At 68.1% G+C, this 56,335-nt stretch carries 49 protein-coding genes, 1 tRNA gene and 1 pseudogene; 25 read left to right on the top strand and 26 right to left on the bottom strand.

Going from position 1 to position 56,335, the window contains the following annotated elements:
* Positions 1 to 175: 175 nt before the first annotated feature.
* Together ACYVO6_RS04850 and ACYVO6_RS04845 are read left to right on the top strand one after the other, a co-directional pair.
* Complete coding sequence (locus ACYVO6_RS04850) at positions 176 to 1,153, top strand: D-2-hydroxyacid dehydrogenase (protein ID WP_461057588.1); 978 nt, start codon at positions 176 to 178, stop codon at positions 1,151 to 1,153.
* Between the two features lie 39 nt (positions 1,154 to 1,192).
* Positions 1,193 to 2,602 carry an amidase gene (locus ACYVO6_RS04845; protein ID WP_461057586.1) on the top strand — a complete coding sequence of 470 codons (1,410 nt, stop codon included), beginning with the start codon at positions 1,193 to 1,195 and terminating at the stop codon, positions 2,600 to 2,602.
* On the opposite strand, the gene ACYVO6_RS04840 is transcribed toward ACYVO6_RS04845, so the two are convergent.
* Positions 2,599 to 3,099: a DUF3830 family protein gene (locus ACYVO6_RS04840; protein ID WP_461057584.1), complete on the bottom strand. Its 501-nt coding sequence runs from the start codon at positions 3,097 to 3,099 to the stop codon at positions 2,599 to 2,601. The genes ACYVO6_RS04845 and ACYVO6_RS04840 overlap by 4 nt on opposite strands.
* Positions 3,100 to 3,299: 200 nt before the next feature.
* Between ACYVO6_RS04840 and ehuB the strand changes: the two genes are divergently transcribed.
* From ehuB to ACYVO6_RS04810, 6 genes are all read left to right on the top strand, one after another.
* Positions 3,300 to 4,229, top strand: coding sequence for an ectoine/hydroxyectoine ABC transporter substrate-binding protein EhuB (gene ehuB, locus ACYVO6_RS04835; protein ID WP_461057582.1), 930 nt, complete (start codon positions 3,300 to 3,302; stop codon positions 4,227 to 4,229).
* The gene (ehuC, locus tag ACYVO6_RS04830) at positions 4,226 to 4,966 is read left to right on the top strand and encodes an ectoine/hydroxyectoine ABC transporter permease subunit EhuC (RefSeq protein ID WP_461057580.1); all 741 of its coding nucleotides are present in this window, start codon (positions 4,226 to 4,228) and stop codon (positions 4,964 to 4,966) included. Before ehuB ends, ehuC begins: the two co-directional genes overlap by 4 nt.
* Complete coding sequence (gene ehuD / locus ACYVO6_RS04825) at positions 4,963 to 5,610, top strand: ectoine/hydroxyectoine ABC transporter permease subunit EhuD (protein ID WP_461057578.1); 648 nt, start codon at positions 4,963 to 4,965, stop codon at positions 5,608 to 5,610. The genes ehuC and ehuD overlap by 4 nt, the downstream gene beginning before the upstream one ends.
* 43 nt (positions 5,611 to 5,653) lie before the next feature.
* Positions 5,654 to 6,424, top strand: coding sequence for an ectoine/hydroxyectoine ABC transporter ATP-binding protein EhuA (ehuA, locus tag ACYVO6_RS04820; protein WP_461058211.1), 771 nt, complete (start codon positions 5,654 to 5,656; stop codon positions 6,422 to 6,424).
* Positions 6,425 to 6,659: 235 nt separating this feature from the next.
* Positions 6,660 to 7,418 (top strand): IclR family transcriptional regulator, encoded by a 759-nt coding sequence (locus tag ACYVO6_RS04815; protein WP_461057576.1) that lies wholly within the window; start codon positions 6,660 to 6,662, stop codon positions 7,416 to 7,418.
* Between the two features lie 105 nt (positions 7,419 to 7,523).
* Positions 7,524 to 7,600: transfer RNA gene (locus ACYVO6_RS04810), tRNA-Lys, on the top strand.
* A gap of 92 nt (positions 7,601 to 7,692) precedes the next feature.
* Here the strand turns inward: ACYVO6_RS04810 and ACYVO6_RS04805 are convergent.
* The 3 genes from ACYVO6_RS04805 to ACYVO6_RS04795 all read right to left on the bottom strand — a co-directional run bounded on the left by ACYVO6_RS04805 (position 7,693) and on the right by ACYVO6_RS04795 (position 10,031).
* Entirely contained in the window at positions 7,693 to 8,208 is a 516-nt protein-coding gene (locus tag ACYVO6_RS04805; RefSeq protein ID WP_461057574.1) for a DUF3592 domain-containing protein, read from the bottom strand.
* 96 nt (positions 8,209 to 8,304) lie between these two features.
* Positions 8,305 to 8,931 carry a lytic polysaccharide monooxygenase auxiliary activity family 9 protein gene (locus tag ACYVO6_RS04800; protein WP_461057572.1) on the bottom strand — a complete coding sequence of 209 codons (627 nt, stop codon included), beginning with the start codon at positions 8,929 to 8,931 and terminating at the stop codon, positions 8,305 to 8,307.
* Positions 8,932 to 9,113: 182 nt separating this feature from the next.
* A complete protein-coding gene (locus ACYVO6_RS04795; RefSeq protein ID WP_461057570.1) occupies positions 9,114 to 10,031 on the bottom strand; it encodes an SPFH domain-containing protein in 918 nt (305 codons plus the stop codon).
* Between the two features lie 146 nt (positions 10,032 to 10,177).
* Between ACYVO6_RS04795 and ACYVO6_RS04790 the strand changes: the two genes are divergently transcribed.
* From ACYVO6_RS04790 to glxA, 3 genes are all read left to right on the top strand, one after another.
* Entirely contained in the window at positions 10,178 to 10,879 is a 702-nt protein-coding gene (locus ACYVO6_RS04790) for a FadR/GntR family transcriptional regulator (protein ID WP_461057568.1), read from the top strand.
* A 330-nt stretch (positions 10,880 to 11,209) separates the two neighbouring features.
* The gene (locus ACYVO6_RS04785) at positions 11,210 to 13,159 is read left to right on the top strand and encodes a glycosyltransferase family 2 protein (RefSeq protein ID WP_461057566.1); all 1,950 of its coding nucleotides are present in this window, start codon (positions 11,210 to 11,212) and stop codon (positions 13,157 to 13,159) included.
* Positions 13,156 to 15,096 carry a radical copper oxidase GlxA gene (glxA, locus tag ACYVO6_RS04780; protein WP_461057564.1) on the top strand — a complete coding sequence of 647 codons (1,941 nt, stop codon included), beginning with the start codon at positions 13,156 to 13,158 and terminating at the stop codon, positions 15,094 to 15,096. Before ACYVO6_RS04785 ends, glxA begins: the two co-directional genes overlap by 4 nt.
* Before the next feature lie 80 nt (positions 15,097 to 15,176).
* On the opposite strand, the gene ACYVO6_RS04775 is transcribed toward glxA, so the two are convergent.
* The 6 genes from ACYVO6_RS04775 to ACYVO6_RS04750 form a co-directional block, all read right to left on the bottom strand.
* Positions 15,177 to 16,196 (bottom strand): glycoside hydrolase family 6 protein, encoded by a 1,020-nt coding sequence (locus ACYVO6_RS04775; RefSeq protein ID WP_461057562.1) that lies wholly within the window; start codon positions 16,194 to 16,196, stop codon positions 15,177 to 15,179.
* 329 nt (positions 16,197 to 16,525) lie between these two features.
* Positions 16,526 to 17,200: a class F sortase gene (locus tag ACYVO6_RS04770; protein ID WP_461057560.1), complete on the bottom strand. Its 675-nt coding sequence runs from the start codon at positions 17,198 to 17,200 to the stop codon at positions 16,526 to 16,528.
* 9 nt (positions 17,201 to 17,209) lie between these two features.
* Positions 17,210 to 17,812: a hypothetical protein gene (locus tag ACYVO6_RS04765; protein ID WP_461057558.1), complete on the bottom strand. Its 603-nt coding sequence runs from the start codon at positions 17,810 to 17,812 to the stop codon at positions 17,210 to 17,212.
* Between the two features lie 94 nt (positions 17,813 to 17,906).
* Complete coding sequence (locus tag ACYVO6_RS04760; RefSeq protein WP_461057556.1) at positions 17,907 to 18,686, bottom strand: HAD-IIA family hydrolase; 780 nt, start codon at positions 18,684 to 18,686, stop codon at positions 17,907 to 17,909.
* A gap of 97 nt (positions 18,687 to 18,783) precedes the next feature.
* Positions 18,784 to 19,338, bottom strand: coding sequence for a hypothetical protein (locus ACYVO6_RS04755; protein ID WP_461057554.1), 555 nt, complete (start codon positions 19,336 to 19,338; stop codon positions 18,784 to 18,786).
* A gap of 346 nt (positions 19,339 to 19,684) precedes the next feature.
* Positions 19,685 to 20,788 (bottom strand): ROK family transcriptional regulator, encoded by a 1,104-nt coding sequence (locus ACYVO6_RS04750; RefSeq protein ID WP_461057552.1) that lies wholly within the window; start codon positions 20,786 to 20,788, stop codon positions 19,685 to 19,687.
* A 70-nt stretch (positions 20,789 to 20,858) separates the two neighbouring features.
* Between ACYVO6_RS04750 and ACYVO6_RS04745 the strand changes: the two genes are divergently transcribed.
* Together ACYVO6_RS04745 and ACYVO6_RS04740 are read left to right on the top strand one after the other, a co-directional pair.
* Positions 20,859 to 21,944 carry a Gfo/Idh/MocA family protein gene (locus ACYVO6_RS04745; protein ID WP_461057550.1) on the top strand — a complete coding sequence of 362 codons (1,086 nt, stop codon included), beginning with the start codon at positions 20,859 to 20,861 and terminating at the stop codon, positions 21,942 to 21,944.
* Positions 21,941 to 22,447 (top strand): heme-degrading domain-containing protein, encoded by a 507-nt coding sequence (locus ACYVO6_RS04740; protein WP_461057548.1) that lies wholly within the window; start codon positions 21,941 to 21,943, stop codon positions 22,445 to 22,447. The genes ACYVO6_RS04745 and ACYVO6_RS04740 overlap by 4 nt, the downstream gene beginning before the upstream one ends.
* Here the strand turns inward: ACYVO6_RS04740 and ACYVO6_RS04735 are convergent.
* From ACYVO6_RS04735 to ACYVO6_RS04715, 5 genes are all read right to left on the bottom strand, one after another.
* Entirely contained in the window at positions 22,434 to 23,048 is a 615-nt protein-coding gene (locus ACYVO6_RS04735; protein WP_461057546.1) for a Uma2 family endonuclease, read from the bottom strand. The two genes, ACYVO6_RS04740 and ACYVO6_RS04735, sit on opposite strands and share 14 nt — an antisense overlap.
* Positions 23,049 to 23,169: 121 nt before the next feature.
* Positions 23,170 to 24,027, bottom strand: coding sequence for a fumarylacetoacetate hydrolase family protein (locus tag ACYVO6_RS04730; RefSeq protein WP_461057544.1), 858 nt, complete (start codon positions 24,025 to 24,027; stop codon positions 23,170 to 23,172).
* Positions 24,028 to 24,166: 139 nt separating this feature from the next.
* The gene (locus tag ACYVO6_RS04725) at positions 24,167 to 24,934 is read right to left on the bottom strand and encodes a YidC/Oxa1 family membrane protein insertase (RefSeq protein ID WP_461058209.1); all 768 of its coding nucleotides are present in this window, start codon (positions 24,932 to 24,934) and stop codon (positions 24,167 to 24,169) included.
* Between the two features lie 91 nt (positions 24,935 to 25,025).
* Positions 25,026 to 25,334 carry a DUF6412 domain-containing protein gene (locus ACYVO6_RS04720; RefSeq protein ID WP_461057542.1) on the bottom strand — a complete coding sequence of 103 codons (309 nt, stop codon included), beginning with the start codon at positions 25,332 to 25,334 and terminating at the stop codon, positions 25,026 to 25,028.
* A 48-nt stretch (positions 25,335 to 25,382) separates the two neighbouring features.
* Positions 25,383 to 25,946, bottom strand: coding sequence for a winged helix-turn-helix transcriptional regulator (locus ACYVO6_RS04715; RefSeq protein WP_033328898.1), 564 nt, complete (start codon positions 25,944 to 25,946; stop codon positions 25,383 to 25,385).
* Between the two features lie 146 nt (positions 25,947 to 26,092).
* Here ACYVO6_RS04715 and ACYVO6_RS04710 point away from each other — a divergent pair, with 146 nt between their 5' ends.
* A complete protein-coding gene (locus ACYVO6_RS04710) occupies positions 26,093 to 27,481 on the top strand; it encodes an MFS transporter (RefSeq protein WP_461057540.1) in 1,389 nt (462 codons plus the stop codon).
* Positions 27,482 to 27,544: 63 nt separating this feature from the next.
* Here the strand turns inward: ACYVO6_RS04710 and ACYVO6_RS04705 are convergent, their stop codons facing one another.
* Entirely contained in the window at positions 27,545 to 28,342 is a 798-nt protein-coding gene (locus ACYVO6_RS04705) for a class E sortase (RefSeq protein WP_461057538.1), read from the bottom strand.
* An 88-nt stretch (positions 28,343 to 28,430) separates the two neighbouring features.
* Between ACYVO6_RS04705 and ACYVO6_RS04700 the strand changes: the two genes are divergently transcribed.
* The 3 genes from ACYVO6_RS04700 (at position 28,431) to ACYVO6_RS04690 (ending at position 30,440) form a co-directional block, all read left to right on the top strand.
* The gene (locus ACYVO6_RS04700; RefSeq protein ID WP_461057536.1) at positions 28,431 to 28,895 is read left to right on the top strand and encodes a DUF3592 domain-containing protein; all 465 of its coding nucleotides are present in this window, start codon (positions 28,431 to 28,433) and stop codon (positions 28,893 to 28,895) included.
* A gap of 58 nt (positions 28,896 to 28,953) precedes the next feature.
* On the top strand, positions 28,954 to 29,970 hold the full coding sequence (locus ACYVO6_RS04695; protein WP_461057534.1) for a hypothetical protein: 1,017 nt from the start codon (positions 28,954 to 28,956) through the stop codon (positions 29,968 to 29,970).
* Positions 29,971 to 30,038: 68 nt separating this feature from the next.
* Positions 30,039 to 30,440, top strand: a complete 402-nt coding sequence (locus ACYVO6_RS04690) for a hypothetical protein (protein ID WP_461057532.1) — start codon at positions 30,039 to 30,041, stop codon at positions 30,438 to 30,440.
* 138 nt (positions 30,441 to 30,578) lie between these two features.
* On the opposite strand, the gene ACYVO6_RS04685 is transcribed toward ACYVO6_RS04690, so the two are convergent.
* Positions 30,579 to 31,046 (bottom strand): hypothetical protein, encoded by a 468-nt coding sequence (locus ACYVO6_RS04685; protein ID WP_461057530.1) that lies wholly within the window; start codon positions 31,044 to 31,046, stop codon positions 30,579 to 30,581.
* Between the two features lie 412 nt (positions 31,047 to 31,458).
* Between ACYVO6_RS04685 and ACYVO6_RS04680 the strand changes: the two genes are divergently transcribed.
* From ACYVO6_RS04680 to ACYVO6_RS04670, 3 genes are all read left to right on the top strand, one after another.
* Entirely contained in the window at positions 31,459 to 31,857 is a 399-nt protein-coding gene (locus ACYVO6_RS04680; protein WP_461058207.1) for a very short patch repair endonuclease, read from the top strand.
* On the top strand, positions 31,857 to 32,828 hold the full coding sequence (locus tag ACYVO6_RS04675; protein ID WP_461057528.1) for a DNA cytosine methyltransferase: 972 nt from the start codon (positions 31,857 to 31,859) through the stop codon (positions 32,826 to 32,828). The genes ACYVO6_RS04680 and ACYVO6_RS04675 overlap by 1 nt, the downstream gene beginning before the upstream one ends.
* Before the next feature lie 97 nt (positions 32,829 to 32,925).
* Complete coding sequence (locus ACYVO6_RS04670; RefSeq protein WP_461057526.1) at positions 32,926 to 34,167, top strand: DNA cytosine methyltransferase; 1,242 nt, start codon at positions 32,926 to 32,928, stop codon at positions 34,165 to 34,167.
* 15 nt (positions 34,168 to 34,182) lie between these two features.
* Here the strand turns inward: ACYVO6_RS04670 and ACYVO6_RS04665 are convergent, their stop codons facing one another.
* Genes ACYVO6_RS04665 through ACYVO6_RS04655 form a run of 3 tightly spaced genes read right to left on the bottom strand, consistent with a single transcriptional unit; the run spans position 34,183 to position 38,179 of the window.
* Positions 34,183 to 35,064 carry a DUF6339 family protein gene (locus tag ACYVO6_RS04665; RefSeq protein ID WP_461057524.1) on the bottom strand — a complete coding sequence of 294 codons (882 nt, stop codon included), beginning with the start codon at positions 35,062 to 35,064 and terminating at the stop codon, positions 34,183 to 34,185.
* On the bottom strand, positions 35,061 to 36,053 hold the full coding sequence (locus tag ACYVO6_RS04660) for a hypothetical protein (RefSeq protein ID WP_461057522.1): 993 nt from the start codon (positions 36,051 to 36,053) through the stop codon (positions 35,061 to 35,063). Before ACYVO6_RS04660 ends, ACYVO6_RS04665 begins: the two co-directional genes overlap by 4 nt.
* A complete protein-coding gene (locus tag ACYVO6_RS04655) occupies positions 36,050 to 38,179 on the bottom strand; it encodes a helix-turn-helix transcriptional regulator (RefSeq protein ID WP_461058205.1) in 2,130 nt (709 codons plus the stop codon). Before ACYVO6_RS04655 ends, ACYVO6_RS04660 begins: the two co-directional genes overlap by 4 nt.
* A gap of 687 nt (positions 38,180 to 38,866) precedes the next feature.
* Here ACYVO6_RS04655 and ACYVO6_RS04650 point away from each other — a divergent pair.
* The 4 genes from ACYVO6_RS04650 to drmB are packed head-to-tail and all read left to right on the top strand — an operon-like array spanning position 38,867 to position 50,644.
* Positions 38,867 to 43,624 carry a DEAD/DEAH box helicase gene (locus ACYVO6_RS04650; RefSeq protein WP_461057520.1) on the top strand — a complete coding sequence of 1,586 codons (4,758 nt, stop codon included), beginning with the start codon at positions 38,867 to 38,869 and terminating at the stop codon, positions 43,622 to 43,624.
* Positions 43,621 to 45,534 carry a UvrD-helicase domain-containing protein gene (locus ACYVO6_RS04645; RefSeq protein ID WP_461057518.1) on the top strand — a complete coding sequence of 638 codons (1,914 nt, stop codon included), beginning with the start codon at positions 43,621 to 43,623 and terminating at the stop codon, positions 45,532 to 45,534. Before ACYVO6_RS04650 ends, ACYVO6_RS04645 begins: the two co-directional genes overlap by 4 nt.
* A complete protein-coding gene (locus ACYVO6_RS04640) occupies positions 45,531 to 48,779 on the top strand; it encodes a helicase-related protein (RefSeq protein ID WP_461057516.1) in 3,249 nt (1,082 codons plus the stop codon). The genes ACYVO6_RS04645 and ACYVO6_RS04640 overlap by 4 nt, the downstream gene beginning before the upstream one ends.
* Positions 48,776 to 50,644: a DrmB family protein gene (drmB, locus tag ACYVO6_RS04635; RefSeq protein ID WP_461057514.1), complete on the top strand. Its 1,869-nt coding sequence runs from the start codon at positions 48,776 to 48,778 to the stop codon at positions 50,642 to 50,644. Before ACYVO6_RS04640 ends, drmB begins: the two co-directional genes overlap by 4 nt.
* A 122-nt stretch (positions 50,645 to 50,766) precedes the next feature.
* Here drmB and ACYVO6_RS04630 read toward each other — a convergent pair whose 3' ends face one another.
* Genes ACYVO6_RS04630 through ACYVO6_RS04620 form a run of 3 tightly spaced genes read right to left on the bottom strand, consistent with a single transcriptional unit; the run spans position 50,767 to position 53,542 of the window.
* The gene (locus tag ACYVO6_RS04630; protein ID WP_461057512.1) at positions 50,767 to 51,273 is read right to left on the bottom strand and encodes a hypothetical protein; all 507 of its coding nucleotides are present in this window, start codon (positions 51,271 to 51,273) and stop codon (positions 50,767 to 50,769) included.
* Positions 51,266 to 53,077, bottom strand: a complete 1,812-nt coding sequence (locus ACYVO6_RS04625) for an alpha/beta hydrolase (RefSeq protein ID WP_461057510.1) — start codon at positions 53,075 to 53,077, stop codon at positions 51,266 to 51,268. Before ACYVO6_RS04625 ends, ACYVO6_RS04630 begins: the two co-directional genes overlap by 8 nt.
* A 9-nt stretch (positions 53,078 to 53,086) precedes the next feature.
* Complete coding sequence (locus ACYVO6_RS04620; RefSeq protein WP_461057508.1) at positions 53,087 to 53,542, bottom strand: hypothetical protein; 456 nt, start codon at positions 53,540 to 53,542, stop codon at positions 53,087 to 53,089.
* A 380-nt stretch (positions 53,543 to 53,922) separates the two neighbouring features.
* Between ACYVO6_RS04620 and ACYVO6_RS04615 the strand changes: the two genes are divergently transcribed.
* Positions 53,923 to 55,113 carry an IS110 family RNA-guided transposase gene (locus ACYVO6_RS04615; RefSeq protein WP_461057506.1) on the top strand — a complete coding sequence of 397 codons (1,191 nt, stop codon included), beginning with the start codon at positions 53,923 to 53,925 and terminating at the stop codon, positions 55,111 to 55,113.
* Positions 55,114 to 55,157: 44 nt separating this feature from the next.
* On the opposite strand, the gene ACYVO6_RS04610 is transcribed toward ACYVO6_RS04615, so the two are convergent.
* From ACYVO6_RS04610 to ACYVO6_RS04600, 3 genes and pseudogenes are all read right to left on the bottom strand, one after another.
* The gene (locus ACYVO6_RS04610) at positions 55,158 to 55,430 is read right to left on the bottom strand and encodes a hypothetical protein (RefSeq protein ID WP_461057504.1); all 273 of its coding nucleotides are present in this window, start codon (positions 55,428 to 55,430) and stop codon (positions 55,158 to 55,160) included.
* A 23-nt stretch (positions 55,431 to 55,453) separates the two neighbouring features.
* A pseudogene (locus ACYVO6_RS04605) lies at positions 55,454 to 55,609 on the bottom strand (NF041680 family putative transposase); the annotation flags it as partial.
* A gap of 39 nt (positions 55,610 to 55,648) precedes the next feature.
* Positions 55,649 to 56,029 (bottom strand): hypothetical protein, encoded by a 381-nt coding sequence (locus ACYVO6_RS04600; RefSeq protein WP_461057502.1) that lies wholly within the window; start codon positions 56,027 to 56,029, stop codon positions 55,649 to 55,651.
* Between the last annotated feature and the right edge of the window lie 306 nt (positions 56,030 to 56,335).

Genomic DNA, 56,335 nt, shown 5'->3' with positions numbered 1-56,335 from the left:
GCGCATGCCGGGACGTCGGGACAGGATGTGGACCGCTTACGGGTCCGTGTTGACGAAGGTAGGTTCCGGTGCCAGCGTGGTCAATCCGTGCATCTCAGACGGCTGCCGACGTTGCCCCGCAAGTGTGCCCAGACCCAAGAGAAGCGGACTCGCATTGCGAAACGGTTTCCCCCCGATGACCGGACCCATTACTCCGCACATGGCCGAAAACAAGACGACTCTTCTGGTGCTGGACGCCGAACCGCCGCCCCGCCTCGGCAAGCTCACCGGACGGGTCCGGATCGAGCACGCCGACGAGTCGACACTGGCCTCGCTGCTGCCGGCCGCGGACGTCCTGCTTGTGTGGGACTTCACATCGCACGCGGTGCGCCGCGCCTGGCCCGGCGAGGGGCCGCGACCCCGCTGGGTGCACACGGCGAGCGCGGGCGTGGACCACCTGATGTGCCCGGAGCTGGCCGCGTCCGACACGGTGGTGACGAACGCGCGCGGCGTCTTCGACCAGCCGATCGCCGAGTACGTGGCCGCGCTCGTCCTCGCGATGGCCAAGGATCTGCCGCGTACGTGGGACCTTCAGCGGGCGCGCCAGTGGCGGCACCGCGAGTCGCAGCGGGTCGCGGGCACGCGCGCGTGCGTGGTGGGTTCCGGGCCGATCGGGCGGGCGATCGAGCAGACCCTGAAGGCCCTCGGCATCAAGACGGCCCTGGTGGGGCGTACCCCGCGCCCCGGCATCCACGGGCCGGACGAGCTGGACCGGCTGATGGCGCGCGCCGACTGGGTGGTGTCCGCGGCACCCCTCACCGACGAGACGCACGGAATGTTCGACGAGCGGCGCTTCGGACTGATGCAGCCCTCCGCGCGCTTCATCAATGTCGGGCGCGGGCAGCTCGTCGACGAGGACGCGCTCGTGGACGCCCTGTCGAAGCACTGGATCGCGGGGGCGGCGCTCGATGTCTTCGAGCGTGAGCCCCTCACCCCCGAGAGCCCCCTGTGGGAGGTCCCCGGGCTGATCGTCTCGCCGCACATGAGCGGGGACACGATCGGCTGGCGGGACGAACTCGGCGCGCAGTTCGTGGAGTTGTACGAGCTGTGGGAGGCGGGTGAGCCGCTGCCGAACGTGGTCGACAAGCAGCGTGGGTACGTACCCGGGCACTGAACTCTCTTCGGACTCCGGAGAACTCCCTTGGAGGGGTGCATGACCGAGCTCACCGAGCTGACCGCGCTACAACTCGTCGGCGGATACCGCAAGGGCGAATTCAGTCCCGTGGAGGCGACGCGGGCAGCGCTCCAACGGGCCGAGGAGATCCAGCCCTCCGTGAACGCCTTCGTGCGCCTCACCGCTGACGAAGCGCTCGCTCGGGCGCGGGAGTCGGCCGAGCGCTGGCGGCGCGGTGAACCGGCCGGGCTTGTGGACGGGGTGCCGGTCACGGTGAAGGACATCCTGCTGATGCGCGGCGGGCCGACCCTGAAGGGCTCCAACACCGTGCGTGTGGAGGGGCGTTGGGACGAGGACGCGCCCTCCGTGGCGCGGCTGCGTGAGCACGGCGCCGTCTTCCTGGGCAAGACGACGACGCCCGAGTTCGGGTGGAAGGGCGTCACGGACTCGCCGCAGTCGGGGGTGACGCGGAATCCGTACGACGTGTCGCGTACGTCGGGTGGTTCGAGCGGCGGGAGTGCGGCGGCCGTGGCCATGGGCGCGGGCCCGCTGTCCCTGGGCACGGACGGCGGCGGCAGTGTCCGTATCCCCGCCTCCTTCTGCGGGATCTTCGCGCTGAAGCCGACGTACGGGCGGGTGCCGCTGTATCCCGCGAGCGCGTTCGGGACGCTCGCGCACGTCGGACCGATGACGCGCGACGCCGCCGACGCGGCCCTCCTGCTGGACGTGATCAGCGGCGCGGACACCCGCGACTGGTCGGCGCTCACGCCGCCGCCCGGGCCGTTCACGGACGCGCTGGACGGCGGCGTACGGGGCCTGCGGATCGCGTACTCCCCCTCCTTCGGCGGCCAGGTGCCCGTACGCTCCGGAGTCGCGGCGGCCGTGCGGCGGAGCGTGGAGGGGCTCGCCTCTCTCGGCGCGTACGTCGAGGAGGCCGACCCCGATTTCACCGAGCCCGTGGAGGCCTTCCACACCCTGTGGTTCAGCGGAGCCGCCCGGGTGACGCAGAACCTCGGCCCGCACCAGCGGGAGCTGCTGGACCCGGGCCTGCGGGAGATCTGCGACCTGGGCGCCCGCTACAGCGCGCTCGACTATCTGGCCGCGGTGGACGTACGGATGGACCTGGGCCGCCGGATGGGCCGCTTCCACGAGACGTACGACCTGCTGGTGACGCCGACGCTGCCGATCACCGCGTTCGAGGCGGGCGCGGAGGTGCCGAAGGGCTCGGGGCACCGGCGCTGGACGGGCTGGACCCCGTTCACGTATCCCTTCAACATGACGCAGCAGCCCGCGGCGTCCGTCCCCGTCGGCCTTGACGGGGACGGGCTGCCGGTGGGCCTGCAGATCGTGGCCGCCCGCCACCGGGACGACCTGGTGCTGCGAGCGGCGCACGCGCTGTACGAGGCGGGGGTGGCCCAGGTGACTCCCCCGCCTCGGCCCACCGCCTAGACCCTGCGGAAGCTGAGCGTCTCCCCCAACGCACCCGCCCGCCACAGGTCGTTGCACGCCTCCGCCATGGCCTCCAGGCCCTCCACGACCTGGCCCCAGACGATGCCGGGCACCCAGCCGACGTCGGCGTTGATCAGCAGGTTGTTGCGCTCGTAGAAGAGGGCCAGGTCGATCACCGGGGTGCCGTGCTGGACGCCGGAGGCCCCGCCGTAGCCGTACGACTTTGTGCCCAGCTGGGTGCCGGAGAAGGAGAAGTAGCACAGGTCGCCGGGGATGGGGGTGACGGTGGGGTTCTCCAAGGGGGGCTCGGCGGGGGCGAAGGCGGGCAGGAGGGCGTAGATCTCGTTGCGGGCGTACTTCGCGTGGTAGACGTCGCCGCCCAGGGGGAGCGCGTTCCACACCGCCTCGCAGGTGATGGGGGCGCGGTCGTCGAGGAGCTTTGCGGTGCAGTGGACTCCGCGCTTGGTCAGGGAGACGTCGATGTAACGGTCGGCCATGGTCACACCCGTACCCCGCTGTGGACCGGAATCCACGGGTAGGCCGTGTGCAGCGTGTGGGTCAACGCGCGCCCACGACAGGGTCACGACCGGGTCACCACACGCAACCAATCCTCATATACCGGGCATTGAGCCATGAGTGGACTCAGTGACCGGGAAGGACTGGCATGACTTCCATTGGTTCGGGTAGTCGCGCGCCCATGGCTCGACCACACGCAAACCGATCAGGAACCGACAACGGATCCCACAGAGGGCTCAGCCGCCGCTCACTGCTCACGGGAGCGGTGGCGCTGGGAGCCGCGGGAAGTCTCGGGGTGGCGGGCTGCAGCCGCGTCCCCGACGAAGGGAAGGTGCTGGGAGGCAGCCTGCTGGACACCCTGAAGGACCAGGGTTCCGTGAAAATCGGGATCGCCAGCGAGCCGCCGTTCGGTTATGTGGGAGACGACGGACAGGCCACCGGAGAAGCGCCCGCGATCGCCAAGGTCATCTTCGAGCGGCTCGGCATCGGCGAAATCACGCCGGTGCCAGTGGACTTCGGCGCCCTCATTCCCGGGCTGAAGGCGCGGCAGTTCGATGTGGTGTCCGCCGGGATGTACATCAATCCCACCCGGTGCGAACAGGTGCTTTTCGCCGACCCGGACTACCTCATGCTGGACGCCTTCATCGTCAGGAAGGGGAATCCGCACGGCATCAGGACGTATGAGGACATCAAGAACAAGGGTCTCAAGCTTGCCTCGGGCAAGGCCTATGCCCAGATCGACTCCGCCAAGGGCGCGGGCATCAGCAACGTACTGGTCCTGCCGGACCAGGTGGCCGGCCTCGACGCGGTGTCCCAGGGGCGGGTGGACGCCTTCGCCGGTACGCGCATCACGGTCAGCGACGCGGTGAAGGGATCCACCCGGGCGGAGGCGACCGAGCCCTTCCAGCCCGAAATCGACGGAAAGCCCGTCTATGGCGCGGGCGGATTCGCCTTCCGGCTGTCCGAGCAGAACTTCCGTGACGCGTTCAACGAGGAACTGCTCAAGCTCAAGGAGAACAACTACAAGGAACTTCTCGAGATCGTCAGGCCCTTCGGTTTCGGTATGGCCGAGATGACCGACCTCACCGCGAAGGAGCTGTGTGCCGGATGATGAGCTCGGAGTTCTTCACGACCTGGTTCCTGCCGGGTATCTGGATCACCATTCAGGTGACGGTGTACGCGGCTGCTCTCGGCGCGGTCATCGCGTTCGGGATCGGCCTCGCACGCGATTCGCGGTACTGGATCGTACGTTTCCTCGCCGGGGTCTATTTCGAGATCTTCCGCGGTATGTCGGCCCTGGTGCTGATGTTCTGGATGTTCTTCGCCCTGCCGTTCTTCGGCTGGCAGCTGGTGCCCATGTGGGCCGGCGTCAGCGCGCTCGGCCTCACCTACGGCGCCTACGGTTCCGAGATCGTCCGCGGTTCCCTGGCCGCCGTCGCCCCGGCGCAGAAGGAGGCGGGCATCGCGCTCAACTTCACCCGCTGGCAGCGGCTGCGGCTGATCGAGATGCCGCAGGCGTGGCCCGAGATGGTGCCGCCGTTCAACAACCTGCTGATCGAGCTGCTGAAGGGCACCGCCCTGGTCTCCGTGATCACGGTGGCCGACATGACCTTCGCCGGCAATCTGCTCCGGCTGGGCACCAATGAGACGACCCCGATCTACACGCTGCTGCTGGTCCTCTACTTCGTACTCGCCTTCCTCATCACCCGCGGTATGCGGCTGGTGGAGCGCAAGGCCAAGGCAGGTATCGGGCAGCAGCCGGAGAAGCGGGGCGGGATCACCGCGAAGCTCAGCGCGCGCGGCGAGACCCTGCAGGCCGGTTCGGGTTCCGCGGGAGGTATGGGATGAACTGGGACTGGCAAGTCGTGGACGACTTCATGCCGCGGTTCTGGGACGGCGTGCTGGTCACGCTGCAGGCCCTGGCCATCGGCACCCTGATCGCCTTCGCCCTGGGCCTGGTGTGGGCGATGGCGCAGCGCTCCACGCTGGTGTGGGTGCGCTGGCCGGTCATCGCGGTCACTGAGTTCATCCGCAACACTCCGCTGCTGGTGCAGCTGTTCTTCCTGTTCTACGTGGTGCCGAACTTCGGCCCCTCGATGTCGCCGCTCACCACCGGCATCGTCGGCCTCGGGCTGCACTACTCCACGTACACCGCGGAGGTCTACCGCGCCGGCATCGACGGCGTACCCGTCGGCCAGTGGGAGGCGGCCACGGCGCTCAGCCTGTCCAAGGGCCGTACGTGGCGTGCGGTGATCCTGCCGCAGGCGATCCGCCGCGTCGTCCCGCCGCTGGGCAACTACGTCGTCGCCATGCTCAAGGACTCGCCGATGATCGCGACGATCGGCGCCTTCGACATGCTCGGCGAGGCCCAGGCCTTCAGTAACGAGACCTTCACCACGGAGGCTCTCACCGTCGTGGGTGTGGCGTTCATCGTCATCGCCTACCCCGCTTCCCTCTTGATCCGAGCCCTGGAGCGTCGTCTTGTCCGCTGACACCCCTTTGCAGAAAGAGCCCGAGAGCCGCGAGAACCCGCCGGTGGACGGCAGCGAGCTGATCCGCTTCGACAAGGTCACCAAGCGCTTCGGCAGCAACGTCGTGCTCGACGAGCTGGACTTCTCGGTGGACTCCGGCAAACACGTCACGCTGATCGGCCCGTCCGGCTCCGGCAAGACGACGATCCTGCGTCTGCTGATGACCCTGCTCAAGCCCGACGAGGGCACGATCAAGGTCGGCGGCACCTACCTCTTCCACGAGGAGAAGAACGGCAGCCTCGCCCCGGCGGGCGAGAAGCACATCCGCGAGGTCCGCAAGAACATCGGGATGGTCTTCCAGCAGTTCAATCTCTTCCCGAACATGAAGGTCCTGCGCAACATCACCGAGGCGCCGGTCACCGTACTCGGCCTGTCCAAGGACGAGGCCGACCAACGAGCCCGTGACCTGCTCGAACTGGTGGGGCTGACCGAGCACCTGGACAAGTACCCGACCCAGCTCTCCGGCGGCCAGCAGCAGCGCGTCGCGATCGCGCGGGCCCTCGCCATGCGGCCGAAGGTGCTGCTCCTGGACGAGGTCACCTCGGCCCTCGACCCCGAGCTGGTCGCGGGCGTCCTCGACGTGCTGCGGGACATCGCCCGCACCACCGACATCACGATGCTCTGCGTGACCCACGAGATGAACTTCGCCCGCGACATCTCCGACGCGGTCCTGATGTTCGACAAGGGCCGCGTCCTGGAGTCCGGACCGCCGGAGAAGATCTTCGGCGATCCGGAGCACGATCGGACGCGGGAGTTCCTGAGCGCGGTCCTGTAGGGCAGCCGTATCGCAGTCGCGTCATGCAGTCATGCGATGACGAGAAGTGAAAACGGCGATATCCGAGGTCGAGCCGCTGTGGCTTGACTCTGGCATATGCCAGAGTGGCGCGTTCCTGCTGAGAGCGCCGGAGCGCGCCACATCTTCTCGTCAACAGCCGCTCCCCGTCCGCCCCTTGAGGGCTATCGTGGAAGCAGCCTCCGTCCGAGAACGGCCAAGCAGTGCAGGGGGAACCGTGGCGCTCAAGCACGAGCCGACCGCGCCGTACCACTCGGCCCAGGACGCCCTGCGCGTACTGGAGACCGTGGCACGGCACACCACCGGCGTCACCGACGCCCAGCTCGCCCGCACGACCGGCCTCGGCACGGAGCGGCTGACCACGCTCCTGCGGATGCTGCGCCGCGAGGGATACGTCGAGCAGGTCGCCGACGGCGCGTACGTCACCGGTGCCGCCCTCAGCAGGCTGACCTCGGCGCACGGCCGCGACCAGGCGCTGCGCGAGCAGGTCCAGCGCAACCTCGACCGGCTGCGCGACTCGGTGGGCGCCGCCGTCTACATCAGCCGTTACGTCGACGGCGAGGTCCACGTCACCCAGTGCGCCGACAGCCCGAGCACACCCGCGGTGAACGAGTGGGTGGACTTCCGGCGCTCCGCCCACGCCAGCGCGATCGGCAAGAGCCTGCTCGGCCAGCTCGATATGAACGCCCGCCGCGATCACCTCGCCCGCCACAAGATGGCCCGCCTCACCTCGCGCACCATCACCAGCGAGCGGGTCCTGCTGTCCCGGCTCGACGCCCAGGCGCCCAGCGTGCCGGTCCTGGACCTCCAGGAGTACGCGGTCGGCACGGTGTGCGCGGCGGTCCCCATCACGGCCGGCTCCGCCGTGGGCTGCCTAGCCCTCTCCCTCCCGGTCGCACACGCGCACCGGCTGCGGGCGGCGGCGGACACGCTGAACCGGGGCGCGGCACCTGTGCTGCTGTCCCTCGCGATCTGAGCATCAGGCCGTCGGGCTGCGGTCGGGCCATGGTCACAAGCACCCCCGCGGACCAGGTAGTATTTTTTCCGTCGCCGACCGCCGCAAGCGGGAGGCGGGAGTCATGCGCCGCTAGCTCAGTTGGTTAGAGCAGCTGACTCTTAATCAGCGGGTCCGGGGTTCGAGTCCCTGGCGGCGCACCACCGAAGGGCCTCTCGTGGGAGCGAGAGGCCCTTCGACGTATGCCAGGGCCCGTCCGGCCTCGGTCAGCCGCACGATCGTCCGATGTGGAGGGTCACGGGGTCATCGTGACGCCGTCGACGACGATGGTGTCGGTGGTGCCGCCCGTGTCCTCGTCGAAGCCGAACTCGTCGGACATCTGGTTGTACGTGACCATGAAGCCGACGCAGAACACCGCGGCCACCCCGAGGAACGCCAGGATGGCGCCGGTGGACGCCGCCAGCCTGGCCCGGCGCGGCGCCTTCGCCGTGGCGACCACGTCGCGGCCCCCGGCGTAGTAGACGGTGACGAAGTCGCCCTCGAGGTTCGTCGCCGGGCCGTCCTCCTCCTCGAAGCGGACCGTCCGGCCGTCGCGAGCGGTGAACTCGTAAACATGGTGCAGCGTGGTACTCACGGACGTGTCGCCGCTGCCGCCGCGCGTCGTCGTGAACATCCGCAGACAGCGCCCCTCCGCCGTCAGGCCGCTGTTCCAGGCGCTTCGGATCTGCAGCGAGCGGCGCACCACGCGGTACGCGCCGAAGAGGACCACGGCCAGGATCAGGCTGGGCGCCAGGTAGAACAAGAGGTCCATGATGCTTCCCCCGAGGTCAGGTACTGCTCGTGTGGGGAACCTGCCCCCGGGGGAAGCACGCCTGTCTCAAGTAACGCTCAGAGATCCGGAGCCGGATCAGAACGTGACGTCCGAGCAGGCGTAGAACGCGTTGCCCGTGTCGGCGACCGTCCATACCGCGAGGATCACGTGGTGCCCGCTCTTGCCGGACGGCAGGGTGCCGCTGTGGGAGAGCGTCGCGGGCGGCTGGCCGCTGTAGGGCACGGTCAGGAACGGGGTGGTGTCCAGGGCGGCCCGGGTCAGCGGGGCGTTCTGGTTCCAGCCGTTCTTGGTGACGTAGTACCGGAAGTCGGTCGTCGAGTGCCGTGCCGTGAACTGCCAGCGGAACGTGTAGCTCTGCCCGCCGGTGACCTTGGTGGTGGGCCAGGCGCCGCCCGACGGCGTCCTCGGCTGGTCGAGCGCGCCGAAGTTGCCGTGGCCCGCAGAACAGATCTGACCGTCCGCGGGTCCGGCCGACGGGAAGCCCTTGGGGCCCTCGACGCTCTGGGGCTCGTACTGGATGGCACCGCAGCCGGTCACCGTGCCGTTGGCACAGAGCTTCTGCCGGCTGACGGGGAGGTCGGTGTAGCCGTGGCCGCTGGCACCGCCGCTGGAGAGCACGAACGCTCCCGTGGTGGCGAGGCCGACCACGGCCGCGTACCACTTGGTCCGCTTCTTGGACTGTTTCCCGATGCTTTTGCGCATGCTGCCGCTCCTGGAGAACGTGGGGGATTTCCGTGAGCTGTGCGTGCGCATCGCGATGCGTGGAGCGATGATTCAGGTCTAGACCAAGTTCAGATTATTGCCGACCCCTGAACATGTCCATACCAATCGCGGAAACGTCCATACCAATCGTCGAAACGATCCGATGGCACCGATCCCGCGACTCACCAGAGCCTGTCGTCGCGGTCCTGGACGTCCAGGGCCGCGAGCCGGCGGCGCTGTATCACCGCGGCGACTTCAGGGGCGTACTCGGCGCGGACCGGCTGCACGGAGAACACCTGGAGGCCGGCCGCCGCCGCGTCCGCCGCCACGAAGCGGGTCAGCTTCTCCCTGGCGGCCTCGGTGCCGGCCGGGAGCCGCGCGAGCGCCGCCTCCACGCACTCGCGCAGATACCGCTCGTGGTCCTCGACGCCGAGCGCGGCGCGGGCGGTGTCCTTGACCCGCCAGAGGACCAACACGTCGACGCGCAGGGCGAGTCCGTGCGCGTCGACGGCGGGCATCGGCTCGCTGCGCCAGTGCCGCAGCCGTACGTCGATCCGGCGGCGCAGCAGCAGCGGGTTCACCCACATCAGCCCGGTACGCCGGACGGTGCCCCGGTAGCGCCCGAAGAGCCCGAGCACCCAGGCACTCCCGGTCCGCCCCCGGGCCAGCCCGCCGAACCCGAAGAGAGCGACCGCCCCGGACGCGGCGAGCGCCGCCCACTGCGGAGCGCCGAGCCCGGCACCCCCGTACGCGGGCAACCCCGCCAACTCCCCGGCGAGCGGCGGCAGTACACCGGCCCACCAGGCCGCCACCACACACCCGGCGATCCCGCCGCCCCCGGCCAGCACGCCCACCGCGCCCGGCAGCACCCGCGCCGGACGCTCCACCAGCTCGGGATCGACGACGACCGGCAGCGGCACCGACTCCCGCCGGGCCACCCGCGGCTGCTCCCCCGCCCCCCTCCGCGACCCGACCTGCCCGACCTCCGCAGGCCGGAACAACAGGTGTACGGGGATCTCGGTGGTCGCCTCGTTGTGGATCAGCCGCGGCACCCGGACCCCTTGGGGCCCCTGCTCCGACTCCGAAGTCGTCGTACTCATCCGGGCGCCCCTTCCGGTGGAAATGTCAGCACTTCCGCATGTTCGTCAGTTTCTCAACCGACATCGGGCGCCGCATGCTGACGGTCCGAACGATGTACGGGACCAGCAGGCAGGGCCCTCCCAGGCCCACCCGCTACTCTCTCGCCATGGCGCGTGACCTGCAGGAGCGGATCAAGAAGCTCATCATCGACCGTCGGCTGCCCTCGGGAGCCACGCTGCCGACCGAGCCCGAGCTGATGGAGCTTCTCGGCGCCAGCCGGAATTCCGTACGTGAGGCGCTGAAGGCCCTCCAGGCGATGGGCATCGTGGAGATCCGGCACGGCTTCGGGACGTATGTGGGCCCGATGTCGATGGCGCCGATGATCGAGGGCCTCGCCTTCCGCACGGTCGCCGGGCACTACCGGGGGGAAGACTCCCTGGTCCAGCTCCTGGAACTGCGCGAGGCCGTGGAGAGCGGGCTCATCTCCCGGCTCGCGGGCCGTATCCCGGAAGCGGACCTCGTTGAACTGGACGCGCTCGTCGACCGTATGGAGAGTCAGGCCGCCGAAGGGGCAGGCCTCGCGGAGACCGACCGGGCCTTTCACGCCACGCTGTACCGGGGCCTCGGCAACCTCCTGCTGGGCGAGGTCCTGGAGGCGTTCTGGGACGCCTTCCACCGCGTACGCACGGATCTCGTGGAACCGCCGCAGGATCCGAAGATCACGTGCCGCCAGCATCGGGAGATCCTCGACGCGGTGCGCACCGGTGATGCGCGACGGGCGGAGGATGCAATAAGAGAACACTTTGGTCACATTCGAACACGCCTGACCGCTACCGCACCGCATGAGACCATCAGTCCTCCTAATTAGCGCGAATGACCGGTAAACACCACGTTTCGCGTCTTGCGATCATGCTGATCGTCGTAGAACCCTGAACCCTGGGCTACAAGAGGCTGCGATTACCTGGCAGTTGGGGGCCGGGGAAAGCGGTTGCACAGGAGGCGGGGAGGAGGGGCCCCGTTCAGAGCCCGATGCCGAGGGGGGCATCATGCAACCGGAGGCCCGCTGTTCCATGTCTATAGGGTGTGGATGGTGTGGTGACGGGGGCCTGCTATTGATACGTCTGTGAAAGTCGAGGGGGACCTCAGCAGGCGAACGGAACAAGGAGCACGCGATGCACTGCGTGTGGGGGGATGACTCATGACGTCGACGCCGAGCGGCGGCCGGCAGAACTCTGACCCGTCTCAGACGACCCAGCTCAGGGTGCCGTCACAGACAACGACGGGCAGTTTCCGCAGAATCAAGAAGACACTGCCGAGATACGACTACGAGCACTACAGCAGGCTCGCGGGTCCTCTCACCCAGCCCGATCCGCATAAGCCGTACAAGGTCAAGTACCGCTCGCTGATCTCGCAGGAGCCGCACCGCATCCGGGTCGCCCTGATGCTGATCGCCGCCCCCGTGCTGTCGCTGGTACTGCTCGTCTGGCTGCTGCAGCCCACGCACTGGACCGAACGCGAGAACCCGGTCTACGACTTCCTGCCCGCGCTCGACGTCGTCATGCTCGTCTCGATCGGTCTGATCGAGTTCTTCCGCTGTATGAACGTGGTGTCGAACGCGCACGCCACGCTGGTCGCCCGCGACCCGATCCCGGTGGTGCCCGAGACCGGCACCAGAGTGGCCTTCCTCACCTCCTTCGTGCCCGGCAAGGAGCCGCTGGAGATGGTGACGAAGACGCTGGAGGCCGCGGTGAAGATCCGTCACCGAGGCCTCATGCACGTCTGGTTGCTGGACGAGGGCGACGACCCCGAGGTCAAGGAAGTCTGCGCGCGCCTCGGTGTGCACCACTTCTCCCGCAAGGGCGTCGCGAAGTGGAACCAGAAGAAGGGCCCGCACCGCGCCAAGACCAAGCACGGCAACTACAACGCCTGGCTGGACGCGCACGGCGACGACTACGACTTCTTCGCCTCGGTCGACACCGACCACGTGCCGCTGCCCAACTACCTGGAGCGGATGCTCGGTTTCTTCCGCGACCCGGATGTCGGCTTCGTCATCGGCCCGCAGGTGTACGGCAACTACGACAACCCCATCACCAAGTCCGCCGAGTCGCAGCAGTTCCTGTTCCACGCGCTGATCCAGCGCGCGGGCAACAGGTACGGCTCCCCGATGTTCGTGGGCACCTCGAACGCCGTACGGATCAAGGCGCTCAAGCAGATCGGTGGTCTGTACGACTCGATCACCGAGGACATGGCGACGGGCTTCGAGATACACCGTCACAAGAACCCGGCGACGGGCAAGAAGTGGCGCTCGGTCTACACCCCCGACGTGCTCGCGGTCGGTGAGGGCCCCAACGCCTGGACGGACTTCTTCACCCAGCAGATGCGCTGGTCGCGAGGGACGTACGAGACGATCCTCAAGCAGTACTGGAAGGGCTGGTACTCGCTGCCGCCGAGCAAGCTCTTCAACTACACGATGATGATCATCTTCTACCCGATGTCGGCCCTCAACTGGATCCTGGCGGCGCTGAGCTGTGCGCTGTTCCTGGGCCTGGGCGCCTCGGGTGTGAACATCGACCCGGCGATCTGGCTGATGCTGTACGGCAACGCCTCGGCGCTGCAGATCGGCCTGTACGTCTGGAACCGCCGCCACAACATCTCTCCGCACGAGCCGGAGGGCTCCGGCGGTGTGGCCGGCATGATCATGTCCGCGCTCTCGGCGCCGCTCTACGCGAAGGCGCTGATCGACTCCGTACTGCGCCGCAAGAGCAAGTTCGTGGTCACCCCGAAGGGCGACTCGGCGAGCCCGGACACCTGGTTCGGGACCTTCCGTTACCACTGGTACTTCATCCTGATCTTTGCCGGTTCGATCAGCGCCGGCTTCTACTTCGGCAACTCGCACCCCGCGATGATCATCTGGGCGTCGTTCGCGCTTCTGATCACCGCCTCGCCGATGTTCGCCTGGCGCTATCAGATGCGCCAGGACGCGAAGAAGCCGCCGTCCGCGCCGCCGGAGCCGCAGCACGCGGTGACGACACCACAGCCTCTGCCCACCCAGCAAAGCGCCCCGCACGGACAGCACAAGCCGAGCTGGGCGGCGGACGGGGGCAGTGACCAGACAGTGCAAATCGCTCTTGGGGGACGCAAGAAATGAAAGACCGCTCCAGCCGCCACCGCCGCGCCCGCCGCATCGCGATAGGCGCGGCGGTGGTGGTGGCGCTGGCGGGGATGAACGGACCGGCGCTCTATCGCTTCGGTTCGGCCCAGTACCACGACTACAAGATCAACCGGCCCGAGTACAAGGCCGCGAACGGCAAGTGGGAGATCGTCGATTTTCCGGAGAAGTACCGGCTCAATACCATCCACGCCGCGCTTCTGCGCACCGGCAAGGTCCTGCTGATCGCGGGCTCGGGGAACAACCAGGACAACTTCGACGCGAAGAAGTTCGACACCCGTATCTGGGACCCGGTCAAGGGCACGATCAAGGACATCCCGACACCGAAGGACTTGTTCTGCACGGGCCACACCCAGCTCGCCAACGGCAATCTGCTGATCGCGGGCGGCACCAAGCGGTACGAGAAGCTCAAGGGTGACGTGACCAAGGCCGGCGGCCTGATGATCGTCCACAACGAGAACCCGGACAAGCCGATCACCATCCCCGCGGGCACCAAGTTCACGGGCAAGGAGAACGGCAAGACGTTCATCTCGAAGGACCCGGTCGTCGTCGAGCGCGCGAAGAAGACGTTCGACAAGGAGACCGGCGAGTTCACGGGCAACGAGCCGGGCCTGGGCCGTATCTACGTAGAGGCGCAGAAGCGCGGCGCCAAGTACGAGACCGGCACGGAGGACAACTACACGATCGAGGGCCTGAAGGGCGCCGACGCCCGCAACACGTACGGCATCGCGCAGAAGCTGGCCCTCGACAAGAAGGACTTCCAGGGCATCAAGGACGCCTTCGAGTTCGACCCGGTGGCTGAGAAGTACATCAAGGTCGACCCGATGAAGGAGGCCCGCTGGTACCCGACGCTCACCACGCTGTCGGACGGCAAGATCCTCAGCCTCTCCGGCCTGGACGAGATCGGCCAGCTGGTGCCGGGCAAGAACGAGATCTACGACCCGAAGACCAAGGAGTGGGAGTACACCGCGAAGGAGCGGCAGTTCCCGACGTACCCGGCGATCTCCCTGATGCAGAACGGCAAACTGTTCTACTCGGGCGCGAACGCCGGCTACGGCCCGGACGACGTCGGCCGTGACCCGGGCATCTGGGACCTGAAGACGAACAAGTTCGACAAGGTCCCCGGCATGTCCGACCCCAAGCTTCTGGAGACCGCGGGCACGGTGCTGCTGCCGCCCGCGCAGGACGAGAAGTACATGGTGATCGGCGGCGGCGGCGTCGGCGAGTCCAAGCAGTCCAGCAAGAAGACCCGCATCATCGACCTGCTGGCGGACGACCCGAAGTTCGTGGACGGACCCGACCTGGACAAGGGCACCCGCTACCCGCAGTACTCGATCCTGCCCGACGACAGCGTGCTGGTGTCCGGCGGCTCCGAGGACTACCGCGGCCGTGGTGACTCCAACATCCTCGAGGCGCGGCTCTACGACGCGAAGAGCAACGAGATGAAGCGGGTCGCCGACCCCCTCGTGGGCCGCAACTACCACTCGGGCTCGATCCTGCTGCCCGACGGCCGTGTGATGGTCTTCGGCTCGGACTCGCTCTACTCGGACAAGGCCAACACCAAGCCGGGCAAGTTCGAGCAGCGCATCGAGATCTACACGCCGCCGTACCTCTACGGCGATGCGCAGCCCACGCTCTCCGGCGGTCCGAAGACCATCGAGCGCGGCGAGTCGGCGACGTTCAAGTCCGAGCATGCCTCGTCCATCAAGTCGGCCCGCCTGATCCGGCCGAGCGCCTCGACGCACGTCACCGACATCGACCAGCGGTCCATCGCCCTGGACCTGGAGAAGACGGACGACGGCATCGAGGTCACCGTCCCGAAGAACCGCAACCTCGTCCAGTCGGGCTGGTACATGCTGTTCGTGACGGACGACCAGGGCACGCCGAGCAAGGCGCAGTGGGTCAAGGTCCCTTGATTCCCTGAACGTCCTGAGAGTTACGTGACTGGGGGCGCCCTCCTTGGCGGAGGGCGCCCCCAGTCACGTACTGCCTGCTCCTACTCCTGGCTGGCCTTCGCGAGCTCCAGCGCGTACTCCGGCCACCACTCGCCCGCCTTCGGGCCCCCCTTGCAGGTGCCGTCGGACTCGCCGGGGCGCTTGACCCACAGATAGGCGTCGACGAGGTCGTCGCCGGTCTTCGTCGTGGGCTCCTCGCCGAGCGCGCGGCCCGGCGGGTTGCACCAGTTCTCCGCGGGATCACCTTCGGTGTACGGGCCGTTGCCGTTGCGGCTGGTGTCGATCACGAACGGCTTGTTGCCGATCTTCGCCGACAGCTCCTTGCCGTACTTCGTGCTGTACTCGGTGGTGAAGAAGTTCGACACGTTCACCGAGAAGCCGTCGGCCTGGTCGATGCCCGCCTTCTTGAGCGGGTCGTAGAGATCGCTGGGATTGCTGCCCGCGTTGCCCGCGTCCAGATAGACCTTCGTGTTCTTCAGAGCCGTGAGCTTCTCGACCGCCCCCTTGAGGAGATCGAGGCGCTCCTGATGGAACTCCTCCGCCGTGCAGCCGTCCACGACGTGCAGCAGGGCGTCCGGCTCCAGGATCACCGTGGCGTTCCGGTCGCCGATGCCGCTCGCGACCTGGTCGATGAACGTCCGGTAGGCGTTGCCGTCCGCGGCGCCGCCCTGTGAGAACTGGCCGCAGTCGCGGTGCGGAATGTTGTAGAGGACGAGCAGCCCGTCCCGGTCGGCCTTCTCGGCCGCCTCGGTGAGACCGCGCGCCTCGTCCTCGGCGTTCTCCGGAATGATCCACTCGCCGGTGGGCTGCTCGGCGATCTTCTGGATCAGCTTGGCCTCCTCCTTCTTCCCCTCCTCCGTGAACGTGGCCACCTGCTCGGCCGCGGTCCCCTCGGGGTTGACCCAGTACGGGTCGTCGCCCTTGGGCTGCTGGCTGACCTGACCGGCCGACTCGTTCGAGTCGTCGCCATCGTCCCCGGAGGAGGAACACCCCGCGAGCAGCAGCACCACTCCGGCCACCGCCACGGACGCTCTGGCTCCGGCCCCCCTGCGCTCGTACATCCAACTCCCCCCATGGGTGCACTGTTCGAAGTACCAATCCTGACATACGTGTCTGTGCGCTCACGAGGGCGGCCGATCCTTGTCGGACACCTGTTACAGCGGCTCCGATCGGCTCCCGTCGGCCCGCAATGTCGCCGTAACTTCTCTAGGCCAAAACACTCATCCGTTCTAGAGTCGTCCCGGACTTCGACTTCGTCGCTACTTCGACAACGACAACATCGACACTCCGAGACCTCCCGCGCCGACGCCGGGTTACTCCCGCAGCCCGTGCGCGCGTGGTCGAGGAACCAGCCCGGCCGACGACTCAGGGGGAGCGGTCGTTGGCCGGGCTAGGTGCGTTTGTGATGTTCGGTGAGGTACGCCGAGACCACCACGTTCGCCGTGTACGTACGGCTGTCCGGGTCGAAGCTGCCGCCGCAGGTGATCAGCCGCAGCTCGGCGCGCCCCGACTGCCGTACTCCGTACGCCTGTTGGGCATCGAAGCGGTCCCGCTCGAGGACCTGTACGTCGTCCACGGTGAACTCGGCGACCGTGCCGTCGTCGCGGATCACCCGGACCTTCTCGCCCGGCCGCAGCTCGCTGAGGCGGTAGAAGACCGCGGCCCTGGACTCGCTGTCGACATGCCCCACGAGCAGCGCGGCTCCCTCCGCACCGGGGCGCACCCCGGCCCCGTACCACCCCACGGCCCTCGCGTGGGCATAGGGCGGCGCTTCGACCGCCCCTCGCTGATCGAGCCCGCGGGCCAGCACGGGAGCCCGCACGCCCAGAGAGGGGATGACCAGCCGCCTCGGCCGCCCGTCTTCCCCCAACGGCTTTGCAGCGGGCGGCAGTTGGACACCGAGCGGCCGTCCCACCGCCGCCACGTCACCCGTGGTCGGCGCGGACGTCCCAGGGCGTACGTCGGTCACCTCGTTGCCCCACAGCCACAGCCCGAGCAGCAGCACCGCCCAGACCAGGCCCATCATGAGGCGGTCGGCGCCGGAGGAACGCTCCCGGTCGGACATGGCCGCCCCTCACCTGCCGCGTCCCCGGCGCACACTGCGCACCGCCACGGCCACCGCGGCGACGCCGGCCAGGATCAGCCCGATCACGGTGTGCAGGGTGCCGGGCCCCTCCGCCGCCCGCTCCTCCACGACGGAGAGCCGCGCGGTGCCGCCACCGCCGGCGCTCACAGGGGCGGTGGGGGACTTGTGCGCGGAGAGCTTCTTCACGACGGTGAGGGTGCCCGTGACCTTGTCGGCCTTGTCGGCCTTGTCGCCGAGGCCGCCGCAGGTGATCTTGATGTCGTACGTGCCCGGGGTGACCGTCGAGCGGATCCGCGTGTCGCCGACGAGTTCGCCGGCTCGCCCGGCCAGCAGCGCGTCCGCGACGAACGCCCGGGATGCGGCGCTGGTGGCCGACGTCCCCGTCGTGCAGCCCCGCGCCCGTACCTGGATGTCGCTGCCCGGGGTCGGGTTCGACGGTGTGACGGAGACGGCCGCACCCGCCTTGTCGGCCACGGACAAGGCGGGTGCGGTGGCGGAGGCGGGGACGGGGGTGAGCTCGGGCGTGAGCGCGGCGGTGACCACGGCCGTGACCATGGCCCCGGCACAGAAAGTCAGTCGCAGTGAACCCATCGTGAACCTCCAGACAGCTGAAGCCTCCTCTCCCGGGCGCGTGGACGCACGTGGGGAGGGGGCTCGGCTGCTCCGTTCGGGCCGGCCGTCCGGCTCACACCCGCTCGACGAGGTCCGCTATCGAATCGACGACCTTGGACGGGCGGTACGGGTACCGCTCGACGTCCTCGGGCGTGGTCAGCCCGGTCAGCACCAGGAACGTCATCATCCCGGCCTCGAGCCCGGCGAGTACGTCCGTGTCCATCCGGTCGCCGATCATCGCGCTGGTCTCGGAGTGCGCGCCGATGGCATTGAGCCCCGTACGCATCATCAGCGGGTTCGGCTTGCCCGCGAAGTACGGCTTCTTGCCGGTCGCCTTGGTGATCAGCGCGGCGACGGCGCCGGTGGCGGGCAGCGGGCCCTCGGCGGACGGGCCGGTCTCGTCGGGGTTGGTGCAGATGAAACGGGCCCCGCCGTTGATCAGCCGGACCGCCTTGGTCATGGCCTCGAAGGAGTACGTACGGGTCTCGCCGAGGACCACGTAGTCGGGCTCGTGGTCGGTGAGGACGTACCCGATGTCGTGCAGCGCCGTGGTCATGCCCGCCTCACCTATGACGTACGCGGTGCCGCCGGGCCGCTGGTCGTCCAGGAACTGGGCGGTGGCCAGGGCGGAGGTCCAGATGTTCTCGACGGGTACGTCCAGGCCCATGCGCTTGAGGCGGGCGTGCAGGTCGCGGGCGGTGTAGATGGAGTTGTTGGTGAGCACCAGGAAGGGCCGCTCGGACTCCTTGAGCTTCTTGATGAAGGCGTCGGCGCCGGGGATGGGCACGCCCTCGTGGATGAGTACACCGTCCATGTCGGTGAGCCACGATTCGATGGGCTTGCGCTCTGCCATGTCCCGGTCTCCTGACGTACGCGTGTACCGACGCACCAGCGTAGCCACCGGCCGGATCATGGAGGAGGGGCGTCCCGCCCTTTGTGCCCTTCGGGTCTCAGCGTCGGCGTCGGGCCAGGAGTACGGCACCGGTGCCGGCACCGACGAGCAGGAGCGTGCCGGCCGCCGCCCCGAGCAGTTCGCGCCGTGAGACGGGCCCGGTCCCGGCAAGCTTGTCGGCGAACGGCAGGCCTTTCTTCGGTACGGCTTCGGGGGTGGCCTCGCCTTCAGAGGTGCCTTCGCCTTCGGGGGTGTCCTCGTCCTGGGGGGTGCCCTCGTCGACGATGCGGAACCGGTAGTCGTTCGACTGCCCCACCCAGTCCCCGTCGTCGTCATGGCGCTGCACGACGGCCGCGTTGGCGACGACATCGTTGGGCACGGCGTCGTCGGCGACAGCGAGCCGAACCTTGACGGACAGGGTCTTCCCCGGCCCCACGGTGAACCCCGGGAACCCGTCGCCGCCATCGCCACCGTCGTCGAAGACCCCGATGTTCTCGTCCCTGTCGGTCCTCTCGAAGCGGACGGGATACGGCCGCGCCCCGGCGCCCTCCCCCTCGTAGAACTCGAGCCGCATCTGCCCGCCCTCCAGGACCCGCTTCTGATCCACGAGCACGACGACGGGGTGGATGCTCCGGCAGGTCCCGTCGGTGGTGTTGGTGAGATCGAGATACCAGGTCCGGTAAGCCCCTCCGGCCTCGTAAGTGGAGGGCCCGCCATGAATCCGAGTATGGACAGGGAACGCCTGACTGCCGGGCCTGGCCGAGCAGTTCGGCTCAGCGTTGAGGGCCTGCGCGGGCAAAGGGGCGAGGGCGGCGGCAGCAAGGGAGAAAAGGGGCAAAAAGTCACACAGTCGCATGAACATCGGAGCTTGCCAGGAGCAGGCAGGGTCAGAACGCCGGGAGACTCCTGGCGGGACCCGTTCGGGGGGCGAGTTCAGCAGGTCGGCTCAGCGAGCGAGATCAATCTTCCGCTCGCCCGAACAACGGCGCCAACAACAACTGAGCCGCCCCCTCAGCCACCCCCCACTCACCGCCGGAGGCAACCCGTACCGGCACAGGACTGCTCGCCCCCTCCCGCTGAGCCCGAGCATCGAGAACTGCCCCGACCCCCCGCACAAACCGCTCGGGCTCAGCGGCAACAATCCGCCCGCCCAGCAGCACAAGATCGATATCAAGCAGCCCCACGAGATTCGCGGCGCCGGCGCCCAGCACCCGAGCCGCCTCGTCCACATCCCCCCGGGCCACGGCCCTCAGGCACAACACCTCCACGCACCCACGGTCCCCGCACGAACACACCGGCCCGTCCAGCTGGATCACCTGATGCCCGAACTCCCCCGCCCCGGTATGCGCCCCCCGATGCACGGCCCCACCCAGTACGAGCCCGGCCCCCAGCCCCGTACCAAGATGCAGATACGCGAAGGACCCGACCTCACCCTCCACCGCGAGCGCCAGCGCAGCGGCATTGGTGTCCTTGTCCAGCACGACCGGCATCCCCAGCCGCCGGGCCAAGGCATCGCGCAACGGAAACCCGTCCCACTCGGGAAACCCGGTCACCCGATGCAGCACCCCGTGGGTGTGATCGAGCGGCCCGGGCATGGCGACCCCGACCCCGAGAACCGCCCCCAGCTCCCCGTCCAGGCCCCCGACCAGCGCCTCGACCTCGCCCGCGACCACGTCCAGCACGGGCTCCGCCCCGGCCCCCAGATCGAGCGGCCCCCGCCGCTCCCCCACAACCGCCCCGGTCAGATCGACCAGCACCGCCCGCAGTTCATCCCGTTCAAGATGCAGCCCCACGGCATGCCCGGCCTCCGGCACGAGCCGCAGCGACGTCCGCGGCTTGCCGCCCGTGGAGGCCTGCCGCCCCGCCTCCGCCACCAGCCCGTCGTCCCGCAACCGCGCGGTGATCTTGCTGACGGCCTGCGGAGTCAGCCCCGTACGCTCCGCGAGCTCAAGCCGGCTGATGCCCGCGCGCCCGGCGCTGCGCAGCAGATCGAGCACCAGCGCCGCGTTGTAGCCGCGCAGTGCGAGCAGATTCGCGCCGCCTCCGGGATTTCTCCTGTTCACGTAACCCATTGTCCACCGAGGTTGCCCTTTGGCAACAGCGTTGCTTAAGTTGTGAGGCATGGTGGAGAACATGACCGACACACCCCTCGGCACCCCCTCTCGCGTGGGCCTCGTCGGCTACGGCCTCGCGGGCTCCGTCTTCCACGCCCCGCTGATCGCCGCCACCGAGGGCCTCGCCCTCGACACGATCGTCACCGCGAACCCGGAGCGGCAGCAGCAGGCGAGGACCGAGTTCCCGGACGTACGGATCGCGGCGACCCCCGACGAACTCTGGTCCCGCGCCGACGACTTGGACCTGATCGTCATCGCGTCCCCGAACAAGACGCACGTCCCGCTCGCCACCGCCGCCCTCAAGGCGGGCCTCCCGGTCGTGGTCGACAAGCCGATCGCGGGCACGGCGACGCAGGCCCGCGAGCTGGCCTCACTGGCCGACGAACGCGGACTGCTCCTCTCCGTCTTCCAGAACCGCCGCTGGGACCACGACTTCCTGACCCTCCACAAGCTCCTCGCCGACGGCGAACTCGGCGACATCTACCGCTTCGAGTCCCGCTTCGAACGCTGGCGTCCCGGGCTCAAGGGCGGCTGGCGCGAGTCCGGCGACCCGGCAGAGGTCGGAGGTCTGCTGTACGACCTCGGCAGCCACGTGGTCGACCAGGCCCTGGTCCTCTTCGGCCCCGCGGCCTCGGTGTACGCGGAGTCGGACGTACGCCGCCCGGGCGCCGAGGCGGACGACGACACGTTCATCGCGATCACGCACGAGAACGGCGTCCGCTCCCACCTGTACGTCTCTGCCACCACAGCCCAACTCGGCCCGCGCTTCCGGGTGTTGGGATCGAAGGCGGGATATGTGAAGTACGGCCTGGACCCGCAGGAAGCCGCCCTCCGTGAAGGTGAACGCCCAACGCCGGGCAAAGAGTGGGGAGTTGAGCCGGAGGACCTGTGGGGCCGCCTCGGCTCGGGCGAGTCCCCGCCGACCGGCGGCGGCCAGCCCGTCCCGACCCTGCCGGGCGCGTACCCCGCGTACTACGCCGCCGTCGCCACCGCCCTCCGAGGCACCGGCGAGAACCCGGTCACCGCCCTGGAAGCGGCTGCCGCCCTCGACGTACTGGAAGCAGCGCGCCGCTCGGCCCGCGACGGAGTGGCGGTGACACTGTGACCCCCAAGACACCCACCAACGCACCCACCAACGCACCCACCCTCGCGCCCAGCGTCACCGAACTCGAGGCGCAGGAACGCCGGTTGACGCTCCCCCACTTCACGTACGACGACGCCTGGACACTAGGCACGCTCCTCGTCGACCTCGCCCGGGAGCGGGGCGCCCCGGTAGCGATCGACATCACCCGCTCCGGCCAGCAGCTCTTCCACGCCGCCCTCCCCGGCTCCACCCCCGACAACGACGCCTGGATCGCCCGCAAACGCCGAGTCGTCGAGCGTTACGCCGCCTCGTCCCTTCTCATCGGCACCCGCTTCCGCGCCAAGGGCACCACCTTCGAAGCCGACTCCCGCCTGGACCCCGACCAGTACGCGGCCCACGGCGGCGCCTTCCCGATCACGGTCGAGGGCGCGGGCGTGATCGGCACGGTGGTGGTGTCGGGGCTGCCGCAACTGGAGGATCACGCGATGGTGGTGGAGGCGTTGGAGCGGTTTATCGCGGGTTAGCGGGGGCGGCCGGGGCACCGCCCTCGCGCGGGAACTCGTCCGTGGTGAGCTTGATTCCGACAGGGGTCTGAGTGAGGTCGACCGCAGTGCCGAAGTCGAGGCCCAGGTTCGAGCAGTACTCGCCGTCCTTGGGCAGCGTGTGGAGGTGCCACTTCGCGGTGTACGGGTCGACGATCAGGTAGACCGGCACCTCCGCCGCTGCGTACGCATCCAGCTTGGGCCCGTAGTCGTTGGCCGCGGTGTCCTTGGAGATCACCTCGGCGATGAACTCGACGTCCTGGTAGCGCCAACGGCCTTTACTGTCCTGGACAGCGTCCTCTTTGAAGGCGGCGACGTCAGAAGCAAACCCGTTGAGGTGGCCGGGGAAGTCGACCCGGACATCGGAGGCGATGCGCTCTTCCGGATACCGCGCCAGAAGCTGCACGATGATGTTCAGGATGATCCGCCAGTGCGTCTGGCGCTGCGGCGACATGTAGATGGCCCCCTGGACGATCTCAACCTTGTATCCCTCAGGGGCGGGCTCAAGCCACTCGAACATCATGTCCAACGTGCGCTCGTCGCTCTGCTCGGCCATCGCGATCCTGTCGTCGAGAACAGTCACTGTGCCGCTCCTCCCCGCTGCCGCAGGGTCGCGCGCAGCCGCGTAGTACAACGATACGCTCGGCATCCCGGTCACGCCGGAGTGCCGAGCACCGTCGTCACACTCGCCACCGCCGGAGGCGCTACGCGTCCTTCAGCTCCTGCCGCTGCCGCCCCAGCCCCCCGATCTCCAGCTCCACCACATCCCCCGCCCGCAAGAACGGCTTAGGCTCCGGCTGCCCCATCGCCACCCCCGCCGGCGTACCCGTATTGATGACGTCCCCGGGGTAAAGCGTCATGAACTGGCTTACGTACCGCACCACTTCAGCCACGGGAAAGATCTGGTCGGCCGTGCTGCCGTCCTGCTTCAGCTCGCCGTTGACCCACAGCCTCAGCGACAGCTGCTGCGGATCCGGCACCTCGTCCGCCGTCACGAGCCACGGCCCGAGCGGGTTGAACGTCTCGCAGTTCTTGCCCTTGTCCCAGGTCCCGCCCCGCTCGATCTGGAAGGCGCGCTCGGAGACGTCGTGCGCCACCGCGTACCCGGCGACATGCGCGAGCGCCTCCTCGTGCGAGCCGAGATACCGCGCCGTACGCCCGATGACGACCGCCAGCTCGACCTCCCAGTCGGTCTTCTCCGACGTACGCGGCACGAGCACGGTGTCGTACGGCCCGACAACCGTGTCCGCCGCCTTGAAGAAGATGACCGGCTCGGCGGGCGGCTCGGCGCCGGTCTCGGTGGCGTGGTCGTGGTAGTTGAGGCCGATGCAGACGACCTTGCCGATCCGGGCGAGCGGCGGCCCGACCCGCAGCCCCGCCGCGTCCAGCGCGGGCAGTTCCCCCGCCTCGGCCGCGCTCCGGATCCGGCCGAGCGCCGCGTCGTCGGCGAGCAGCGCCCCGTCGATGTCCGGGACGATGCCCGACAGATCCCGCAGCACCCCCTCGGCATCGAGCAGCGCGGGCCGCTCCGTCCCGGCCGTACCGACTCGCAGCAGCTTCATGAATCCCCATCTCCCTCGATCGCGGGCAGCCCGCCGATGGGTGCGGTCATGGGTGCAGGACGGCTGGATCCATCGGAGGACTGGTCGATCCTCCAAGCTGTACGTCCACTCCGCAATACCCGGTTCACAAGCTGGACTTTCACCCAGCGGCAGCCGCCAACGGCGACGCCCCCGGCATGTCCCGGTACAGCACAGCCCGCTCGACCGCACTCCACGTCGTACTGGTCACCACGTACAAGGCGGCGGCCAGCGGCACGAAGGCGACCGTGAACAGCGTCATGAACGACATCAGCGGCATGAACTTCAGAACCGCCCCCATCCCCGGCACCTGCTGCTCACCACTCCCCGCGGCCACCACCGGCGTGGCGGCCATCTGCCGCTTCGTACGCCGGTAGTTGAAGGTGGCGACGCAGGCGACGACCACGAACAGCCCGAGATAGACCAGCCCCCGCGCCCCGAACACCCCGCCGTCCCCCAGCGCGTCCATCCACCGTCCGCCGAGCGGAGCCGCGAGCAGCTTGTGGGCGAGCAGGGCGTTCGCCTCGCCGCCGATCGTCGAGTTGGAGAAGAGGTGGTAGAGCAGGAAGAAGGCCGGCAGCTGGAACAGACTCGGCAGACAGCCGGACAGCGGCGAGACCTTCTCCTTGGCGTGCAGCTCCATGACGGCCTTCTGGAGCTTCTCGGGGTTCTTCTTGTGCTTCTTCCGCAGCTCGGCGATCTGCGGCTGCAGCCGGGCGCGTTCCCGCTGCCCCCGCGCCGCGGCCCGCGACAAGGGGTGCACGAGGAGCCGTACGAACGCGGTGAACAACACGATCGCCGCAGCCGCCGCGGACGCCTGGAACAACGGCTCGAGGAGATCGGCCAGCCCTTCGACGAGGCTGGCGAAAACGGACATGAAAGCGGACATGGGTGAGCCCTCCGGGGTCTCGTCGTGCCGGGAGATGTACGTCGGCATGACGGCCCGCGAGAGGGCTTCGGGTGAGGTGCTGCCAGGTCCCCTACGCGGCCGTCAGGAGGAGACGGCCGGGTGCTCGAGGACGCGTACGCCCGGAGGCGTCGGGATCACGTTGCGGCAGGAACGCCGTACGCCGCTCACGGTCGCGGATGGCCGTACGCACCCGCGTACGGGGCACGGCGGGCGCGAGCCGCGCGGAGATGACGGAACAGACGGCGAGCGCGGACCCGGCCGCGGCGGTCGCGGCGAACGTGACGGCGCCGACGAGGCTGCCGGAGTCGAGGAGCGCCACCTCGAGGAGGAGGACGAACAGCACGGCGACGGGCTTCAGTTGGGCCCAGGTCCGCACCATCGGCTGTCCTCCCTTCCTTCCTGCCCCATGCTCCATGGCCTCCTGCCGTTATACAGGATCCGTCTGCGCAGATGCCGTCTGCACAGGATCCGTCTCGATCGGCTGAAGCAGCCTCTTGGGCTTGAGCAGCGCACGGCTGACCGGGTCCTCCGGGTCCGGGTCGAGTCCGGGCCCCGGCGCCATTTCCACATCCTCCAGGGGTACGACGATTCCGCACGCGGGGCATTCGCCGTACGGGCCGAGTTCCGTGGCCGTACCGCAGGTGGCGTGCCGGAAGTAGCGCAGCTGCCTCTGTGTGAAGTGCTCGCGCCCCCACAGGCCGAGGGACCGGAGTGTGGGCCACAGCGCCTGGCCGCGCTCGGTGATGACGTACTCGTCGCGCGGCGGCGACTCCTGGTAGCGGCGCCTCTCGAGAATGCCCGCGGCGGTGAGCGCCTGGAGGCGGGCGGCCAGGACGGCGCGCGGGATACGGAGATGGACGAGGAAGTCGTTGTAGCGCCGCACTCCGTAGAGCGCGTCGCGGACGACGAGCAGCGTCCAGCGCTCGCCGACGATCTCCAGCGCGCGGGCGATCGAGCACTCCTGCGCGGCGTAGTCCTTGCCCAGAGCCATGGGTTCCACTGTAGCCACTTTTCGACCTCAGGGTTCAGTCAATGAACCTACGGTGCTACGGTCGGCCTCGGACGCACGAGTTCATTCACTGAACCTAATCGTTAATCGCACCTGAATCTGCACCTGAACGCTGAAAAGGGCAGCCCATGCCACGCACCGACGCCACCCCACCCGCCGCAAAGCAGCCCGCGCGAGCCGCCCCCGACCGCCCCGCCGCCACCCTCGCCGTCACGAGCGCCGCCACGGCCGTGGCCCTGATGACGTACACCGCGCCGATGGTCACGCTCCCCGACACCGCCGCCGCGCTGCACACCCCGCTCTCCGCCCAGGCCTGGCTGCTGAACGGCACCCCGCTCGGTCTCGCCGCCCTGCTCCTGGTCGCAGGCAGCCTCGCCGACGACTACGGCCGCCGCCGGATCTTCCTCGGCGGCACGGTCGCGCTGGGCATCACCACGGCGCTGGGCGCGCTCGCGTCCTCGACCTGGCTGTTCACTGCGGCCCGTATCGCGCAGGGCGCGGCGAGCGCGGCGATCCTCGCCAGCAGCCTGGGCCTGATCGTGCACGCCTTCCCGACCGCGGCCGGGAGGGTGCGGGCCACGGGCGTCTGGGGCGCGTTCGTCAGCGGCGGCATCGCGACGGGCCCGCTGCTCGCGGGCGGGATCGCCTCCTGGGACTGGCGGGCGGCGTACGCGGTCCTGGGCGCGGCGGCACTGATCGTCGCGCTCTTCGGGGCCCGCTCACTCACGGAGTCCCGCGTCCCGCGCGGCGGACTCCCGGACCTCGCCGGGGCGTTCACCTTCGGCCTCGCGCTCGCCTCCCTGGTGGCCGCGCTCACCCTGGGCCGCGACGGCTGGCTGCGCGCACCGGTGGGCGTCCTGCTCGCCGCGACCGTCCTGCTGACCTTCGTGTTCGTCCTCGTCGAGCACCGGGCCACAACACCCATGATCGACCTCGGCCTGCTGCGCCGCCCCCGCTTCCTGGCGTCCTCCGCGGGCGGCCTCTTCACGGGGCTCGCGGTGATCGGCCTGTTCAGCTTCCTGCCGGCCATCCTGCAACAGTCGCTGGGCCTGTCCGCGATGGACACCGCATGGCTGTCCCTGCTCTGGTCGGGCCTCTCCTTCGCGGTCGCCCTGCAGGCGAGGCGGCTGACCGGCCGGGTCCCCCCACGCCCCCAACTCGCCCTGGGTTTCGCCCTGCACGCCGCCGGCGTCCTGTCGATGCTCGGCGCAATCGGGTCCGGCTCCTGGCACCGCCTCCTGCCCGGCCTCGTCGTCGCGGGCGTCGGCAGCGGCCTCCTGAACGCCGCGCTGCCGCTGGTCGCCGTGGACTCCGTCCCCGCCGCCCGCGCCGCGATGGGCTCGGGCGCCAACCAGACGTTCCGCTACATCGGTTCGTGCGCGGGCGTCGCACTCACGATCGCGGTGGTGACGTCCTCCGGCTCACTGTCCCGCGGAACGGACCTCGCGCTTGGCGTCTCGGCGGGGCTCGCCCTCCTGGGCGCAGTCAGCGTGCTGCTTCTCCGAGACCGGACGTGAGGCGTGACCGGGCGTGAGGCCGTCCTGCCCCGTTCAACCCCGTCCGGCACCAACTGGCCCGGCCTAGCGAGGCCGCATGGAGGCGAGCTTCCCCCAGACCACCAAGCGGTACTTGGAGGAGTACTCCGGGGTGCAGGTGGTGAGGGTGAGGTAATAACCGGGATCGGAGTAGCCGTACCGCGGGTGGACGAGGCTGCGGGGGATCTCGCGGATCACTCCGCCGTCGCGCGGGGCGGTCTGCGGGAGCGTCCGGTCGACGACGTACGTATAACCGGCCGTACGGGTCTCGACCTCGATCCGGTCCCCTTCCCGCAGCCGGTTGATGTACCGGAAGGGCTCACCGTGCGTGTTCCGGTGCCCCGCGAGCGCGAAGTTGCCGGCCTGGCCGGGCTGGGCGGTGTCCGGGTAGTGACCGACGTACCCCTTGTTGAGGACGTTCGGCTTGCTGATGCCTTCCGCGACGGGGACGCGGAGCCCGAGGCGGGGGATGGTGAGGATGGCGTAGGCCTGGTCCCAGCGGGGTTGCCGGGCGGGGGTGACAGGATCCGGCCCCCGCCGGGAGGAGCTGCTGGAGTCGCCGCCCGAGCCGCGAGGTTCACCGCGGCCATCGCCATGGCTGCTGCTGTCACCCCCGATCACCGAAGGACTACTGTCCCCCTCTCCCTCCCACTCCCTCTCCAGGGCCTGGACCTTCCTCTCGGCGCCCTCCCGGGCCTGCCGATTGGTCCACCACAGCTGATGGACGACGAGGAGCATGAGGACGACACCGAGGGTGACGAGGAGCTCGGCCCCGTTCCAGAGGAGGCGCGCGACCAGGGCACGCCGCCGCCGGCTCCGCCGACTGGTGACGGGAACCCGCATGCGTACGCCTCCTGTCCCACGCCTCCTGCCTTTCACTGCGGGCGCACGATAAGGGCTGCGGCCTCAACTCACCATCCCCATAAGCGCGATGACAGCCATAAGCTCGCTGCTCATGAGTACGTACTGGCTCCTGGCTCTGATCCCGTTCCTCGCCGGCCTCTCCCTGAGCGCGCAGCAGGGCATGCTGGCCGTCACCGAACGCTTGCTGCGCCGCACCGCGCGCCGCGTCGAAGGCACGGTCACCGGCCACGTGGCCTCCCGCGAGGCGACGTACGCCGCCCTCCACCCCGTCGTCCGCTGGACGGACGACGGGGTCGAGTACGAACGCGCCACCCCCGACACGATCAGCGCCCACCGCCTCCAGGAGGGCAGCCGCGTGCGCCTCCTCGTCATGCCGGGTACCCCCGACACGGTGGCTCTGGACTCGCCGGACCGCTACAGGTCGGCGGTGTTCGGCATGTGGCTGGGGGTGGTGCTGTGGGGCGGCGCGCTGACTGCGGTACTGGTCCGCATCGCGACACTGTTGCCTCCTTCCTGCGACCGCTACTGCTGAGCGCCCCTGGTAAGCCCATCTCTCTTGTTCGTACGGCGACGGCAGTACGGTGTCCCCCATGCGCCCCGACACGCCTGCCGAGTACGTCGACCACAACGCCGAAGCAGCACGCCTGGAGCGGACCGCCGGCCTCTACCCCGAGGACGCGGAGCACCTGCTGCTGCAGGCCGCGGCCCACCTCGAACTGGCCGACGACCGCCCCCGAGCCAGCACCCTCTACGACCGCCTGCTCTCCACCCCCGACTCCCTGGAGAACCCCCTCCTGGTACGCGCCCTGAAGGCGGCCAACCTCTGGGAGTACGGCCACGAGGCGGAGGCCCGAGCGATCATCGACGGCGTCCGCGCCGCGTCCCCCCGCGATCCGGCCCCCTGGGTGATCGTGGCGGAGGCCCTGGAGTCCCACGACGAGCTGGAGGCGGCGCAGGAGACGTTCACGGAGGGCACGACGCTGTTGCTGACCGACGTGACGGACCCCCCGTACGCCACCCACCCCCTGCTCTTCGGCCGCCACCGAGTCCGCCGCATGCTGGGCATGCCCCACGACCACTGGGACACCCGAGCGGACACCCTGCACAAGGCCCCGGTGTCCTTGGACGAACTCCACGACCCGAAGCGGGTGTGGTCCCTTGGCTCCGACAACCCGGCGGAACTCCAGGCGGAGATCGCCCGTCTCCAGTCGGAACTGACGACGGCGAGGGAGGCCCTGTCCCGCCCGTTCCCGGTGGCGATACTGCACTGGCCGGCGGACGAGCTGGCCGAACTGGTCGCTGCGTACCCATCGTTGGAGTCGGAGTACCCGTCGCACGAGGAGCACCTCGCGACGATAGAGACTTCGCTGAGGGAGCTGGCGGCCTCGGGGACGGGGAACTTGGGGATCGTGCCGGGGACGGTGCCGTCTTACGAGGCGTTCGCGGCTTCGGAGCTGGCGTCGCCTGCGGACGCTTCGCTGCTGCCGCAGTATGCGACGACGTTGGCGGCTCGGGGGCGGGCTGTGGCTTGGCCGCCGGAGGGGGGTGGGGGTTGTTGGTGTGGGTCGGGGCGGGTGTACGTGGGATGCCATGGGGGCGGTGGCTGACGGGGCGGACCTCGAGACGGGCCAAGGCCTCGTTGAGCATGTGAACGGCGCTGCTAGATTCGTCCGCCATGCGCTCACGTGAGTTCGACCTCGACTTTCGCGACCGGGCCAGTCGCATACGCACCTGGGGTATCGGCCTGTTGTCCCTCGCGGCGCTCCTGTGGACATGGTGTTTCCTGTTGCTGCTCACGCCGTACGAGGTCGACGAGGAGCCCGACGACCAATACCCCCAGGAGTGCGAATCACGGTTGTTCACGGAGCGCGGTACGGCCAACGAGGGCCTACTCAGGGGGGATTGGTGTCAGAACGAACGTGACTGGCCCGAGGCCCTGGCCGTGCTCGGCCTGTCCGTGCCGGTGTCGGTCGCCGGCGTGGCGCTCTTCACGAACGGCAGCGCGTCCCTCCGAATGAGCGCCCACGCCCAGGCAATGCGCGAGCTGGACAGGCTTGCCGACGCACGGAAGACCTAGCCCGTACGGCCGACTGCTACAGACGACGCATGGTGAAGGCACTCACTCAGCAGCACGCAGCACCGTGACCACCACCGTGTCGAGAAGCACGACGCCCCGAACCCTCTCTGTCAGCCTTGGGTGAGACGTCACGGATGGCTAATGCCCCTTCGTCCGGTCGAAGTCTGTGATGTTGAGCTTGACGTTGGTGTCCTTGAGCGTCGTGAACATCTCGCCCGTCGTCGTCTGGCCGGGCCGCACGTTGGCAACGAATTCGGTTGAGTTGGCCACCCGGGTTCCGTTGGGGGCAACGGCCTCCCAGTCCCAGGTGTAGTTGGACTTCTCCGAGCTATTGTTCTTGATCGTCCAGGTGACCCAGATGTTGGTGATTCCCGCTTGGGATCGGTCGTCGAGCTTGAAGCTGACCAAGTCCTTGCGCTCACTAGCCTGCGGATCTTCCCGGCCGCCTTGCGGATCTTCGCCCTGCTCGGGCTGCTGCTCTTGCGTCTGCGTCGGTTCAGTGGGAGCCGGAGTCGACTCATCATCGCCAGCGCCGCAGCCTCCGAGTGCCAGACCGCCAGCGGCTACCAGTGCTACAAACGTTGCTACAATCCCTCGTCGCTTCATGATGCACCTCTGTGTAGTGCTACCACCACATGTACACCTATTTGGGATGACTCTGTCGAGACCCCTCGGGCGAGGAGTCCGCCAGCTACCAGGCCGACACCCTGATGCAGATGGTCGCTGGGTTCGGCTTCCACGCCGGCCACGGGGACCTGATGCGGTCGTGCGCGCCCCTGTGATGGAATCGACACCGCAGCCGTAGTCCAACGGCTCGATCGATTTGCGCAGGGCTAGTGAGGGCGTTCGGGCTTGCCACGCCCACCTCGTCCAGGCGGCCGGGGCAAGCCCGGTGCGATACCACGGATCGACTCGGGCCGGGCGGACTCGGCAGTCAGTCGAACGGACCGAGCCACGATCGTGAGGCACAGCCGCCTTGAGCACGATGAAGCCGTCGTCGCCCGCCGTCTCGGCACGCATGAGCAGACAGGCCAGCAAGGACACGGCCGTCGAACTGGCGGTCCGTCGCCTGCTGCACGCGGCCGGGCTGCGCTACCGCATCGAGTACCCGGTACCCGGCATGGCCCGACGCCGGATCGACGTGGCCTTCACGTCGGTCAAGGTGGCCGTCCTGATCGACGGGTGCTTCTGGCACGGCTGCCCCGAACACGCCACACAGCCGAAGTCGAACGCGGAGTGGTGGCGGCAGAAGCTGGACCGCAACATGTCACGTGACGTGGAGACCACTGAGCACCTGATGGCGGCCGGGTGGGAAGTGCTGCGGTTCTGGGAGCATGAGGCGCCGGAGGATGTAGCCCTACGCGTCGCAGCGGCGGTGACGCGTCGGAGGGCCAAACGGGGACGGGGGACGAATTGATGAGCGGGTTGACCTTTGTGGACGTGTGCTCCGGGGCGGGTGGGCTGGCCCTCGGACTGGAGCGCGCCGGCTTCGAGCCGAGGCTGCTCCTGGACGAGGATGCTGATGCCTGCCGGACCATAAGGACCAACCGACCGAACTGGAACGTGCTTCAAGGGGACCTTCTGGATCTCGACCCGAGCGAGCACCCGGAAAGCTACGACGTGGACCTTCTGTCGGCGGGACTGCCGAGGGTGAAGTCGAACGCCACGGCCGCCCGGGCCGAGTCGGGCGAAGAGGAACGGCTGCTGAAGGCTGCCATCTATCTCGCCCACGCGGTCAGACCTCGGGCGCTGCTCGTCGAGAATGTGCCCACCCTCGCGCACTCGGACAGGTTCCGCGACTTCCGCGAGTTCGCCCGCGCCGAACTGGAGCATCTCGGTTACGAGTTCAGCTGGTTCGTCCTCAACGCCGCCGACTTCGGAGTGCCGCAGGACCGCAAGCAGGGGGTGCTGGTGGCGATCAAGAAGCGGTGGTTCTCCTCCTTTCGATCGCCTTCCCCTACCGTGTCGGACCATGTGTCGGTCGGCGAAGCCCTGGGGCCTTCCATGCGGTCGCGTGGTTGGAAGGACGCCGACCGGTGGGCGGCCCGAGCGACCACCGTGGCACCGACGTTGGTCGGTGGGTCGAAGAACCGCGGTGGGGCGGACCTGGGACTGGCCGGTACCAAGCGGAAGTGGGAGAAGCTGGGGGTGAACGCCAACTCGCTGGGCAACGAGATACCCGGGCCGGAATTCGTGTGGGCACCGGAGCACGGCAAGGAAGCCATGGTGCGGCTCACGGTGGACCAGACGGCTCTGCTCCAGAGCTTCCCGGAGGACTGGGAGATCACGGGGAAGAAGACGGCCCGATACCGGCAGATCGGCCACGCCTCGCCGCCGCCGGTGGGCGAGGCGCTGGGCCTGGCCATCGCCGACGCACTCCACTCCTGAGCGAAGAACTTCCTGCTCAGAGCGGCAATCTCGGGCTCTGAACGGCCGCGTGATACAGGCGGTCCCCAAGCCCCTCGGCCGGCTACACTTCCACCTCATGACCCGAGCACCTCATCCGGACGCTGACGCGTTCGTGAACGCGAACCAGGATCCACCCGTGATCGTCGACCTCTTCGCGGGACCGGGCGGCCTGGACATCGCAGCAGAAATGCTCGGAGTGCCCACGATCGGTGTGGAGTGGGAGAAATCAACCCGCGCGACCAGGCACGCCGCCGGTCTCCGCACCACCGAGGTGGGCGACGTGGCGAAGCTGAACCCGCTCGACCCCGAGGTTCACTCGGCCCGCGTCCTCACCGGAGGTCCGCCCTGCCAGACCTACTCGGTGGCAGGTAACCGGGAGGGACACAAAGCCCTCGACGAAGTGTTGGACCTTGCCCAGCTCGTGGGAGACAGCACGACCGTCGGAAAGCTGGAGAAGGCTTGGGCGGAGGTGGAGCGGAGAGCCGTCGAACTGGAGTGGGCCGACGAGCGCACCGGGCTCGTGCTCCAACCGCTTCGGTGGATCGTCGAGAAGAAGCTCAAGTCCGATCCCTACGAAGTGGTGGTACTGGAGCAGGTCCCCACCGTCCTCCCCGTATGGAAGAAGTACCGCGAGATCCTTCGCGAGCTCGAGTACGACGCGGAGTGCGAGATGCTGCACACCGAGGAATACGGGGTGCCACAGACACGTCGCCGCGCGGTGTTGATCGCCCGTTACCGGGGGGCCGGCCGAGGTCGCAGTGTCGAGTTCCCGCCGCTGACGCATCAGCGCTATCGCAAGGGGGCGAAGCGACTCTCCGCAGTGCATGAACCTACGGCGCGGACACCTGGCCTCCAGCAGAGCCAGCTCTTCGGCGCCCCGGCCTCCCCGTCGGTGAAGCCATGGGTCTCCATGGGCGACGCGCTCAAGGACTCCCGTTCCACGGACTTCGTCGTCCGCTCCAACTATGGGTCGGGGGGCGACCCCAAGAAACGAGGACTCCGCGTCTCTGACGCGCCGGCCGCCACGATCACCGGCAAGGTGCGCCGGAACACGGTGCACGACCTCAAGGGCTACAACGCGGACGGTGAGCCTGAACTGGGCGCGGAACAGGACCGTTTCTCGTTCCGCGAGGCCGGGCTGCTGCAGACCTTTCCGGTCGAGTACCCCTGGCAAGGCACCGATGTCGCGCAGCAGATCGGCAACGCGATCCCGCCGCTCCTGGCCGTGCACGTCCTGTGCACGGCACTGGAACTGGACGGGGACCGTAAGAAGCGAGCCATCGAAGCGTTGAAGTCCTGGCGCCCAACCCGCTCGTAGGACGGAGGGCTCGGATCAATCCTCCTCCGGGCCCTCCTCGCTCACTTCCTTCCCCCGCACGGGCGCGTCCGCGAACAGCTCCGCGAAGTGGTCCGTCAGGCGCGCCACCGATTCTTCGGGGGCGCGCTCCTCAGCAGGCCCGGCAGGAAGCGGTCGGTGGTGCACGGAGATGCCCTCTTCTCCCTCGTCGATCCATCTCTGCACAGCCCCGGCATCCCGCTCCACATCCGGTGCGATCACGTCGTACATCAGGGTCGCGGCTGCTGTGTTGACGACCTTGCCCAGGGCGTTCGTCTCACGGCCCGTCCGCACGACTTCCCGTTTCAAAAGCCGGGCCAACGCCTGCGCCGTTGGCCGGTGGTCGATAACGTCCAGCCTCAACACTGTGTTCAGCATGTCCTGATTGCCGCAGGCGATGACAACCGGTTCATAGTCAGGCCCGTTGCGGAACAGTTCAGCCGACCACCAGAGCCGGGCGAAGGCCTGCTTGTAGTGGGGGCCTTTGAAGTACCGGGCGTTGACAGTCTTGTTCGACTCGGAAAGGTGCCGCCAGACAACGAAGTCGGGAGCAACGCCAAGGGCCAGGTAGTTCCACAGCGCGGGGTCGGCGGCCTCCCCACGCGTCAGGCGAAGAACCGCGTGCAGGCGTGGGGCGAGCCAGGCATCCACCTGCGTCGGCCTGTCGTCCCGATAGATGTACATCGCGTCGTCGATCAGATCCCGTATCGCGCGAAGTCGCGTCCGAGGGCTCTCGGGCAGGGGCTCGGCAGCCTGGTTGAGGGCGATCGCCGGGACGTTGTCCTTCCCGGACAACAACCCGTCCGTGATGAACCGCGCCGCGTTCTCATCGGCGAGCCGAGCCAGGTACTCGGGCAGGTGGTCGGGCCGCTCCGTCATGCCTCGTCCTCACGCTTGAGCTTGTCCAGGCCGCGTACGGTCTCCGAGAGCGCTCTGGGCACCTCGGCCCTTCGCATCGCCGCGTACTGGATACGCGGCTGCAGCTCTGTCCATCCCGTCGCGCCGACACGACGGCGGTGGACCTCACGCAAGGCGTCCTCAAGAGTCCGGTCGGGCACGACATCAGGAAGCATCTCCCTGAGCACCTCACCCTGCCAACCATGCGGGAACAGCGGAGTGCCGTCGTCCTCGATCTCCAGGTCGCCGATGGCCGAGTGGAACACGGCGATCCACACGTCGGCGGCCATCTGGGACACCATCAGTTCGTTGACCAGTCCCTCGGGACCCCGCCCCTCGGCGCTGAGGACGTCCGTCATGCCCTCGAAGTCGGTGTTGATGTGCACAGTGGGTAGGGTCCCCGACGCGTTCACGACCCACGGAGCGTCGGTGAAGTTCCGCAGCCAGCTGGGGCCCTTGGCGAATCCGACTTCCTTGATGTCGAAGCTCTGCTCCCGTGTCGGGGTGTCGCTCCTCGCGTCGACGATCCAGTCGTCAGCCGCTTCCGCGATGATCCGTCCCGGTACCCCGTCGACCGTCGCGACCACCTGAACCGTCAGTGTCGCGCGGTCGAAGAGGTCGGCGCGCAGCACCTGCAGTTCACCACGCCATTCACGGCCGCCTTCCGCTTCGGGGACGAGCCTCGTTGTGACACGGGTGTTGGTCGTCCTGTCCATCAGCACAGCGACCACCACGACATCGGACCACGGGCCGCCCGGCTCGATGGCCTTAGACGGAATCGTCGCCGAAACGGTCAGTGTGGCGGTCTCCCAGCCCTGTGTCTCCGCCATGCCGAGCGCGACGGCACGTTCGACCACGGAGCGCGCACGGGAGTCGAGCTGCTCGCGGGGCTGCTCGGGTGCCTTCACTCTCGCCGCGTCCACCCGCAAGGAGACCGTGCCGCGCAGGCGCGGGTACGGGAACACCTTCATGACAGCGACTCCCCTTCACCGGCGCGCAGTTCGACAACGAGACCGCTCAAGTTCGTCCTGACAGCATGCGTAGCCGGATCGGTCACACCACGGAACGTCGCGGAGCGCACACCGTCGGAGAAGCGCAGAGTGCCTTCCACCACCTGGCAGTTGTCCACTCCCACCAGCTCGGCCCACGCGATGGTGGGACGCGGGCCGGAACGCACATCGAACTTGGCCACCGGGGCGAGCCGCCAGGTGTGGCCGCCGGCAGGAATCCTGATCTCACCGATCACCTGCCAGGCTCCGCCGTCGAGCACCTGGGCGTCCAACTCCTCCAACACGGGCAATGTCGCCGCCGACAGCCGACGTGCCTTCTTCCCCGCGCCGACCGTCAACTTCGGAGCCAAGCGCCCTCCCCCGGCCTTGGGCCTCTTCTTGGGCCGGACCACCAGCTCCTTGATCGCAACGTTGGTCTCCCGCGTGAGGGACGCGATCCGCCGGTACGCCGAGGGCGAGTAGGTGAGCGTCAACTCCTCCGTCTGCCCCCACTTGTTGTGCTCCGGGGGTTCGGCGGCGCGCAGGAACTCCTCGGCCTCGGTGGCGAACGGGGCCTGTGGGCCTGCGGCATCGCCGGCCAACAGGACAGCCTGGAAGGGGTTGACGGACAACGGCAACCCGGGAACAGCGGTGTCCCGCACCGTCATCCGGTTGCCGCGCATCGCCACGACGCGATTCGGTTTGCCGTCCGGGTCCTCGGCATCCGTCACAAGGAGCACTGCGCGATGCTCGCCCAGTGAGGCTCGTCCGCTCCCCCGCGCGGGCAGATTGAGGGGCACGGTGGTCGCAGCGACCTGTCCGGACTCCGTGAGCCGCTCCACCGTCGTACCGTCGAGAAACGCCTTCAGGGCGCGCGTACGGGACGGCTGCGTGACTGTGGGATCCACGCGCTCCTCCGGAAGGATCACCTCACCGTTGCGCAGGGTGCGTACGGAAGCCTCGAGCAGCGGGAGTCGGTCGCCGCCGCCCGTCATCGCTGCCCAGAAGTTCTTGCCCAAGGCCCGTACGAGCCGGCGGTGCATCCGCTGGATGCTGTCGTCGTCCTCGCCCTCGTCGTCATCGGGTGCGCGATTGAGGTCCACCAGGCTCGCCACGTCATGAGCCCCCACGATCAGGAACGATGTCCCAGGCTCACCACTCTCACGCTTGAGATGCAGGGATTCGACGGTTTCCTCGTCCGCCCACCATGAGCGCGTCACGGCGGCTCCGGGTGAGTCAGGGTCAGGCCGACCCAGCCACGCCGGCCCTGCCCATGCCTCGCCGTTGACCTGACGCCATGGCAGGTCGAGGCGTCCGATGACGCGACGCTCGGTACGACCCTCGTGCGGTTCGGACAGTGTGGAGTTCATGAGGACGAGACCCAGTCGACTGGTCGCCCACAGGGTGGCCTTGCCGAGGCCGTACGAACCACCCGCCGAACTATCGGACTTGTGACTGTCGAGCTGGCGCCTCACCACCGCGGCAAAGCGGCCGTCGCCGTAGTCGTCGCCCGTCAGTCCCGCGGCGTTGTAGTCGTCCACCCGCAGCAGCACGAGACGGTCATACTGGTACATGTCTCGTAGTCCCGCGTTGATGACCCGGCCGACCTTCTGTTCCTGCGCGGCGGCCACTTCGTAGTGCGGGAAGAGCTTGTCCCACAGGATGGCTTCTCGGAATCTCGCGAGCGTCTCACCGGTGAGCTCGTGAAGGGTGTAACGCACGCGCACGGGTCGCCCGTTGGAGGTGAGCCGCTCGTCGAGACTGTTCTGACAGGTCTCTCGAGCCAGCACCGACACGTCCGCGTCGAAGGCGAACGCGGCGGCGTTGCCCAACTCCCGGCCGCCGTCCGCATGTCCGTGTCGGTGGTACCAGCCGATGGGAAGGCCGGCCTGAGTGTCAGTGGTGCGGGTGTGCACCGTAGCCAGGTCGGTATTCAAGGCCTGAGCGATACGTTCGATCGTCTCGGGACGCGGAGCGGCCCGTCCGGTGATCCACGCCGAGACGGCCGCGCGTGTCACATCCACGGCCTGGGCCAGCTCGGTCTGCGTCATGTCGGCGAGCTTCAACTGCCGCGCCAGCCATGGACCGAAGTCCTCGCCTGCTTCCACGGTCACCTGCTCTCGGATCGTGCGCCACTTGCGTCGGACAGAGAGTCCACGATACTCCCGCCTTTGACAGCGCGCACCCTGTCAAACGACCTTTGACAGACATCCAGCCTCTAGAAGTTCATCGCGCGGAGCGATCCACCCCCCTTCTCCCGAAGTGTCCCGCTTTGCCGTCCAGTCCGATGAATCGCGAATACCCCTTCGAATCCCCTTGCGCATCCCCACCACGGCCAGGTAGCGTCATTTTCAACGGCCCCACACGCCTCGGATGAAGTAATTCTCCGACACCTTGGTAGAAGTTTGCCGTCTCCTTTTTCTTGCTCAATCCCGACGGTACACACAACTGCGTGCAGGCATTTTCCGCATGCCTGCATTCCGTTTCCCAGCTCCTCAGGCGCAGTTCTCGCTGGCACGCCGACAGGAAAGCGTAGGCCGAGTTGAAGCAAGACTTATCGGGTTCGTTCCCGCGAAGACACACACGGTCCTGGCCATTGTCATGCCCTCAACGGGACTTGATTCCAGCCTCTACAGGGACACGCTGCACCCTTCGGAACCACCGTCACCACACCCGCGTCCGTGTCATCGCCCGCGTATGTCACGCCACCTGACTCGACATCAGTCAGCCGACGGTTGGCGGAGCAGTACTCATCCCGTCTTCCCACCAAGTCATCGCTCCAGGATCGGAGTTCTGTGTCTCCCGAACTGACCCCCGTGCTCAAGACCGTCGTCGATCAGTCCGCCCGCGTTCTCAAGACGTACGCCGTCGATCCAGGACTCATTCCGGAGCATGCGAACGGAGAAAGACGGATTACCCAGGGTGGATACGGTGACCGGCAGCTCTTCGAGCTCGTCCAGAACGCCGCGGACGAAATCGCCGCTGAGCCCGGCGGTTCCGCCCACGTCGTTCTCACAGATACCTATCTTTACTGCGCGAACGAGGGAACACCCGTCACCCCTGAAGGCGCCGAGACGATTCTCCGGATGAGTATGTCGCGGAAACGCGGCGGCCAGATCGGACGTTTCGGGGTCGGCGTGAAATCCGTGCTCGTCGTGACCGATGCCCCACAATTCTTCAGCCGTACCGGCTCCTTCGGCTTCGATCGTGACTGGGCATACGCGCAGATCCGTTCCGTTCCCGAGGTCACGGCCCGCCTCGGTGAGAAGTTCGAGGCTCCGGTGTTGCGCATGGCCCGCCCGTTGGACGAAGCCACCGAGCGTGCCACCGATCCCGTGCTCGACGAACTCCTGGGCTGGGCCACCACCGTCGTGCGTCTCCCGCTGCTCGACGGCGCCGCCGAGCGGCTCGGCCAGGACATGCACGGTGGGCAGTCGGCGGGCAGCCGGGAGGAGTTCCCCATAGGGTTTCAGCTCTTCTCGCCGCACGTGGCCAAGGTGATCCTGGAGGACCGTCGTCCGCGCCCCGTCGTTCGACGGACCCTCACAGTCGAACGTGACCAAGAGCTGCACACCGTACGTGAGGAGCGCCCCGGCCGGCATCCCTCGGCCAACCGATGGCACGTGTTCACGCTCACCCACGAGCCGACCGCCGTCGCCCGCTCCAGCGCAGGCGAACTGCACGACCGTGTCGCCCTCGACATCTCGTGGGCCGTGCGCGAGTACGAGAAGGACAACGCCGGGCTCATGTCCTCCCCGAAGGGGCGGGGAAGGTTCTGGTCGTTCTTCCCGACCAAGTACGAGATGACGCTGAGCGGGATCCTCAACGGCGCCTGGAAGACCAACGAGGACCGGCAGAACCTTCTGGACTCCTCACCGTTCAACCAGGAGATGATCCGGATCGCCGCCCGACTGGTGGTCGAGTCGCTGCCCAAGCTGGCCCCCGCCGAAGACCCGGCCGCGTACCTTCCGCTCCTTCCCGGACGAACTCGTGAGTCGGAGACCGTCAGTTGGGCGGACCGCTACCTCACCGAACAGATCTGGGAGGCCACCGCCCATCGTCCGTCGTTGCCGGACCAGGACGGCCGGCTGCGGGTGCCACGTGACTTGAACATCCACCCCTCGCTCGGCAAGGACAACAAGTCGGTGGTCCGCTGGCTGACCCTGTGGAACTCGTATCCCGGACGGCCTACGAACTGGCTGCACCCGTCCGTGGAGGCCACTGACCTCCGAGCCGGCAAGGTGGAGCACATCCCCAAGGCCGCCAAGCGTGAACGCGCCTCGGTGCGGGAGTGGTTGGAGGCCCTGGTCGCCGACGGCAGTGTCGAGGCATCCTCCACCGCCGTCCGCATCGTCGCCGACATGGTTCAGTCGTCCTCACCGCACGCGGACGAGGCCCGCACCGCGCGGATCGTGCTGACCGAGGAGCACGGCATGGTGGCCCCGGTCGTCGGCAAGGTGTTCCGCCGCACCGAGCAGGACGGGCTGCGCGAGTCCCTCGTCTACGTCGACACCGCTCTGTCCGACGACGAGTCGCTCGCAAGCGCCCTCACCGTGCTCGGCATTCGTGATGCCGACGTCCGGGGGCGCTTCGTCAGCATCCTGGAGCAGGGCTTCGCCTCGTACAGCCCGCAGGAGTGGACCCGGTTCTGGGAGTTGTTCCACCAGGCCGGAAGCAGCCACCTCTCGCACGAGGTTGTCCGGCGGGTGACCGACCCGCTGTCGACGCTGTACGTGCGCACCTCGGACGGGCGCTTCCGACCGATGCGGAACTGCCTGCTGCCCGGTCCGGTCGTGACACCGGAATCGGACCCTTCCATCACCGTCGACACCCGCTTCCACTCCGACGACATGGCCTTCTTCCGCGAGGTGAGGCTGCGTGACCGGCCCACGGGAGGACACCGCCCCGAGGAAGAGCCGTGGTTCGAGCAGTACCGCGAGGTCGCGCACAAGGAGTACTGCGCGACCCTCCCCGACCAGGCCTCCCGCCCGACGCTCGCCCGGATCAAGTTGGAGGGTGCCGCGGTCGGCGGGCCTTTGCACCTGCTGCCCGAACTCTCGAACGAGGCGCGGGCCAACTTCCTGAAGGTGTTGCCCGAGGACGCCCTCATCGACAACTGGACGCTGCAGGTCGGGGCGCAGGTCAGCACCCGTCGGGCCGTGGCCTCGCCGATGCGCTGGATGCTCAAGCGGCACGGCCTGGTCCCGACCTCACAGGGAATCCGCCCCGTCGACGAGGCGGTCGGCCCTCAACTCGCCGCGTACAGCGACGTATTGCCGGTCGCACAGATCAGCGCCGAGAAGGCCCGCAAGCTTCGCCTCGCCACGAGCGTCGAGGACGTGCCCGACTCCTTCTGGGGCCGGCTCCTCGACAAGCTCCAGCACAGCGAGGACGACGTGTTCGTCGGCAACACGTACGTGCTTCTGACCCGCCTGGAGGTGCCCTTCCCCGACGACTCGCTCACCCGGTGTCGCATCGGCGAGGAGTGGGGCACACGACCCGACGGCGAAATCGCTGTCGCCTCCTCCCATGAGGAGTATCGGGTGTTGCGCTCCGAGGGTCTGCCCGCCCTGCTGACCGCGTCGGCCGATGACGCCGCGCTGCTCGTCAAGCAGTGGGGGATGCTGCCGTACGCCGATGTGATCAGCCGCGAGACCCGGTACGAGCCGGCCGGTGAGTCGGTCCCGCTCAAGGAGGCGTACCCCACGCTGCGACAGCTGCGCGGCTCGCAGGTGGACCAGTACGTGCTGCAGCGGTGCAAGGTTCTCGAGGAGGTGACGCGCACGCCCAACGGCATGCGTCCCCGCACACTCAACAGCAGCCTGCAGGCGTCTGTGGTCCTCGTGCTCGAGCCTGCCACCCCGCTCGAGGCCCTGGTGGCCGTCGACCGTGAACTCCATTGGCGGATGGGAGAGTCCGGTTGCCGGCAGGTCCTGGACGCGCAGCAGCGTCAGGAGGAGGACCAGAAGGTCAAGAACGCGTTGAAGGCCGTACGAGAGGCCGACGACGTGGTGACCAAGCTCCTCCTGCTGCTGGGTGCCGACACCCTGCGGGAACGGCTGCCGGCCGGTCTGATGGACGGTGAACGCGCGGAGAACGGCGGACGCGAGCCCGACAGCTATCGCATCGCGCAGATGGCGTTCAACGCACACGGGGACAGCGTCCTCCAGGTCCACGCCCGTGACCTGCAGAGTCTCTACCCGAGCCACGCCCCGTCGTCGTTCACGGGCGCCTCCACGGCGGTGGCGTTCGTGGCGGACCTCCGCTTCCCGGACGTGTTCGCCGGGTTCCGGGCGCCGTCGTTGGAATCGCGGATCGACGTGGACGGGCCGCGGCACTTCCCGCGTCTGCACGACTACCAGGAGCGGCTGGCCGCCAACGTCTTCACCTTGCTGGACCGGATCGTCCCGCAGCGCGGGATGCTGTCCCTGCCGACCGGCGCGGGCAAGACGCGTGTCACGGCCGAGGCGGTGATCCGCTGGGTGAAGCAGGTGGGGCAACTCGACGGGCCGATCCTGTGGATCGCGCAGACCGAGGAGTTGTGCGAACAGGCCGTCCAGAGCTGGAAGTTCGTCTGGGAGAAGGTGGGCGCCGAGACACCGCTGGCGATCAATCGGCTGTGGTCGACGAACGAGGCAGGCCCGGTCACGGACCGACCGCAGCTGGTCGTCGCCACGGACGCCAAGCTCCAGCAGCCGAACTGTCTCGCTGCCGACACCTACTCCTGGCTGCGTGCCCCCGCTCTTGTCATTGTCGACGAGGCGCACACCGCCATCACGCCTCGCTACACCGAGATCTTGACCCACCTGGGCCTGACGGCCTCCCGCACCGACCGTCATCTTCTGGGACTCACCGCGACGCCGTTCCGCAACACCAACCAGGACGAGACGCGCCGCCTGATCAATCGCTTCGGTGCCCGGCGTCTGGACGACGGCGTCTTCGCGGGCGGCGACGCGTACGCCGAGCTGCAGGAACTCGGCATGCTGGCACAGGTCGAGCACCGCCTCCTCCAAGGTGGCACGATCACCCTGACCCATGAGGAGAAGCAGCGCGCCGAGCAGTTGAGCATCCTGTCCAGGGCGGCCGAGCAGCGTCTGGCCGACGATCACGACCGCAACACCCGAATCCTGTCCGAGATCTCGGACATGCCGGAGGACTGGCCGGTGCTGGTGTTCGCCACGTCGGTCGACCACGCCAAGTACCTGGCGGCGAAGCTGCGCGACCTGAACATCACGGCATCCGCTGTCGACTCCACCACGTCGGCCAGCGACCGTCGCCGACGCATCGACGACTTCCGTTCGGGCCGTACCCGTGTCCTCACCAACTACGGCGTCCTCACCCAGGGCTTCGACGCACCCGCCACCCGAGCCGTCGTCGTCGCCCGCCCGGTGTACAGCCCCAACGTGTACCAGCAGATGATCGGGCGCGGCCTGCGCGGCCCCCTCAACGGAGGCAAGGAGACCTGCCTGATCCTCAACGTCCGCGACAACATCGAGAACTTCGACACCGCCCTCGCCTTTACCCAGTTCGAGCACCTGTGGAGCAGCAAGTGATCGACTCCTACGGTGACAGCCCTCCGCTCACCGACGAGCAGCGGGCCGTCGTCGATCTCCCCTGGGACACCCGCCTCCTGGTCACCGCAGGGGCTGGTTCCGGCAAGACGCACACGGTCGTACGACGTCTCGACGCCCTGGTGGGGCACGAAGATCCGGAGGAGGCGATGGAGGCGGGCGAGATCCTCGTCCTGAGTTTCTCCCGTGCCGCAGTCCGTGAGCTGCGGGACCGGATCGCCCGACATGGCGACCGAGCTCGCAGGGTGCGCGTCCAGACCTTCGATTCGTGGGCGTACCAGCTGCTCGTGCAGGCCTACCCCGACGAGGAATGGGCGGCCCAGAGCTTCGACGAGCGCATCCGCGCGGCCACGGACGCCATCGAGAAGGGCGCGGTGGAGGCCGGTGAGCTCGGGGCTCCCTCGCACGTGGTCATCGACGAGGCACAGGATCTGGTGGGCGACCGCCGGGACCTGGTGGAGACACTGCTCGACCGCTTCCAGCGTTCGTGCGGATTCACCGTGGTCGGCGACTCCGCGCAGGGCATCTACGGCTTCCAGATCGACGACCCGACGGAGAGAGCCGGGGAGACGGATCGGTTCTTCGCCTGGTTGCGAACGTCCTACGACGACCTCGTCGAACTCAGCCTGACGGAGAACTTCCGGGCGAAGAGCATTGAGGCCCGCACCGCCCTCGCCCTCGGCTCCCGTCTGCAGAACCTGGCCGTCTCCCTCGGCGGCCAGGCGGCCACGGCCGCGACGCTCCACACTGATCTGCGCGACCGGCTTCTCGACCTGCCGAGCCTCGGCGAACTGACCGACGAGTTCGCGCTGGACGCGTTGAAGTCGTTCCCCGACACCTGCGCGATCCTGACCCGGGACAACCGCCAGGCGCTTGCGGTCTCGGAACTCCTGCACGAGCACGGGGTGGAGCACGCGCTGAAGCGTTCACTGCAGGACCGGCCCGTGCCGCACTGGGTCGCCGAACTGCTGCGCCGCGCCGAGTCGTTGACGCTCACCGAGGCGCGCTTCCTGGAGCTGCTCGGGGAGATCCCGCTGCCTTCGGGTGTGGAGCCCCAGCGGTGCTGGCGGTCGTTGCGTGCCGCGACCCGGCGCACCGGCCGCGGTCTCGTCGACGTCGCCGCCGTGGGGCGTCTGGTGGCCGAGGGACGTTTCCCCGATGAGCTGGGTGATCCGGAGACAACTCGGTTGATCGTCTCGACCGTGCATCGGGCCAAGGGCCGGGAGTACGACCGGGTGTTGCTGCTCTCGCCCCCCTCCATCGCGGAACTGCAGAAGGCGCACGAGGATCTCGATGTGCCGGCCGAGGCGCGGGCTCTCTACGTGGCCATGACGCGGGCCCGCGAGGACCTGTACCACGTGACCGGCCCGGACACCTCCCGCATTCGGCGCCATCGCCCCACCGGACGCTGGTACCTGGGTGGTTGGAAGAAGTACGCCCGCTTCGGCGTCCAAGCCATGCCCGGAGACGTCCACCGTGAGAACCCTCCCGGCTCGCACGACGTGGACACGTCCGCGGTCGAGATGCAGACCTACCTTCTGGAACACGTTCGTCCGGGTGACGCGATGGCACTTCGGAGGCGTCATCCGCTCCCCATGGGGCCGGACCAGAGCCCGCCGTACGACGTGATCCACCGCGACCGAATCGTCGGCGAGGCCTCCGAGCGCTTCCGTCGAGACCTGTACGCCGTCGAGATGATCTCGCGCTCGTGGAAGGTCGCCTGGCCCGCCGAGATCGTCGACCTGCGGGTGGACACGCTCGAGACGGTAGCGGGCAGCACTGCAGCAGGGGCCAACGCAGGACTCGGCGGCAACGGGGTGTGGATCGCCCCTCGGATCACCGGAATCGGAAGGTATCGGCGCGGCGAACGCGCTGGGGAGGAACGAGAATGACGCACGGGAAAAATCCGCACGCCGAGCACTACCAGGTCCGTGAGGAACTGGTCGCCCGGCTGCGCCGCGAGCTTCTCGGACCGGATGTCGAGGCAGGCGACGACCCGGTCGAGGTCCTCACCCAGGACGCACCGATCACTCGCTACCTGATCGGTGCGCTGTTCCCCCAGGCCGCTGGCCGTGAGGCCCAACTGCGTTTGTCGGAGGACGCGGCCGAGGAGAAGGGACTGGACGAGGCCCCACTGCTCGGCAATGACAGCTCAGAGGAGGCCGGTGGCTCCTTCGAGCCGCCGGTGCCCGGTGACCGCCGCCCGTCGGCCATGGGCCTCACCTTCGCCGTGGCGCCCGGGATCAGCTCCGAGATCGTGATCTCCGCGCGAGCCGCCGTGTACGAGCCTGTGGACGCCGATGGTCGGCCGGTGTCCGCCCGACGAGCGGAGGCCAGGACCACGGGTGGCCAGCGCGAGCATTGGCGACGCCGGGAGCTGGACCTGCCGGACACCTCGGTCGATGTCATGCGACCCGGCGTTCTCCACCCGGCTCCCGTCCTCGCCGATGGCGTGCAACTGCACGTCCTCGTACGACAAGCCGAAGTGTCTTCCGGGACTGTCACCGTCACGGTCACGCTGATCAACACGCACGTCGTGGGCGAACGGGAACTCCAGGACGCGTTCGCCCTGTTCCAGCCCAACCTCCGGGTCCGGGCGGCCAACGGCGCGTCCGCCTTCGTCGAACGCCCTGCCGCTCTGTCCGCTGTCGACTCCGAGCTCGCCGCGAGTCGCTTGCTGTACCGCCATGCCCCCACTTTCGCAGTGGGACACGGCTGCTCCGCCGACTGGGACTGGACGCCGCCATCGGTCGGTCTGACCGAGATAGAGCCTGCCGCGATCAGCGAGATCCGCTCCGAGTTCCTCCCCACGCACGAGGTGCTGCTGACCGACTCCAACCCGGAGATCGACAACTCGGCGCTCGGCATGCTCGGCCTCGCCGAGCGCCCAGACGCCGAGGTACTCGCCGCCTTGCACGGGCTGGCCCACGGCTACGAGCAGTGGATCGAGGCCAAGTCCTCGGAGGCCTCCGCTCTCGCCGGAACCCCCCACGAGGACGCCGCGCACGCACAACTCGACACCTGCCGCGAGGCCCTGGACCGAATACGCGAGGGCATCCGGATCCTGTCGGAGAAACCGGAGGTCATGGAAGCCTTCCGGCTGGCCAACCGGGCCATGGCGGAGCAGCGTGCACGCAGCGCCTGGGTGAACAAGGGCCGTAAGGGCACGCCCGACCTGGCGGCCGAGCGCTGGCGGCCGTTCCAGATCGCGTTCATGCTCCTGTGTCTGTGCGGCATCGACGATCCGAACCACCCCGACCGCAAGGTCTCGGACCTGCTCTGGTTTCCCACCGGCGGTGGCAAGACCGAGGCCTACCTCGGTCTGATCGCGTTCACCACATTCCTGCGCCGGCTGCGCCGCGGGGCCGATGGCGGAGGCGTCACCGTTCTCATGCGATACACACTGCGACTGCTCACCCTCCAGCAGTTCGAACGCGCGACGATCCTCATCTGCGCGATGGAGTCGATGCGCCGGGCCGCCCCCGACCGCCTGGGCCACGAGGGCATCTCGATCGGCATGTGGGTCGGCAAGTCGGCCACACCGAACTATCTGGAGACGGCCGCCGAGAAGCTGCTCAAGCTGCGCGGAGGACAGAGCCTGCAGACGGAGAACCCGGTGCAGCTCCACGCCTGCCCCTGGTGCGGCACGGCACTGGACGCCCACAACTACTCGGTGGACGAGGACGAGGTCCGCATGGACGTGCGCTGCCCCGGCCCTGACTGCGATTTCGCCTCCGGCCTGCCGGTACACCTGGTGGATCAGACCATCTACAAGACCCGTCCGACCCTCGTCATCGCCACGGTCGACAAGTTCGCCTCCATGCCGTGGCGTGAGGAGACCGCCTCACTGTTCAACCGGGACCGCCTCGATGACGAGACGCCTCCCCCCGAGCTGATCGTCCAGGACGAACTCCACCTGATCTCGGGCCCGTTGGGCACGCTGACTGGCCTGTACGAAACGGCTGTCGACGCGCTCGCCCAGGAGCCGAAGGTGATCGCCTCCACGGCGACCATCCGCCGCGCGGCCGACCAGGGACGCAATCTCTTCGACCGGGACGTACGCCAGTTCCCTCCGGCCGGTCTGGACGCCCGGGACTCCTGGTTCGCCGTGGAGACCGACCGCAGGACCAAGGCCAGTCGCCGCTACGTAGGCCTGCTCGCCCCTGGCACCAGCCAGTCGACCCTTCTCATCCGCACGTACGCGGCACTGCTCCACCAGGCCATGTGCGCGGAGACGAGCGAGGAGGTCCGGGACGCGTACTGGACGTTGGTCGGCTACTTCAACAGCCTCCGCCTGCTGTCGGCCGCCGAGCTTCAGGTGAACGACGACGTCGAGGACTACCTGCGGCTGCTCGCCGAGCGGGACGGCACCGAAGTGCGCTCCTCCAACCGCTACTCGGAGCTGACGAGCCGGGTCGACGCGAGCCTGATCCCCGCCCGGCTCAAGGAGATCGAGAAGCGCTACCCGGATCCCGACGTCCGGGACGTCCTCCTGGCCACCAACATGATCGCCGTCGGCGTCGACGTCCAACGCCTCGGCCTGATGGCGGTGATGGGGCAACCCCAGACCACAGCCGAGTACATCCAGGCAACCAGCCGCGTGGGCCGCGCCCATCCTGGCCTGATCGCCGTGATGCTCAACTCGGCCCGTTCCCGCGACCGTTCGCATTACGAGAACTTCCTGCATTTCCATTCCGCGCTCTATCGCGAGGTGGAGTCAACGTCCGTCACGCCCTTCTCCGCCCGGTCGCGCGACCGTGGTCTGCACGCCGTGGTCGTGGCCCTGGTGCGCATTCTCATCCCTGAGGCCCGAGAGAACGAGGCCGCCGGGCGGATCGACTCGTACGTGGATCGCCTGTACGCCGAGATCAAGCCGTTGCTGACGAGCCGCGCCTCCGAGGTCGCCCCCGCGGAGGCGCAAGCCACCTCCGACGCCTTCGACGAATTCGTCGACCGGTGGCAGAAGATGGCGAGCGCGCACGGCGGACTGCTGTACGCGCCCCATCGTGGCAATCCCACCCCAGCCCTGCTCAAGCCGTTCGACGACGAATCCGAGGGCACCGGCGCCTGGTCCACCCTGTGGAGCCTGCGCGATGTCGACGCCGAGTCCGCTCTCTTCATGGAGGCTTCCCGATGACACCGCCCCCCGCGCGACGAGTTCGTCGCACCGACGGCGCCTCGGCCGCACCCCGGCTCGTACTCCCCCGTCGCGGTTCGGTCCGTCGTTCCCAGATGATCACCACGTACGGCGTCGGATCTCTGATCGCCGTCGACAACGAGTCGTTCATCGTCTCCGGCATCGACGCGGCCCACGAGAGCTGGTCCCTCGCCGAGGCACCTGTCATCCACGAACACCGTCTCGCCCGAGTCCTGGGCGTGAGCCACTTCCGGCTGCCCCCGGCCTCCGAGGACACCAGCAAGGACGGAGTCCGCGTCCGCCGCTTCCCGCTGTGGCACTCGTGCCCGAAATGCCAGTCCCTGCAACATGTACGGGGCTTCAACCCGCCGGCCGGCAAGAACGTCTGCACGGACTGCGACGACGAGCCGCTCGTGCCGTCCCGATTCATCATGGCCTGCGAGGACGGGCACCTGGACGACTTCCCCTATTGGAAGTGGCTGCACCGCAAGAACCGCGACGAGAACGCGACCGGGCACTGCGGCGGGCAGATGAGCATGCGGTTCTCCGGTCAGAGCGCCTCCCTGCGCTCCATCCTCATCTCGTGCACCTGTGGTGTGCCGGAAGTGTCCATGGAGGGCGCCTTCCGCCGCTCGGCGCTGACCGATCTCGGGGTGCGATGCGAGGGCAGGCGCCCGTGGCTCGAGGGCGCACCCGCCGAGTCCTGCAAGCAATCGCCACGTACGCTGCAGCGCGGTTCCTCGGTGGTCTGGCAGCCGGTACTGAAGTCCGCCCTCTCCATCCCTCCGTGGAGCGACGGTCTCGCGGCCAAACTGGCGAGTCACTGGGAGAACATGCGTTCGCTCGCGTCCCGCGAGAAGATCGAGATCTATCTCATGGGAGCGTTCCAGGGCGACGATTCGGTCTCGGTCGACGCCGTCATGGATCTGCTGGAGGCTGAGCAGGAGGAGGACCCCGCGCCGGAGGGCGACGCGGACTCCGGTGCGGTGAGTCGCTACCAGGCGTTGCGCCGCCAGGAGTACGAGCGTCTCTGCTCGGGCAACGCGCTGCGGGACAAGGGGCGCGAGGAGCAGTTCATCTGCGAGCCACCTGTCTCGGACCCCGCGATCCTCACTACGTTCGGCGTCGGCAGGCCGATGCTGGTCAAGCGCCTGCGCGAGGTGCGGGCGCTCAAGGCGTTCACCCGCATCGCGGACCCGGAGTCGAGCTCCGAGGGCCACGAGGCCGCCCTGTCCCTGACGCCGACGGATTGGCTCCCGGCGATGGAGGTGCATGGCGAGGGTGTCTTCGTGCACCTCGACGAGAACCGGCTGGACGCGTGGGCCGAGTCGGTCGCGGTGGCCGCCCGCGTCGAGCGCATGCGGACCAACCACGACCGCATGCTGCGGGAACGGGCCACCGACACTGACGAGGTGCCGCCCTCTCCCGCCTCGCCGCGCATGGTGCTGCTGCACACTCTCGCGCACGTGCTGATCAACGAGTGGAGTCTGGACGCCGGTTATCCGGCATCGGCACTGCGCGAGCGCCTGTACACGGACGCCACCATGGCCGGTTTCCTCGTCTACACAGCGACCAGCGACTCTGCCGGCAGCCTCGGCGGAGTGGTGGCCCAGGGCGAGCCCGACCGCCTCGCCGAGGCGCTCCGCTCGGCACTGCGGCGCGCCACCTGGTGTTCCGCCGACCCGCTGTGCATCGAGACGCGGGCCTCCGGTGCCGGGGGGGCGAACCTCGCCGCGTGCCATGCCTGCGCGATGCTCCCCGAGACGAGCTGCGAGCACAACAACATCCTGCTCGACCGCGCGCTGCTCGTCGGCACCCCGGACGATCCTGACCTGGGCTTCTTCGCGAATGTACTGGATCACTGACATCCGTCCGGCCTGCCGTGCTTTACGGTTGATGACGCATGTTTGACGTGCAGGCCGGATGTCCGGGGCACGCGTCGCTCCGGGCGGCGCGTTCAGCGCCTGAGCCATTTAGCTGAGGGGGGCTACTGCTTGCTCCGGTAGCAGGCGGACTCCACCGTGACCTCAAGCAGTGACGGATCATCGCCGTACTTGCTTTCGTCCTGCAGCCTGATGTCAACCGAGAAGTCGCCGTCCTTGGTGTCGGCGACGATCTGCGGGCTCTTCGCCTGGCTGTCGTCCGTGCCGTCCTTGACGATCTTCCACCCCTGCTCGGGGAGGCGCTGACGCAGTCGGTCCATGGCTTGCTTCATGTCCTCGACTGTCACGTCGTAGATGCTCCAGGGGTGCTGGGCCCGGTAGACCTCCTCGTCATCCGAGTAGTCGGAGCAACGGGTGGTCGTCGCACCGGTGTCGGTCACCTTGCCCTTCAGATCGATGATCTCCAGGACCCGGCTGGATGTCTGTTCCGTCTGCGACTTGACCTTCTTGCTGTCTCGCGCTTCCACCGAGTCCCCACTCTTGTCCGAGCACCCTGCCATCACTACGCATGCCGCCAGGAAGTACGCGATCGCCAGAATTCTTCTATTCAAGTTCTGTCCTGTGGTATTTGCCCGTGATCACAGCCGCTTGATTGCGGAGGCTCAGGGAGTTGTCGTCCCAGAAGCCGCTGTGTCCGTCCGAGTCGCTCTTCATCACGTTGCCGCCGAACGCCTCGTCGGTCGGGATAACGCCGTTGTCGCCAAGGCCCACGAGCCGTCCGCCCTGCCGGACCACTTGGTCGTCGCCCGGTCCGCCCATGGCCCAGAAGTGACGAGGATCGATGCCCAAGTCGGCGGCGTGGTCGGCCTGTACGCCGGGACTGCCAGCGACGAGGAGGTCATCGACGGGCATGACTCCGTCCCTCCAGCTTCCGGACTGCGCAGCGGCGCCCACCACCGTACTTCCGTAACTGTGGCCGATGAGAGTGGTGTGACCAGTGCTGCCGGTCGCCTCTTGGTGGGCCGCCGCGTTCCCGTCCATGAACTGGCGCAGGCTCGGGCCTCCCTCCCCCGCGTACTGGCCACGTGTGGCTTCGGGCACGACGCTGTCAGGCGCGTTGTAGTCCAACCACGTGATGGTCGAGATGTTCTTGTCCGGTGCCATCTGCTGGCTTCGGGCCCAGAGCGTCTCGCTGCGCCCGAGATCGCCGTGATCGTCCCCCTCTCCGATCTTCTCGATGCCCGCGTAGGTGCCGGGTACGTAGACGGCAGTGTGGTCTGCCGTGTCCGGGTTGCCGGTCGCGACGATGACGCGGCCATCTCCCATCCCCACGGGGTCGAATCCCAGGAGGTACGCCTCCGGAAGGCCACCCTGACCGGTGCGATCGAAGCGTTCCTGGACGTGACGCATGCCGGTGAGCGTCTTGTTGAGAGACGCCTTCTGTTCCGCGTACTTCGCGTTCCACGCCATCCATTCGTCTGAGTAGACCCGGACCGGACCGTTGATGGTGTTGACCATCGTGTACTTGTTTGCCGGCTTAGCCGGGATGGAGTCGAGCTCCATCTGGTACTTCGCTCGAGTCTCTTCGAACACCGCACGGTTCGCCTCGTCGCGTACTTCGGCAGGCAATCCGTCCAGTGCGCCCACGACCTTGGGCCGGAGAGCGAGGTAGTCGGCACGCTGCTCAGAGGTGAGGTCCCTCCACCACTGCGCGTTGTCCTCGGCGTCGCCGTCTCTGGGCGGGCCCTTGAAGCTGTCGAGGTAGTGGTCGGCCGCCTTGGAGACGCCGGTCATGTCCGACTTGGCGTCGGCCCAGTCGCGGTCGGAGACCGTAAGGTCGTCGTCAGCCTTCAGCGCCCGCAGCTTCGGCTCCCACTTCGCGTCGGCCTCGGTGGCCTCCTTGAGGGCGGCAGCGATTCGGTCCGCATACTCCTGCGCGCGCTGGTAGTTCGGGTTGGGGTCGAAGTTGGCGGCCTGACGATTGAGGCCCTGGGCGGTGCTGTCCGTCACGCCCGAGACGGTTCCGCCGGGCGGCAACTTGCCGTCCGTCTCCTTTCCGCCGGGCGGGTAGCTGACCGATCCGTCGGGGTTGACGGTCAACTTCTCCGCCTGGGCGTCGGCAACCGCAGCATCCAGCTTCGTCCTGGCGGACTCCAGGTCGTAGGAGAAACCGTTGAGGGCCGTACTGATCAGGCCGCACTCGATCTGGACGTAGTGGAAGTTCTTGGAAAGTTCCGTGAGCTGTCTGATGGCGGCGCTCGCGGCCTCGCCCTTGAGCACCTTGCGCATACCCGCGGCCACGCGGTTGTCGATGTCGTCCTTAGAAGCGCTGGCTCTGTCGCTCAGAGCGCGGTAACCGTCTGCGGCGTCGGCGTACTCGGATGGTTTCAGAGCCTTGAGGGTCGTGTAGTCCATGGTGAAGAGTCACCGGCCGCCCGTGCGCCCGCCGACGGCGGTCGTGTCCTTGAACTCGGTGCTCAGCTTGTCGAGTTCGGCCTTGACGGACGCGTCGGTGATCAGCAGATCGTGACCGGTCTTCTCCAGGATCTGCTGCAGACCGTCGCATTTCTTTCCGAGGCTGTGCGCGTACCGCTTCCAGGAGCCGTACACCTCGCGTTGCGCGGCGGCGGTGAGGCACCCCGTGTTCCCACCGAGGCCCTTCTGGCCGTCCGATACCTGAGCCAGGGCCTTGTCGAGTGCTTCACGCTGGGAGTGGACGCCCTCACCAGCGGCGACCCACGCCTTCTTCGTCGACTTCAGGCCGCCGGTCACACTGCTGGTCGCACTGGCGCCTGACGGCTCGACCTGGTTGATCTGCATGTGCGCGGTCTGGCGTTCGGCCGCCGCAGCCTTGAGCTGTTCCCACTCGTCCCAGGCCATGCGCGGTCTCCTCCCCGTAGCCCTGGGCACTGCGCCCGAGCTGAGCATCGTCCAAGTTCCGCTGTGCACAATGAGGTTGGAGCTACAGAAGTTACGGGGTGGGTGCGCTGCGTCAGGTCCGTTCGGCCACTCAACCGGGCCTGAGCTTGTCCTACCTTCCAAGTGTGGGTCAGAGCTGGTCATTCGTAAGATCGGCGGACCCAGGGGTTCTGGGTATGGCTGTGAGCTTGTCGCCGTTCGATGGCTCAAAGAACTTGGCCGCCCGGAGCCCCGCGACGACTCGACCGCTAATTGGGATACGCGACTCGATCGCTGTGTAGGACAACGTCGGCGAGGTCGTCTGCGGGATCGATGTGACGACGAGCTGGCGGAGGTGACCCGTGCCCCAGATCTGGGCCGGAGTAGACATCGGCAAGGAACACCACCACTGCGTGGTGGTCGACGAACGCGGCGAACGCCTCCTCTCACGCCGGGTCTTCAACGACGAACCTGCCCTGCTGGAGCTGATCAAAGACGTACTCGCGCTCTGCGAGGACGCCCTGTGGGCGGTGGATATCAACCACGGTGGTGCCGCCCTGCTCATCGGCCTTCTGCTCAGCCGCGAGCAGCCGATGGTCTACATCACCGGCCTGGCCGTGCACCAGGCGTCGGCCGCCTACCGCGGCCAGGGCAAGACGGACGAGAAGGACGCGTTCGTCATCGCCGACCAGGCACGCATGCGCCAGGACCTCGGTCTCCTGCGGCCCGGGGATGAGATAGCCGTCGACCTGCGCACCCTCACCGCACGCCACCTCGATCTGGTCAACGACCGCACCCGCCAGACCAACCGGCTACGGGCCCAACTGCTGGAGTTTTTCCCTGCGTTGGAGCGGGCACTGAACCTGAGCAAGAAGGGTCCGGTCATGCTGCTGACCGGCTACCAGACGTCCGCCGCGATCCGCCGCAGCGGGGCCAGGCGCATCGGAACCTGGCTGAAGAACCGCAAGGTGAAGAACGCCGCCGCGCTCGCCGAAACAGCTGTCGAGGCGGCCAGGGCCCAGCACACCGCACTGCCGGGAGAGACCCTCGCGGCCGCCATGGTCGCCCGCATCGCCAAGGGCGTGCTGGCCCTCGACGAGGAGATCGCCGAACTCGACGCGCTCATCGAAGCCCGGTTCAACAACCACCGACACGCAACGGTGATCCGGAGCCTGCCCGGCATGGGCACCCTCCTGGGCGCCGAGTTCATCGCCGCCACCGGTGGCGACCTTGAGGCCTTCGGCACAGCAGATCGCCTGGCGTCCTTCGCCGGCCTCTCACCCGTGCCGCGGGATTCCGGTCGTGTCAGCGGCAACATGCGCCGCCCGCGCCGCTACCACCGCGGCCTGCTCCGGGCCTTCTACCTCTCCGCAATGGCCAGTCTCAGAACCTGTGCCGCCTCCCAGGCCTACTACGGACGCAAGCGGAACGAGGGCAAGGGACACAAGCAGGCCCTGCTCGCCCTGGCCCGCCGACGAGCCAACGTCTTGTGGGCCATGATCCGCGACGGAGAGTGCTACCAGGTCCTACCAACCGTCACGACGGCAACTTGACATCGTCATTGGGAAGTTCTTTAAGGTTGCAGGATCTTAAGGGCTCAGGATCCTTGCCTGCGCATTCCCGCCGCCGCCAGCACCACCGTCGGCACCGACACCAACACCGCCCACCCCAGGCGTCGTGTCTGGTAGGAGATACACGTCGCGGCCACCCCCTCCTCCATCGACCCGTAGTTGGGGGTCCATTCATTACCGAGGACGGCGTGGCACTCGGAGCGGGGATAGCCCGAGCTGATGTCGGGTGCGCTGGTCAGCAGCCACAAGGTCACACCGAACCCGGCGCACGCAAGAAGCCATATGATCGTTCTGGTCATACCGTGACCCTAGAGGTTGATCTCTAGCCTCTGAGCCGGTCGCGTTCGGTGATGCTCTCGAGACGCCTGGTCGTTTTGCCGACGTCGCAGTGGGCCGTGGGTCGGCGATTCCTTGATCCAAGTGGCCGTCCTGGACCGGGTGTTGAGGGTTTCGGTGCACGGGCCGGGCAGTGCAGATGCTGGTCACCCCAGACGGGGACAGCTCTGCGGTCCGGTGGTCAGCCGAAGATGAGCTCGACGTCCTTGTCCACGCAGAACTTCATGACAGTGATCAGCTGGCGGGTGTCATCGATGCGTCGTTGGCGAATGGGATCGCTGCCATCGTGCCGCCGCTGGTCCATGAGTGCTTCCAGCCGGGGCAGCATTACCGCGCATTGAGCAGGCGTGAGGTCGCCGTCGTCGTCTGGATGGTCGAGTAGCGGTGCCAGCGTGCTGGAGACGCTGATCCACGGGCGGTCTCCGCCGAAGCCGTTCATCTCGGCGAGGGTGAATCCCTCGGCCTGGGCCAGCCACTCCCTGAACATGTTGAAGCCGGTGTAGGACCAGGAGATGTCCGGGCTGGTCACGTCGCCGTCTCCGGGGAAGAGCATGAGCCCCATCCCGTCCTCCTTTCTTGCCGGTCGGCTGTGTGGGTCCCACAGCGTGAGCACTTCTCCTCGCTGTGTTCACTCATCGCTCGTTTGAGTACCTGGAGGGCATCCTCCCCCTGCGTGTTCGCGCTCTGCGCAACAGGGGGCGTAGGCCCGCGATACGCGTACGTCCTGTGGATATGCGCGTCCGCGTGGGGCTGTCCCGACAGTTGCCCCACCCGGCGGAAACACCACTTCCGTGCACACGGCCCTTGAGAAGCCGTATCTCAACCGATCATGGAACGCGTGGGTCGAACAGGTTTCCCGCCGGGGTGA

The organism is Streptomyces pseudoechinosporeus, from assembly GCF_054783935.1.
This window is presented reverse-complemented; position numbering and strand designations above follow the sequence as displayed.

Excerpts from the sequence above, each read along its gene's own strand:
- ACYVO6_RS04665 (WP_461057524.1), bottom strand. The coding sequence starts at position 35,064 with ATGACGGAGCGGCCCGACCACCTGCCCGAGTACCTGGCTCGGCTCGCC.
- ACYVO6_RS04670 (WP_461057526.1), top strand. The coding sequence starts at position 32,926 with ATGACCCGAGCACCTCATCCGGACGCTGACGCGTTCGTGAACGCGAAC.
- ACYVO6_RS04700 (WP_461057536.1), top strand. The coding sequence starts at position 28,431 with ATGACAGCCATAAGCTCGCTGCTCATGAGTACGTACTGGCTCCTGGCT.
- ACYVO6_RS04710 (WP_461057540.1), top strand. The coding sequence starts at position 26,093 with ATGCCACGCACCGACGCCACCCCACCCGCCGCAAAGCAGCCCGCGCGA.
- ACYVO6_RS04800 (WP_461057572.1), bottom strand. The coding sequence starts at position 8,931 with ATGCGCAAAAGCATCGGGAAACAGTCCAAGAAGCGGACCAAGTGGTAC.
- ACYVO6_RS04775 (WP_461057562.1), bottom strand. The coding sequence starts at position 16,196 with ATGTACGAGCGCAGGGGGGCCGGAGCCAGAGCGTCCGTGGCGGTGGCC.
- ACYVO6_RS04675 (WP_461057528.1), top strand. The coding sequence starts at position 31,857 with ATGAGCGGGTTGACCTTTGTGGACGTGTGCTCCGGGGCGGGTGGGCTG.
- ACYVO6_RS04685 (WP_461057530.1), bottom strand. The coding sequence starts at position 31,046 with ATGAAGCGACGAGGGATTGTAGCAACGTTTGTAGCACTGGTAGCCGCT.
- ACYVO6_RS04845 (WP_461057586.1), top strand. The coding sequence starts at position 1,193 with ATGACCGAGCTCACCGAGCTGACCGCGCTACAACTCGTCGGCGGATAC.
- ACYVO6_RS04660 (WP_461057522.1), bottom strand. The coding sequence starts at position 36,053 with ATGAAGGTGTTCCCGTACCCGCGCCTGCGCGGCACGGTCTCCTTGCGG.
- ACYVO6_RS04620 (WP_461057508.1), bottom strand. The coding sequence starts at position 53,542 with ATGGCCTGGGACGAGTGGGAACAGCTCAAGGCTGCGGCGGCCGAACGC.
- ACYVO6_RS04705 (WP_461057538.1), bottom strand. The coding sequence starts at position 28,342 with ATGCGGGTTCCCGTCACCAGTCGGCGGAGCCGGCGGCGGCGTGCCCTG.
- ACYVO6_RS04600 (WP_461057502.1), bottom strand. The coding sequence starts at position 56,029 with ATGGGGCTCATGCTCTTCCCCGGAGACGGCGACGTGACCAGCCCGGAC.
- glxA (WP_461057564.1), top strand. The coding sequence starts at position 13,156 with ATGAAAGACCGCTCCAGCCGCCACCGCCGCGCCCGCCGCATCGCGATA.
- ACYVO6_RS04690 (WP_461057532.1), top strand. The coding sequence starts at position 30,039 with ATGCGCTCACGTGAGTTCGACCTCGACTTTCGCGACCGGGCCAGTCGC.
- ACYVO6_RS04805 (WP_461057574.1), bottom strand. The coding sequence starts at position 8,208 with ATGGACCTCTTGTTCTACCTGGCGCCCAGCCTGATCCTGGCCGTGGTC.
- ACYVO6_RS04790 (WP_461057568.1), top strand. The coding sequence starts at position 10,178 with ATGGCGCGTGACCTGCAGGAGCGGATCAAGAAGCTCATCATCGACCGT.
- ACYVO6_RS04770 (WP_461057560.1), bottom strand. The coding sequence starts at position 17,200 with ATGTCCGACCGGGAGCGTTCCTCCGGCGCCGACCGCCTCATGATGGGC.
- ACYVO6_RS04795 (WP_461057570.1), bottom strand. The coding sequence starts at position 10,031 with ATGAGTACGACGACTTCGGAGTCGGAGCAGGGGCCCCAAGGGGTCCGG.
- ACYVO6_RS04715 (WP_033328898.1), bottom strand. The coding sequence starts at position 25,946 with ATGGCTCTGGGCAAGGACTACGCCGCGCAGGAGTGCTCGATCGCCCGC.
- ehuB (WP_461057582.1), top strand. The coding sequence starts at position 3,300 with ATGGCTCGACCACACGCAAACCGATCAGGAACCGACAACGGATCCCAC.
- ACYVO6_RS04850 (WP_461057588.1), top strand. The coding sequence starts at position 176 with ATGACCGGACCCATTACTCCGCACATGGCCGAAAACAAGACGACTCTT.
- ACYVO6_RS04625 (WP_461057510.1), bottom strand. The coding sequence starts at position 53,077 with ATGGACTACACGACCCTCAAGGCTCTGAAACCATCCGAGTACGCCGAC.
- ACYVO6_RS04730 (WP_461057544.1), bottom strand. The coding sequence starts at position 24,027 with ATGAAGCTGCTGCGAGTCGGTACGGCCGGGACGGAGCGGCCCGCGCTG.
- ACYVO6_RS04720 (WP_461057542.1), bottom strand. The coding sequence starts at position 25,334 with ATGGTGCGGACCTGGGCCCAACTGAAGCCCGTCGCCGTGCTGTTCGTC.
- ehuC (WP_461057580.1), top strand. The coding sequence starts at position 4,226 with ATGATGAGCTCGGAGTTCTTCACGACCTGGTTCCTGCCGGGTATCTGG.
- ACYVO6_RS04725 (WP_461058209.1), bottom strand. The coding sequence starts at position 24,934 with ATGTCCGCTTTCATGTCCGTTTTCGCCAGCCTCGTCGAAGGGCTGGCC.
- ACYVO6_RS04640 (WP_461057516.1), top strand. The coding sequence starts at position 45,531 with ATGACGCACGGGAAAAATCCGCACGCCGAGCACTACCAGGTCCGTGAG.
- ACYVO6_RS04765 (WP_461057558.1), bottom strand. The coding sequence starts at position 17,812 with ATGGGTTCACTGCGACTGACTTTCTGTGCCGGGGCCATGGTCACGGCC.
- ehuD (WP_461057578.1), top strand. The coding sequence starts at position 4,963 with ATGAACTGGGACTGGCAAGTCGTGGACGACTTCATGCCGCGGTTCTGG.
- ACYVO6_RS04680 (WP_461058207.1), top strand. The coding sequence starts at position 31,459 with ATGAGCAGACAGGCCAGCAAGGACACGGCCGTCGAACTGGCGGTCCGT.
- ACYVO6_RS04840 (WP_461057584.1), bottom strand. The coding sequence starts at position 3,099 with ATGGCCGACCGTTACATCGACGTCTCCCTGACCAAGCGCGGAGTCCAC.
- ACYVO6_RS04785 (WP_461057566.1), top strand. The coding sequence starts at position 11,210 with ATGACGTCGACGCCGAGCGGCGGCCGGCAGAACTCTGACCCGTCTCAG.
- drmB (WP_461057514.1), top strand. The coding sequence starts at position 48,776 with ATGACACCGCCCCCCGCGCGACGAGTTCGTCGCACCGACGGCGCCTCG.
- ACYVO6_RS04610 (WP_461057504.1), bottom strand. The coding sequence starts at position 55,430 with ATGACCAGAACGATCATATGGCTTCTTGCGTGCGCCGGGTTCGGTGTG.
- ACYVO6_RS04760 (WP_461057556.1), bottom strand. The coding sequence starts at position 18,686 with ATGGCAGAGCGCAAGCCCATCGAATCGTGGCTCACCGACATGGACGGT.
- ACYVO6_RS04695 (WP_461057534.1), top strand. The coding sequence starts at position 28,954 with ATGCGCCCCGACACGCCTGCCGAGTACGTCGACCACAACGCCGAAGCA.
- ACYVO6_RS04745 (WP_461057550.1), top strand. The coding sequence starts at position 20,859 with ATGACCGACACACCCCTCGGCACCCCCTCTCGCGTGGGCCTCGTCGGC.